Source organism: Xanthobacter sp. (genome assembly GCF_041911315.1).
GTDB classification, from domain to species: domain Bacteria; phylum Pseudomonadota; class Alphaproteobacteria; order Rhizobiales; family Xanthobacteraceae; genus Xanthobacter; species Xanthobacter aminoxidans.
The window spans coordinates 1-54,429 of the sequence record NZ_JAYRPE010000024.1 but is presented as its reverse complement, the minus strand read 5'-3'; the positions used below and the strand labels follow the sequence as shown (position 1 = coordinate 54,429).

Genomic DNA, 54,429 nt, shown 5'->3' with positions numbered 1-54,429 from the left:
CTGCCAAGCCGCGTATTCCTGCCGGTCCGAGTGCCTCATGGTCCCCGCTATCAGCGCTGCCGGTCGGTACCGGCTCCGTTCGTCCATCGCAGGGTCCCTCGGTCTAACGCATCGCACAAACCTTGCCCGGTTCGGATCTTCTCCGACCGACCACCGGCTCTGAACGCTGCGCCCGCGCGGCCCCGCCGCACATTCCCGCCAGCCCTGCAACCTTGCCGAAATTCGGTTTCTTTTCCCTTTACGCCCCACGCTAGACCAGATCACGACGGCGAGAACAAGGCCGTTCGCACGGAAACTTTACCAAGGGAACGCCGTCTTGGCGAGGGGCGAGCATGACGTTGCGTCATCTGCGCAACCCCCTCCCGAGGCCCCTCATTCTTCAGGATCCGGCTTGCGCCAGGATGTCCTTCAGCACGGGTGCGACACCGGCGCGGAAGGCGCGAACCGCGTCGCGGACGATGGGGTCGAGATCCTCCGGCGTCGTGGTGCCGTACACGTAGCGGCGGATCGCAAGGTAGAAAATGCGCCCGTGCAGCCCCCAGAACAGCTCGGCCTCGCGTTCGCTGACCGGAATTTCGCCGGGGGCCGGCAGCTTCAGCTCTGCCCTGAGCTCGGCGCAGGCGGGCAGGATGATCTGGTCGCGGACGATCATCAGGTAGCGGCTGGTGATGTCGAACGACTTGAGGCCGGAAAAGGCGAAGATTCGCACCCAGTGGTAGTCGAAAACCTGTTCGACATATTCGAGATAAAATTGCGTGAGCCGCGCCTCCAGCGGCTTGGATCGGTCGGTCACGAGAGGCGCCCAGTCTGCCTTCCAGCGGCTGAGATAGACGTGCTCGTAGACCCGCTCGATGAGCGCTTCCTTGGAGGGGATGTAGCGGTAGATGGCGGAATGGGTGATTCCCATCCGCTTCGCCAATTCGCGCGTCTGTCCCTCGAATCCGTGCTCGGCGAAGAAGCGCACGGCTTCTTCGATGATCGCCTGTTCGCGGTCGGCCGCCCGCATGTGCTGCCGGCGGGGGCGGGCGGGCGGCGTCGGCTTCTGGTCGGGAGTGGGCTTCAAGGCGAGTCCGTTCGGCGCATGGGCCGGGCGCCCACCGTCCTGCGATAGCGCAACCTTCCCCCGCCACCAAGGGTCTCCGAGCGCGGCGACGCCCGCCCCCGCGTCGCGGCGGCGGCTCCTATGGCGCGCGAAGTCGAGGAAAAGATGAGGGAAGGCAATAATCATATATCCGGGTGGGAATAACGTCGCGCTGCACTGCAATGATTTCCCTGCCAGCGCTTTTCCCAAGCACTTCGCCAATGGTCGCGCAGCACTATTGACAGGCACACCGGCCTGAGATCATGTTGTGACCAAGTGGTCACTAAAATGAAGCCACGCTCGACCGGGAGGAGCCTGCCCTTGAAAGCCCGCGCTTTCGCCTATGCGCGTCCGTCGAGCCTTGCCGAGGCGCATGCCGCCTTTGCCGGGGCCGATGGGGATGCAAGCTTCATCTCCGGCGGCCAGAGCCTCGTGCCGGCGCTGGCGATGCGGCTGCAGGCGCCGCAGGTGCTGATCGACCTCTCCGCGATTCCCGAGATGCGCGGCGTGCGGCTGGACGGGCAAAGCCTGCGCATCGGCGCGCTCACCCGCCATGCCGAAACGCTGACCGAGCCGCTGATCCGGGCCCATGCGCCGTTGCTCACGGCCGCCGCGCCTTTCGTCGCCCATCCCGCCATCCGCAATCGTGGCACGGTCGGCGGCAGCGTGGCGTTGGCCGATCCGGCGTCCGAATTCCCGGCCATGATGCTGGCGATGGGCGCCGAGATGGAAATCTCCGGGGTCGACGGCATGCGCCGCGTCGCCGCCGACGACTACTTTCAGGACCTCTATCAGACCGCCATCGAGCCCGGGGAAATCCTCGTGGCGCTGCATGTGCCCGCCGCCGGGCCGCGCCATGTCTGCGCCTTCGACGAGATGGCGCGCCGTCGCGGCGACTACGCCATGGTCGGGGGCGGTATCCTTGCCGAGCGAGACGGGGCCATTATCGCCAACCCGCGCATCGCCCTCTTTTCGGTCGGCCCGACGCCGGTGCGTGCCCGCAATGCCGAGGCCGAAATCGCCGGCAAGGTGCTCGATGCCGACACCATCGCCGCCGCCCAGCGCGCGCTGGATACGGACATCGATCCACTGGACGACGCCGAGATTCCCGCCGCCATGCGCCGCCACCTCGCGCGCGTCCTGCTCGGGCGCCTGCTGCGCAAGCTGGAGACATGCTCATGAACATGATGGCGGGCGCCGTCCCCCTCTCCCTCACCGTCAATGGTGAACAGATTGCCCGCATGGCCGCGCCGCGGACCACGCTGGCGGACTTCCTGCGCACGGACCTCGAACTCACCGCCACCCATGTGGGCTGCGAGATGGGGGCCTGTGGCGCCTGCCTCGTGCTGCTGGATGGGGTGCCAGTGCATTCCTGCCTCGTCTTCGCCGTGCAGGCGCAGGGGCAGCGCGTCGAGACGGTGGAGGGACTTGTCGCCAGCGGCGCGCTGGCGCCGCTCCAGCAGGCGTTCCATGAGCGCAACGCGCTGCAATGCGGCTTCTGCACGCCGGGCATGCTGGTGAACGCCCACGCTCTGATGGCGAAAGGTGGCGTGCCGGATCGCGAGGAGATTCGCGACGCGATCTCCGGCAATTACTGCCGCTGCACCGGCTACGAGGCCATCGTGGACGCCATCGAGGCCGCCGCCCGCAAGGCGAACGGGGAGGGTGCAGAATGAACGCCCCGTTCGACCGTCCGCTTGGCGCGGCGCCCCATCTTGAGCCTGGCGTTCATGTGGGACGCCCGCTGCCCCGCCCCAATGCCAAGCGGCTTGTGGCCGGGCGTGGCCATTACGTCACCGATATGAAGCTGCCGCGCATGCTGCATGCGGCCTTCGTGCGCTCGCCCTTCGCCCATGCCCGCATTGTGCGCATCGACGTGGAGGCCGCCCGCGCGGCGCCCGGCGTTGCTCTGGTGGCGACGGGGGAGGACCTTGCGAAGCTGTGTACGCCGTGGGTGGGCACGCTCGACCATTTCAAGGGCATGAAGTCCGAGCCCCAGCTTCCGCTGCCCCTCGAGCGGGTGACATGGAGCGGGCAGGCGGTGGTCGCGGTGGTGGCGGAAAGCCGCGCCGCCGCCGAGGACGCCTGCGAGCTGGTGGAGATCGAGTATGAGGACCTGCCCGTCCTCGCCGATCTCGACACGGCGCTGGCGCCCGATGCGCCCCGCCTCGTGAAGGGCTTCGCCGACAATCTGTGCTTCCGCTCAGCTCTGGAGAGCGGCGCGGTCGACGACCTGTTCGCCTCTGCCGCGCATGTGGTGGAAGCGGACCTCGCCTTCGGCCGCCACACCGGCGTGACGCTGGAGCCGCGCGCGCTCATCGCCGATTACGACGCGAGCGAGCACGCGCTGACCGTCCATCACGGCACCCAGACGCCGTTCCAGTTCCAGGATCTCTATTCCCGCCACTACGGCATTCCCGAAGCCCGCGTGCGGGTGGCGGCGCCGGATGTGGGCGGCTCCTTCGGCGTGAAGCTGCACGTCTATCACGAGGACATGGCGGTCATCGGCCTGTCCATGCTGGCGGGCCGGCCGGTGAAATATGTGGTCGACCGGCTGGAGGCCTTCGTCTCCGACATCCATGCCCGCGACCATCGCGTGAAGGCGAAGGCGGCGGTGGGCGCGGACGGCCGCATCCTCGCCATGGCGGTGGAGGACGAGACGGCCATCGGCGCCTTCTCCACCTATCCCCGCACCAGCGCGGTGGAGGGCAACCAGGTCATCCGCCTCATCGGCGCGCCCTACCGGCTGGAGGCCTACCGCGCCGACCTGAAGGTGGTGTTCCAGAACAAGACGCAGACGAGCCAGTATCGCGCGGTGGGCCACCCCATCGCCTGCGCCGTGACCGAGCATCTGATGGAGAAGGCCGCCGCCGCGACCGGGCTCGACCCGTTCGAGGTGCGCGCGCGCAACCTCATTCCGGACGACGCCTATCCCTGCCAGTCCCTCACCGGCTTCAAGTTCGAGCAGCTCTCCCACGAAGCCTGTCTCGCGAAGCTCAAGACGCTGATGGACTATGACCGCCTGCGCGCCGAGCAGGCGGAGCTGCGTGCCCGCGGCATCCATCGCGGCATCGGCATCGCGGCCTTCGTCGAGATAACCAACCCCACGCCTGCCTTCTACGGCATCGGCGGCGCGCGCATCTCGGCGCAGGACGGGGCGGTCATCAAGATCACCCCGTCCGGCGAGGTGCGCTGCCTCATCTCGGTGACGGAGCAGGGGCAGGGCACCGAGGCCATCATCGGCCAGATCGTCGCTGACTATCTCGGTGTCTCCCGGGACATCGTGCGCGTCATCACCGGTGACACCGAGGTGACGCCCCATGGCGGCGCCACCTGGGCCTGCCGCGGGGCGGGCGTCGGCGGCGAGACGGCCCTTCAGGCGGCGAAGAAGCTCAAGGCCAACGTGCTGAACGTGGCCGCCGCCATTCTCCAGGCGCAGCCGGGCGACCTTGATCTCGTCGATGCCGAGGTGGTGGACAAGGCGGGCGGCACGGTGCGCCTCAGCCTCGCCGAGGTCGCGCGCATCGCCTATTTCCGTTCGGACACGCTGCCGCCGGGCACCGATGCACAGCTCACGGTGGCGCACCATTATGCGCCGTCTGGATATCCGTTCGCCTTCACCAACGGCATCCACGGCTGCCATGTGGAGGTGGATGCGGAGACGGGGCTCGTCAAAATCCTCAAGCACTTTGTGGTGGAGGATTGCGGCCGCATCATCAATCCGCTCCTCGTGGAGGAGCAGGTGCGCGGCGGCGTGGTGCAGGGGCTCGGCGCCGCCTTCTTCGAAGAATGCCGCTACGACGAGGCCGGCCAGCTCGTGAACGGCTCGCTCGCCGATTATCTCGTGCCCATGTCCTGCGAGATGCCGGACATCGTGATCGCCCACATGGAAACGCCGACCCGCGACACCGAGCTTGGTGCCAAGGGCTGTGGGGAGGCGGGCACCGCCGCTTCGTCCGCCGCCGCGCTCAACGCGGTCAACGACGCCCTCGCACCGCTCAACGCCGAGCTGACCCAGATCCCCATGACCCCCGCGCGCATCCTCAAAGCGCTCGGTGCCTACTGACGACCGCCCACAGCCAAAAAACAAGACAGACCGGGAGGATTTCATGACCAAGCGGACCGACCATCCCCTCTCCAGCGTATCCCGCCGCACCGTGCTCGCCGGCCTCGGCGCCGCTGGCGTCGGCCTCATCGCCTCGCCGGCCATCGTGCGGGCGCAGGCGGAGACCATCCGCATCGGCTTCCCCACCCCGCTCACCGGCCCCTTCGGCGCCGAGGCGAAGGATCAGGTGAAGAGCGCGGAACTCGCCGTGAAGCTCGTCAACGACAAGGGCGGCATCGCCGGCCGCAAGGTTGAGCTGCTGGTCCGTGACGACAAGCTGAATGCCGGCGAGGCCGCCACCCGCACCCTCGAACTCATCGAGAAGGACAAGGTCCACGCGGTGGTCGGGGCCCTCTCCAGTGCCGTTCAGCTCGCGGTGAACGAGGTGACGCGCGCCCGTGGTGTCATCTACGTCTCCATCAGCCAGTCCGACACCATCAACGAGGTGAAGGACTTCTCGAAGTACACTTTCCACGAGGCGCTGAACCCGCACATGACCACGGCCGCCGTGGCGCGGGCGACCTTCAAGAAGGGCTCGAAGGTGGCGCTGCTCGGCGCCGACTACGCCTATGGCCACGAGATGATGCGCGGCTTCAAGCGCGCCGCCGGCGAACTCGGCGCCGAGATCGTCGGCGAGATCCTCCACCCCTTCGGCGCGGCGGACTATTCCACGCTGATGCCGCGCATCCGTGCCCTGAAGCCGGATATCCTCGCCATCTGCAACTTCGGTCGTGACCAGGCCAACTCCATCAAGCAGGCCAACGACTTCGGCATGAAGAAGCAGATGCAGATCGTGGTGCCGGTGCTGCTGCACAACCAGCGCATCGCCGTGGCGCCCGACGTGTTCGAGGGCATCATCGGCGGCGCCAACTATTATTGGGCGCTGGAGAGCACCATCCCCTCCGCCAAGGCGTTCAACGATGCCTACAAGGCGGCCTATGGCTCGCTTCCGACCGATTACGGCGCCTACGGATTTACTGGTGTTTCCGCGCTGCTCCTGGCCATGGCGAAGGCCGGCGGCACCGACACGGACAAGGTGGTCGAGGCGTTGGAAGGCCTGAAGTACGACGTGGCCAAGGGTCCGCAATACTTCCGCAAGTGCGACCACCAGTCGGTGCAGTCGGTGCTGGTGCTGAAGTCCAAGGCCAAGGCCGACATGAAGAGCGAGCAGGACCTGTTCGACATCGTCGAGAACGTCCCCGGCTCCGAACAGATGCTGCGCTCCTGCGGCGAACTGGGCTTCCCGACCTGAGACCTGATCCCTTCTCCCCTTGCGGGAGAAGGTGGATCGCGGCGCAGCCGCGAGACGGATGAGGGGAAGGCAGCAACAGAGCGCGATCCAACCCCTCACCCCCGGCCCCTCTCCCGCAAGGGGAGAGGGGAGAAGCACCGTGCCGAATGCCCCGCCCGCCCCGAGAGACGCCCGATGGACCTTGAACTCATCCTCATGCAGCTGTTCTCCGGGCTCGCGCTCGGGGCGATCCTGGTGATGGTCGCCCTCGGGCTCACCATCGTGTTCGGCATGCTCGGCATCGTGAATTTCGCCCATGGCGCCCTGTTCATGGTGGGCGCCTATGCGGGGCTGTGGGTCGCCGCGCAGACCGGCAGCTTCTGGTGGGCGCTCATCGTCGCGCCCCTTGCGGTCGGCGTGCTCGGCATGCTGATCGAGCGCTTCCTCATCCGCCCGCTCTATGGCCGCACGCCGGATGATCCGCTGCTGCTCACCTTCGGCCTGGGCTATGTGCTGGTGGAGGCCGTGCGCATCACCTTCGGCACGGACGGCATTCCCTTCTCGGCGCCCGACGTGCTGCAGGGCGTGGTGGATCTCGGCGTCGGCTATTTCCCCATCTATCGCCTGTTCGTCATGGGCGTGGTGGCGGTCATCCTGCTGCTGCTCTGGGTGGCGCTGGAGAAGACCCGCTTCGGCCTCATCGTGCGGGCCGGCGCGCGCGATCCGCTCATCATGAAAGTGCTGGGGGTGGACGTGAGCCGGCTGTGGCTGCTGGTGTTCGGCCTCGGCGTCGGCCTCACCGCGCTCGGCGGCGTGCTGGCCGCGCCCATGCGCAACGTGAGCCCGGAGATGGGCACGCTGGTGCTGGCGGAGGCCTTCGTCGTCACCGTCATCGGCGGCATGGGATCGCTGCTCGGGGCCGTGGTGGCGGGGCTGCTCGTGGGCGTCGCCGTGAGCATGACCGCGCTGTTCGCTCCCGAGATGGCGACCATCGTCATGTTCGGCCTGATGGCTCTCATCCTCCTCGTCCGACCGCAGGGCCTGTTTGGCCGGCCGGCCGGCGCCTGACGGAACCCGGCGCGTGAACGGAGACGACACCATGACCACAACCGACCTCGCCGCCGGGCAGGGCGTGGCGCCGCGCACCCTGCCGAGGGCCGGCGCCGCGCTGGATCGCTGGCGCGTGCCGCTCACCATTGCCGTGCTGGCGGTGCTGCCCTTCGTGTTGCCGTCGCAGGCGCTGGCGGTGAACGTGCTGATCTACGGCCTGTTCACCGTCGGCTTCAACCTGCTGTTCGGCTACACGGGCCTTCTCTCCTTCGGCCATGCCGCCTTCTTCGGCACGGGGGCTTACCTGACGGGAATGGCCATCGCCCTTCTCGGCTTCGGCTGGTTTCCGGCCATGCTCACGGGCATCGTCGGCGCGAGCCTGCTCTCGGTGGTGATCGGCGCGCTCTCCATCCGCACGCGCGGCATCTACTTCTGCATGGTCACTTTGGCGCTCGCGCAGCTCGTCTATTACGTCGCGCTCCAGGCGTCCGGCTGGACCGGCGGCGAGAATGGCCTGCGCGGCTTCACCGTGGCCAAGGCCGACCTGATCGGCGGCTTCTCGGTGAACCTGCTGAACCCGCTGGCGAAGTACTACTTCATCATGTTCTTCGCAGCGCTGGCACTGTGGTTCGTATCGCGGGTGCTGAACTCCCCCTTTGGCGCGGCCATCGAGGCGGTGCGCGAGAACGAGACCCGCGCCCGCGCCTGCGGCTTCGACGTGGAGCGCACCAAGCTCCTGTCCTTCGTCCTCTCCGGCGCCCTGTGCGGCCTCGCCGGCACGCTTTCCGCGCTTCATCTCTCCATCGTGCCGCTCGATGCGCTGGGCGTTCACACCTCCTCCATCGTGGTGATGATGACCATGCTGGGCGGCGCCGGCTCCTTCTTCGGGCCGTTCGTGGGGGCGCTGGTGTTCCTGCTCATCGAGGATGTCGCCTCGCTGTGGACCACCCACTGGCAGCTCATCGTCGGCATCGTCTTCATCCTGTTCGTGCTGTTCCTGCCCAAGGGCATCTGGGGCAGCCTGATTCAGATCGTGCGCCGCAGGAGGGCGTCATGAGCGCGCTGATGGAAGTGACGGACGTGGGCCGGTCCTTCGGCGGCTTCGTGGCCCTCGCTGGCATCTCGGCCAGCTTCGAGCGCAACAAGGTGACGGCAGTGATCGGCCCCAATGGCGCCGGCAAGAGCACCTTCTTCAACGTGCTGTCCGGCGTGCTCCAGCCCTCCACCGGCTCCATCCGGTTCAAGGGGCAGGAGCTGAAGGGGCTGAAGCAGCACCGCTTCGCCCATCTCGGCATTGCCCGCTCCTACCAGATCACCAACCTCTTTCCCGAGCTGTCGGTGGAGGAGAACGTGCGTGTGGCGGCGCAGGCACTGAAGACGCGCTATGACGTCTTCAGCCATCGCGATCGCTATCCCGAGCTGACCCAGAAAGCAGAGGCGGCGCTGGCCGAGGTGGGCCTCACCCATCGCCGCGCCCGCCGCGCCCGAGACCTCGCCCATGGCGAGCAGCGGGCGCTGGAGATCGCCATCGCGCTGGTGGCGAACCCCGAGCTTCTGCTGCTCGACGAGCCCACGGCCGGCATGGGGCCGGAAGAGACCAAGGAGATGGTGGCGCTCATCGAGCGCCTCGCGGCGGACCGCACCATTCTCCTGGTCGAGCACAAGATGAAGATGATCCTCGGCCTGTCGGACCGCATTCTGGTGCTGCACCACGGCCGCCTCATCGCCGACGGCGCGCCGGCGGTGGTGCAGGCCGATCCGGAAGTCCGCCGCGTCTATCTGGGGCAGAACGATGGCTATGCTTGAGGTCGAAAAGCTCAATGCCTGGTACGGGCCGAGCCACGTCGTCCATGATCTGACGTTCAGGATCGAGCAGGGCGAAATCGTCGCCCTCGTCGGCCGCAACGGTGCCGGCAAGACGTCCACCCTGCGGGCCATCATGGGGCTCATGCCGCGGGCGGAAGGCCGGGTGACGTTCGACGGCAAGGACTTGCTGCCGCTCGGCGCCCACGCCCGCTTTCGCCTCGGTCTCGGCTACGTGCCGGAGGAGCGGCGCATCGTCTCCGGCCTTACGGTGCGGGAAAACCTGCAGCTCGGCCTCGTCGCCGCCGCCCGCACGGACGAGCGGGCCGCCATCGACGAGATCGCCAAGAGCTTCCCGCGCCTGAAGGAGCGGCTGGAGCAGCAGGGGACCACCATGTCCGGCGGCGAGCAGCAGATGCTCGCCATCGCCCGCGCCATCATCTCCAAGCCGAAGATGGTGCTGCTGGACGAGCCCTCCGAGGGCATCATGCCGGTGCTGGTGGAGGAGATGGGCGTGCTCTTCCGGCGTCTGCGCGACCAGGGCACGACGCTGCTTCTGGTGGAGCAGAACGTGGAATGGGCGCTCAATCTCGCGAGCCGCGCCATCATCATCGATCAGGGCGAGCTGGTGCATCAATCGAGCGCTGCTGCACTGCTCGCCGACAAGGACATCCAGGATCGCTATTGTGCGGTCTGAGCGCCATCGCCGAAGAGCGGCACGCGCGAACGAGAACAAGGGGAGGACCATCCCGTGGAACTGACCGGCGAATATCGCATCAGCGCCCCGCGCGAGACCGTGTGGAAGGCGATCCTTGATCCCGAAATGCTCAAGCGCTGCATTCCCGGCTGCAAGGAGCTGGAGCAGACGGGCGACAACGCCTATGCCGCCAAGGTGCAGGTGAAGGTGGGGCCGGTCTCGGCCACCTTTTCCGGCTCGGTGGAACTCACCGACATGGAGGCGCCCGCCGGTTGCCGTATCGTCGGGCAGGGCAATGGGGGCATCGCCGGCTTCGCCAAGGGCGAGGCCAAGGTGGCGCTGGCCGAGGATGGCGCCGACACCATCCTGACCTACGTGGCGGACGCCCAGATCGGCGGCAAGCTCGCCTCTCTTGGCGGGCGCCTCGTGCAGGCGACCGCCAAGAAGCTCTCCGACCAGTTCTTCACCAGCTTCGCCGAAGCGCTGAACGCGCCGGCCGAGGTGCCTCCGGCGGCCGAGGCATCCTGACCATCACACTGGTCCCGAGGCCGGCGCAGGTCTGCTGTAGCTTACGTCGGCCTCACTTCACCCGGGTTCACTTTATCCGCGCCGCATAATCCTCCGGCTTGAAGCCGACGATCAGATCGCGCCCGTGCTCCAGCACCGGGCGCTTGATCATGGAGGGGTGCGCCAGCATCAGCGCCAGAGCCTTTGCCTCGTCGATGTCGGCCTTGTCGGCATCCGGCAGCTTCCTGAAGGTGGTGCCGGCCCTGTTAAGCAGTTTTTCCCAGCCGACCTTCTTCGCCCAGCCCTGAAGCGTCTTCGCGTCTATGCCGGCCGACTTGTAGTCGTGGAAGGCATAGGCGACGCCCTTCTCGTCGAGCCAGGCCCGTGCCTTCTTCATGGTGTCGCAGGCCTTGATGCCGTAGATCGTCGTCGTCATCGCAATCCCCCGTCTGAAAGCATCGACCTTACCCGAGGGCGCGCCGCCGCGCGCGCGGCTTTCGCGTCGCAGGACCGTTGAACGGCACCTGCTGCTCATGTAACATATCAGTGCAATCCCAATTGGACGGGCAATAAAAGGCAGGGCAGGACGCATGAAGACCTATCGGGGAGACCGCACCATCGACGGCATCGCGGTGACGGTGGACGGCAAGCCGCTGCCGCAGCGCACCGACATCGCCAAACTGAGCGGCGACGGATTCGAGTGGAGCTATGAGGGGCAGGCCCCCGCCCAGCTCGCCCTCGCCTTGCTCGCCGACCACCTCGGCGACGACCGGCGCGCCTATTCGCTGCACGACCAGTTCATGCGCGACGTGGTCGCCAATTTCGCCAACGAGTGGGAGATGACCTCCGACGATATCGACGCCGCGCTCCACCGCGTCGCAGCCTGATCGGTATCCGCCCGAGGCTTGACGGCAGGAGACGAATCCGTCGTCTCAGAGACAAGGCAGGGGGAGCAAGCGGCATGGCGAAGGCGGGGTCCAAGGCAGGGGCCATTGCGGGTTCCGTGGCGCCGGTGCGGCGCCAGAAGCGGCAATCCGCGCTGGCCGGAGGTGAAGGCGCGCTTGATCTCCTGTTGGAGCCGCTCCGCGAAACCCGCAAGGAGCCTCGCACCCCGGCCCGTCGCGCCCGCAAGGATGAGCCGGTGACCGAGGATGCGAGCCTCACCGATCGTGCCTACCGCATCCTTGAGGAACTGATCGCGACCCTGCAACTGCCCCCGGGCGCGGTGCTTTCCGAACTCACGCTTTCCGACCGGCTGAAGATCGGCCGCACGCCCATCCGCGAGGCACTGCAACGCCTTGCCCGCGACGGGCTGGTCGTGGTGCTGCCGCGGCGCGGCGTGCTGGTGTCGGATATCAACCTGCGCACCCAGCTTCGCCTGCTGGAGGTGCGTCGCGTGCTGGAAGTGCTGATGGCCGGCCTCGCCGCCGAGCGCGCGACGGCCGAGGAGCGGGACGCCTTCGCCGAGATCGCCGGCTCCATGCGGCAGGCGGCCGAGGTGGAGGACGACCTCGCTTTCATGCGCCTTGATCGGCGCTTCAACCTTTTGATGGCGCAGGCGTCGCGCAACGAGTTCGCGGTGCGCTCCATGGGCCTCATGAACGCTCTGTCGCGTCGCTTCTGGTACCAGCATTACCGGGAGGTCGCCGACCTGCCGCTCGCCGCCCGGCTCCACGCCGAGGTGGCCGAGGCGGTGGCCCGCCGCGACCGCAAAGGGGCCGAGACCGCGGCCGCCAACCTCGTGGATTATATCGAGGATTTCGCCCGCAAGACCCTGGATGCGTGAGGGCTGAGGCTCCCTCTCCCGCAAGGGGAGAGGGAGCCTCGAGCCTTCAGAAGATCACGACGCTGCGAATGGTCTCGCCCGCCTTCAGCGCGGCGAACCCCGCGTTGATCTCCTCCAGCGCGATCCGTCGGGAGATCAGGCCCTTCAGGTCCAGCCGTCCGCCAAGCGCAGCGCGCGCCAGAAACGGGAAATCGCGCGCGGGGCGGGCACCGCCATAGGAGACGCGGCGGATGCGCTTTTCCGCCATCAGTGAGCCCCACCGGAAGGACACGTCCTTCGTCACGTCGATCTTGCCGAGCCAGATCACCTCGCCGCCCGGCCGCACCGCCTCAGCCGTCGCACGGAAGGCAATCGGGCTGCCGGCCGATTCCAGCACTACGTCGGCACCGCGGCCTTGGGTGAGCGCGCGGGCCGCCTCCACCACGTTGCCCGTGCGGGCGTTCACCGTGTGGGTGGCCCCCATGGCGCGGGCGAGTGCGAGCTTGGCATCATCGAGATCGGCGGCAAGGATGGTCTCTGCGCCTGCCAGCCTCGCCCCCTGCACCGCGGCGAGGCCGACGGCGCCGCAGCCGATGACGAGGGCCGTATCGCCGGGCGCGATGTGCGCCACGTTCAATGCCGCGCCGACGCCGGTCATGATCCCGCAGCCGATGAGGCAGGCCTCGTCGAACGGAAGTTCTTTGGGCACCGGCACAGCCTGTTGGTCCGTGACGATGCAGTATTCGCCGAAGGCGCCGAGGAACATGAGGTTCCCCAGCTCCCGCCCGTCCGCGAGCCGCGCCTTGGCGGCGCCGTCGAAGGCACGGGCCTTCGGACCTTCCGCGAGATAGCCCTCGCACAGGATGGGCAGCGCGCGGTCGCAATAGAAGCAGTGGCCGCAATGGGGGTTCCAGGAGAGCACCACATGGTCGCCCTTGCGGACGCCCTTGGCCTCCCGCCCCACGTCTTCGACGACGCCCGCCGCTTCGTGACCGAGCACGATGGGCATGGGGTAGACGAGCCCGCCCTCGATCACCTCGAGATCGGTATGGCACAGCCCAGCCGCCTTGATGCGCACGAGCACGTCGGATGGCCCGAGCGGGGCCGCCTCCACCGTCTCGATGGCGAGCGGCGTCTGCGGCGCGTGGAGCACCGCGGCACGATAGGTGAGGGGCATGGGTCAGGCGTGCTCCAGCTCCACCTCGCCGGCGATGACGCGCATGACCGCCTTGTCGCGGTACGCCTCCGCCAGCGTGCCGGAGAAGATCATCTCGCCACGCTCCAGCACGTAGAGGCGATCCACATAATCCGGGAGGTGGTGGACGTTGGATTCAGCCATCAGCACGGCCTGCCCCATGGCGCGGATGGAGGCGATGCCCTCCGAGATCACCGGGATGATGGCCGGCGACAGCCCCTCGAACGGCTCGTCGAGCAGGAGGAGGCTCGGATCGAGGGCGAGTGCCCGCGCCACCGACACCATCTTGCGCTCACCGCCGGAGAGTTGCGCTCCGCCCCGGTGCAGATACTGCCGGAGCTTCGGGAAGACGGTGAGGGAGCGCTCCACGCGGTCCTTCTCCGACATCTTCGAGCGCCGCGTCCAGGTCGGCAGCTCCAGATTCTCGGCGACGGTAAGGTCGGCATAGACCTCCGATTCCTCCGGCGAGAAGCCCACGCCCATCTGCGCGATCTCATGCGGGGCGCGGCCGATCAGCTCCTTGCCGGCGAAGCGGATGGAGCCTGCGACGGGCTTGCGATAGCCCATGATGGAGCGGAACGTGGTGGTCTTGCCCGCGCCGTTGCGGCCGATGAGGCAGACGAGTTCGCCCGGCTCCACGGCGAGGTCGATACCGGACAGGATGCGGCTGCCGGCGATATCCACCTTGAGGCCCGAAATGCTCAGCATGGGCGGCTCTCCTGAACGGCGGCTTTCGGGGCCATTTCTCTGGGGGGCACCTTGGGCGGGCGCGTACCCACCACGGCGGCGATGAGGGCGGGATCCTTGAAGAAGGTTTCCGGCTTCTCATCGGCGAGAACGGTACCCGCCTGGAGCGCGACGATGCGGTCCGAGTAGCGGGCCACGAGGTCCATGTCGTGCTCCACCTGGATGATGCCGCGCACGCCGGCCTTGCGGGACGCGGCAACCAGCAGCTCCATGATGGCGTGCTTGTCGCCGGTGGAGACGCCGGAGGTCGGCTCGTCGATGAGGATCAGTTCCGGCTTGAGGGCGAAGGCGCTCGCCACGTCCAAAAGCTTTTTCTCGCCCTGGGAGAGGGCGCTCGCCTGCTGGTCCAGCCGGTGGCGCAGGTTGAAGATGTCGGCCACCTCCTCCACGGCATCGCGGATCTCGCGATCAGCGCCGAGGCTGCGGAAGGGATTGCCGATGCGCCTGAGGCGTGACGCTGCGGCGACACCCAGCGTCTCCCGCACCGTCAGCTCGGGGAAGATGTTCACCAGCTGGAACCCCCGCGCCATGCCACGGCGGGAGAGTTCCACCGGCCCGATGCCGGCGATGTCCTGCCCGCGGAAATGGACGTGGCCAGACGTTGGCTTCAGCAGTCCCGTCAGCACGTTGACGAGGGTGGATTTGCCGGCGCCGTTGGGGCCGACGATGGAAATGAATTCACCATCGTCCACATGCACCGAGACGTTCCGGAGCGCATGGAAATCGCCATAGCTCTTGGAGACCTGATGGGCGGAGAGAAGGGCGCGTGAGGCCATGGGTCAGCTCCCGCGCTTGAGGCGGGCGAAGGCGTCGCCGAACAGGCCGGCGATCCCCCGCGGGAAGAAGATGACGATGAGCACCAGCACCGCGCCCATCACGAACCGCCAGTACTGGGTGGCGGACATCACCGTGTCCTGCAGGAGCACGAAGGCGAGGCCGCCCACCACGGGGCCGGCGAAGGCGCCGGAGCCGCCCAGCACCGCCATGAAGACGAGGTTGCCGGATTGTGTCCAGTAGACAATCTCCGGGTCCGCGAGGCCGATGGTGACGGCCAGGATCACCCCGCCGATGGCGCCGTAGACGCCGGAGATGACGTAGGCCGCGAGCCGCATCCGCGAGACGGTGACGCCGAGATAGGCCGCCTTCTGCGCGTTCTCCCGAATGGCCGTGAGGTGGAGCCCGAAGGGCGAGCGCACGATCCGCCACATGGCGCAGCCGAGCAGGGTGAGGAGGCCGAGAGCGTAGTAGTAGAACGGCCCGGTGATGAAGGCCGTCTTGCCGCCCTCGAACGCCATGCCGAACAGCAGCGGGCGCATCACCCGCATGCCCTGGTCGCCGCCGGTGAGGCCGTAGAACTTGAACAGGATGGAGTGGAACAGCATGCCGAAGGCCAGCGTCAGCATGCCGAAGAAGATGCGCGTGTAGCGCACGCACAGGAAGCCCACCGGCACCGCGATGACCACCGCGGCCGCCACCGCGACGAGCAGGATCAACTCCAGAGACTGGACGCCGAGCTTCGAGGTCATAACCGCCGCCGCATAGGCGCCGATGCCGAGGAACATGGCGTGGCCGAAGGAGAGCAGGCCCGTGTAGCCGAACAGCAGGTTGAAGCCGAGAAGAGCGATGGCAAAGCCGAAGAACGGCACCATCAGGGTGAGCATGTAGGTGGAGGCGACGAGCGGCAGCCCTGCCATGGCGGCGATGATGACCAGGAAGGATATGAGGCCCGAAGGTCGCCAGAGGCTGGGGGACACGGCCGGCGCCACCGTGGCCGGGGCGGAGGTCGGGGTGCTCATGCCATTGCCTTTCCGAAAAGCCCGGCCGGCCGCAGGATGAGCACGGCGATGACGACCAGATAGATGGAGAGAATTTCGGCCTCGGGCAGCACCATGATGGCCGCAGCCCGGATCAGGCCGACGATGAGCGCACCAGCGAGCGCGCCGCGCATGGAGCCCAGCCCGCCGATGACCACCACGGCGAACGCTTCCACCACCAGCTCCACGGCCATTTCAAGCGAGGAGGCCGAGGCCGGCACCACCAGCGCGCCGCCCACCGTGCCGAGCATGCAGCCGACCGTGAACACGGCCGCGAACACGCGGGACGAATTGACGCCGAGACCCTCGCTCATGTCCCGGTTTTCCGCCGTGGCGCGGATGATGCGCCCGGTGCGGGTCTTCTGCAGGAAGGCGCCGAGCGCCACCGCGATGGCGATGGAGGCGGCGATCACGAGAAGATTGTAGGTGGGCACCCGAAGGCCCATGAACTCGGCCGTGCCGTAGGCGAGATAGGCGTTGTCCAGCGTTCGGGGCGTGGCGCCCCAGAAGAAGCGGAACACGTCCTGGAACATCAGCAGCAGGCCGAAGGTGAGGAGCAATTGATAGCTCTCGTCCCGCCGGTAGACCGTGCGCAGGATGCGTTCCACCGGCAGGCCTACGAGGCCGATCGCCAGCCCCGCGAGGATGAGCACCGGCAGCACCGTCCAGGCTGGAAAGCCGGCGGCCGAGGCGAGGCCAACGGCCGTGATGCCGAAATAGGCGCCCAGCGCGTAGAACGAGCCGCAAGCGAGGTTGATGACCTTCTGCACGCCGAATACCAGCTGGAGCCCGGCGGCCACGAGGAAGAGAATGGCGGCGTGAAACACGCCGCCGAGGAGGACGTCGAGGAAGACGGTCACGCGGCGCTCCTCACACGGGAAGCTTGGAGGTCTTGAGCCATTCCCAGAAGTCCACGCCCGGCGGCTTCTGGAGCTGATCGGCGGTGAAGCTGTCCACCGTCTTCAGCGTCGGGAAATCGTAGGAGTTCTGGTTGGTGGAAAGGCCCTGGTAGAAGGTCTGCTCAGCGATCTTGTCGGCGCGGAACTGCCCCGGCCCCCCCAGGCTCTCGATTTTCTGCTTGGGGATGGATTCGATGATCTCCGTGAGCTTCGGCCAGCGCCCCGTGGCCTTGGCCGCGGCTTCGACGCCGGCCTTGTATGCGGCCAGGGCGAAATAGGCGCGGTCGGCCTCCCAGCTCGGAGCCTCCTTGTAGCGGCCCATGTAGTCTTCCACGAACGCCTTCTGGAGCGGGGAGGCATTGGGCAGCGCGAAGTAGAGCGTGTTGTGCCCGAACACGATGTTCTCGGGCATGAACTCCTTCTTCAGCTGGTTGATCTGCCAGCCGGCGGCGGGCAAAGCGAGGTTCACGCCCTCGAACAGGCCGGCGGCGGAGCCCTGCTTCATGAAGACGGGCAGGTCGGCGAACAGCATCGACGAGAAGATGAAGTCGGGTTTGGCCGCCTTCAGCGCCGCGACGTGAGACGTGAGGTCCATGGTGCCGACTTTCGGCCACTGCTCGGCTACCACCTCCACCTCCACGCCGGCGCGCTTGAGGATCTGCTGGAAAGCCTCCCAGTTATTGCGGCCGTAGGAATAGTCCGGGTTGATGCCGGCAATGCGCTTGATCTTGCCCTTGAAGTATTTGATCGAGAGCAGGGAGGCCATCACGGCCTCGCATTCATTGTCGGTGGAGCGGAAGACGTACTGCGACTTGGGCATCGCCTCCTTCACGCCGTCCTGCGTGGTGCCGTCCCACATGATGAGGAGCGCCTGTTCCTCCTCCGCCACGGGCGCGACGCCCAGCGACACGCCGGTGGAGATGAGGCCCTGGACGCAATCCACCTTCTCCTGCAGCACCAGGCGGCGGAAGCGTTCGATAGTGTCCTTGGGGGAGGTTTCCTCCTCGATGACGAGCTCGATCGGGCGCCCGGCGATGCCGCCGTCCTTGTTCATGCGCTCCGTCGCCCACTGCACAGCGCGGATGCCGCATTCGCCTACCGTGCCCATGGCCCCGGAGCGCGGCGCGAGAATGCCGATGCGAACCGGCTTCGACTGGGCGATGGCGGGGGAAAAGATCCCCGGAGCGGCGGCAGCGAGACCGGCAGCACCGATCCCCCGCATCAAAGTGCGGCGAGAAATGTTCATTGGCGTCCTCCCCTAGGCGGGTCTCGTGCCCGCCTTCGTGAACTGACATATCATAGATATGCCAAAAGAATGTCTGCAAGAAGCTTTTTTGATCTGGATCATTTTTAAGGAAGATGGGTCTGAAAAATATAATTGAATCAAACTGTTAAATTGTTGAACTTTGGTCGCATTCGCGGGGCGACAGGCCTTTGGCGGGGCCGGATCGGCGCCTTGCATATGATGTGTGACTGACATATTAGTAGTGCATCCGCTGTCGCGGAGCATCCTTCCCCCGTCCGGGCGCGAGGGAGCTGGGGCGGGCGACGGCTCCAGGCACCGGCGCTTTCAGCAGCCGGGGTCTTCAGGAGCCGGCGCCTCCAGACGCGGCGCCGAGAGAATCAAGACAATGGCGCGCACCAACAGCGCGCAAGGGAGAGAGCGATGGAACTCACCTCGAGCCCCATGACGGATCGGCAGCGCAAATACCGCGCGACCTACCGCGAGCGTGTCACCGGCTGGTATAACGGATGGCTGCACATCGCCATCATCTACACGATCGGCTTCACCGCCCTCTATATCTATGTCTCGAACATGCACGCGATCCGCTGGTGGGAGTTTTTGACCATTCCCGTCGTGTTCCTGTTCTGCAATTTCTTCGAGTGGTGGCTGCACCGCTATGTGATGCACCGGCCGTCGAGCTTCCCGCTGTTCCGCGCGGTCTATAACCGCCACACGCTGATGCACCACCAGTTCTTCACTGAGGAAGAGATGCGTTTTGCCGGGCATCACGACTGGCGCGTCACCTTCTTCCCGCCCTACGCGCTGGTGACGTTCACGCTCATGTCCATTCCCGGTGCCATCGTGTTCGGGTGGCTGATCTCGCCGAACGTGGGCTGGCTTTTCATCGCCACCACTACCTCGGTCTACCTGCTCTACGAGTTCATGCACTTCACGACGCACATCGACGAAAACTGGTTCGTGCGAAACGTGCCCTTCATCAACACCAACCGCCGCCACCACGCCGCGCACCACAACCAGTCGCTCATGATGGAGCGCAACATGAACCTCACCTTCCCCATCATGGACTGGGCGTTCGGCACATCGGATCTCAACCGCGGGCTCATCGGCCATCTCTTCAACGGCTATGACACGCGCCATCTGAAGACCGACATGCGCCGCACTGCGCGTACGCCGAAAGGCAAGGCAGGCCCGTCCGGCCACGTCGCTCCGGCGGAGTGAGGTGATGGCGTCGATCGAACCCAATATCGCCGGGCTCGCGATTTTCGCGGGCCTGTGGACCGCGGCCTGCATGGGCTTTCTGGTGCTCTCCGGCATGTTCCCGGCGAGCACCCGGCCGGCGGGGGCGCGACAGGCGGGGGGGGGCGCCCTCGTCCTGGTGAACAGCCTGCTGTGGCTCGTGCTGGCGGCTGCGGCGCTGGTCTATGGCTACGCCAACCTGCGCCTCACCAGCCTGATCGTCGTCGGCGGCCTCGTCCTGCTGTTCGCCCCGGCACCGTTCGATCTGCTGCCGACATCGTTCCGCGACGGCCGGCGGGGCCTTGCCGCCCTGGTCGCGCTCCAGGGCGCGGCGCTCGCCGTCTGGGCCGCGCTTCCCGGTGGCGGCGCACTCATCTGAAGGTCAGCGCCGGCGAAGTCCGGCCAGCAAGAGGGGAGACATCCCATGCCCACCCACATCAAGCTCATCCTCTCCCTCGTCGTCCTCGCCGTGGCTGCGGCCGGCTATGCCTTCCAGGCAGCGCTGGGGCAGGAGGGGCCGAAATATGCGGTCGCCTTCCTCGGCATCTTCATGGTCGTCGCCATGTGGGTGTTCCCCGAGGTGCAGCGCCGGCCGGGCGACAAGGTCTAGTCCGATAAAAAAACAAGAAGGGGAAGAGGGGGCATGATCGCCATCATTTTCGAGGTCTGGCCGGCCGAGGGCCAGCGCGACACTTATCTTGACCTCGCCGCGCGCCTGCGCGTGGAACTGGAGAAGATGGACGGCTTCATCTCGGTGGAGCGGTTCGAGAGCCTTACCAATCCGGGCAAGATGCTCTCGCTCTCCATGTGGCGCGACGAGGAGGCGGTGAAGGCCTGGCGCAACCTCACCTCCCATCGCAAGACGCAGGCGGCGGGGCGGGCAGGGGTGTTCCGCGACTATCGCCTGCGCGTCGCCGCCGTGGTGCGCGACTATGGCATGTTCGAGCGCGACGAGGCGCCGGACGACAGCCGCGCCCTGCACAAGCCGAAGGCAGACGCGGCCAATCCCGCCTTCTGAGGCTCAGCGCAGCTCCGGCGGCCAGTCGAGGCCGGAGCGACCCGCCGGATCGGATGGCGCGGCTGCGGCGGCGATCTCGTCGTCGCTGAGGCCGGCATCCCGCAGGACCTGCTCCGTGCAATCGCTGAGATCGAGCGGGTGGGCCTGCGCTGGAGTGCGCGAGAGGCGCGGGACGGCGGGCACGCGGTTCGGCCCGCTGTCCGGATGGCGCGCGGCGATGTGGGGATCGCTCCACACCTCGTCCGGCGCCAGCACAGGCGCGACGCAGGCGTCCGTGCCGGTAAACAGTGCGGTCCAGTGATCGCGCGATTGTCCCGCGAAGGTCGCTTCCAGCGTCCGTTCGATTTCCGGCCACAGGTCGCGTCGCATGTGGTCCGGCGGTTCGCCGAGATCGAGACGTCGCCACAGTGCTTCAAAGAAGCCCCGCTCCAGCGCACCCACCGCGATGAAGCCACCATCTGCGCAGCGATAGGAGCGATAGAACGGCGCGCCGCCACCCAGCAGCCCGTCGCCGCGCGCCGGCCAATGGGGCGTCTTCCAGAGCGGCCAATGCATGGCCATCAGCGACAGCGCGCCGTCCACCATGGCGGCGTCGATCTTCTGGCCCTGTCCGGTTGTCTTGGCTTCGATCACCGCAGCGAGGATGCCCAGCGCGGCGATCAGGCTGCCGCCGGCGAAATCTGCGACGAGATTGAGCGGCGCCTCGGGCGGCCCATCCTTCGGTCCCATGGACCCGAGCACGCCGGCCAGAGCGAGATAGGTGATGTCGTGCCCCGCCTCCAGCGCGCGGGGGCCGTCCTGACCGAAGCCGGTCAGCGAGCAATAGACGAGGCGTGGATTGAGCGCCGCCAGTGTCTCGTATCCGGCGCCGATGCGGTCGGCGACGCCGGGGCGGAAGCCCTCCACCAACACGTCGGCGGTCTTCACCAGCGCATGGAGCGCGGAACGGCCGGCGGGTGCTTTCAGGTCGAGGGAGATATGCCGCTTGCCGCGCGAGAATTCCGGGATGGCGACGCCGGCCCGTCCGCCGCCCACCACGATCACTTCTGCCCCGAAATCGGCCAGCAGCATGGTGCAGTAGGGGCCGGGGGCGAGCCTTGAGAGATCAACGACGCGGATGCCGGCGAGGGGACCGCGCGGGGCGGGGGAGGAGGCCTCCACCATCACAGCCCCCGCGCGATGACGATGCGCTGCACGTCGCTGGTGCCCTCGTAGATCTGGCACACGCGCACATCGCGATAGATGCGTTCCACCGGGAAGTCCGCGAGATAGCCGTAGCCGCCGAAGTTCTGGATGGCTGCGGAACACACCTGCTCCGCCATCTCGGACGCGAACAGCTTCGCCATGGACGCCTCGGTGAGGCAGGGCAGGCCGGCCTCGCGCAGGGCGGCGGCGTGCAGCACCATCTGGCGCGCCGTCTCGATGCGGGTCGCCATATCGGCGAGGCGGAAGGCGACGGCCTGATGCTCCATGATGGGCTTGCCGAAGGTCACGCGCTCCTTCGCATAGGTCCGGGCCGCCTCGAACGCGGCGCGCGCCATGCCCACGCATTGCGAGGCGATGCCGATGCGCCCGCCTTCAAGATTGGACAGCGCGATCTTCAGACCCTCGCCCTCGGCCCCGAGCCGGAGGTCGGCGGGAAGGCGCATGTCGTTGAAGGCGAGCTGGCAGGTGTCTGAGGAATGCTGGCCGAGCTTTTCCTCCACCCGCACCACCTCGTAGCCGGGCGTGTCGGTGGGCACGATGAAGGCGGAGATGCCCTTCTTGCCTGCGTCCGGGTCGGTCACGGCGAAGACGATGATGACATCGCCGTTCTTGCCGGAGGTGATGAACTGTTTGGCGCCGGAGAACACATAATGGTCGCCGTCCCGCCGGGCGCGCGTGCGCAGGGCGGCGGCGTCCGATCCCGCCTGCGGTTCGGTGAGGGCGAAGCCGCCGATCCATTCGCCGCTCGCCAGCTTGGGCAGGAAGCGCTCCTTCTGCGCCTGCGTGCCGAACTTCACGATGGGCATGCAGCCGACGGAGGAATGCACGCTGACGATGGTGGAGCAGGCGCCGTCCGCCGCCGCGATCTCTTCCAGCGCGAGGGCATAGGAGACGAGATCGGTGGCGGAGCCGCCATGGTCCTCCGGCACCAGCATACCAAGGAAGCCGAGGGCACCCAGCTCCTTCAGTTCCGCGCCGGGGAAGCGGTGCTCCCTGTCCCGCGCTGCCGCTCCGGGCGCGAGGCGTTCGGAGGCGAAGGCGCGTACCGCGTCGCGGATGGCAACCTGGGTTTCGGTGAGGATCATGGCAGGTTCCTCCGGGTCTTGTTGTTACGTGTCCTTGGCGGTCTCTGCCTCAGCTCAGGCGTTCGATGGCGACCGCCGTCGCCTCGCCGCCGCCGATGCAGAGCGAGGCGATGCCACGCTTGAGCCCGTAGCGCTCCAGCGCCGCCAGCAGCGTCACCATCACCCGAGCGCCAGATGCCCCGATGGGGTGGCCGAGGGCGCAGGCGCCGCCGTGGACGTTCACCTTGTCCTCCGGCAGGCCGAGATCACGCATGGCGGCCATGGGCACCACGGCGAACGCCTCGTTGATCTCGAACAGGTCCACGTCCTTCAGATCCCAGCCGGTCTTCCCGGCGAGCTTCTGCACCGCGCCGATGGGGGCGGTGGTGAAGAGGTTCGGTGCCTGGGCGTGGGTGGAATGGCCGACGATGGCGGCGAGCGGCGTGAGGCCGCGCTTCTCCGCTTCGGAGCGGCGCATGAGCACGAGGGCGGCCGCGCCGTCAGAGATGGAAGAGGAGTTCGCCGCCGTCACCGTGCCGCCGTCGCGAAAGGCGGGCTTCAGCGTCGGGATCTTGTCCAGCTTCGCCTTGGGCGGCTGCTCGTCCGCCGCCACCACGCGCTCGGTCTTGCCGGCTTTCACGGTGACGGGGGTGATCTCCTTGTCGAAGGCGCCCCCGGCCATGGCCTTCTGCGCCTTGGTGAGGGAGGCGATGGCGAAGGCGTCCTGCGCCTCGCGGGTGAACTGGTAGGCCTCGGCGCATTCCTCGGCGAAGGTGCCCATGAGACGGCCCTTGTCATAGGCATCCTCGAGGCCATCGAAGAACATGTGGTCGATGACCCTGCCGTGCCCCATGCGGTAGCCGCCACGGGCACGGTCGAGCAGGTAGGGGGCGTTGGTCATGCTCTCCATGCCGCCCGCAACCGCGACCGAGGCGGAGCCGGCGGCGAGGAGGTCATGGGCGAACATGGCCGCCTTCATGCCGGAACCGCACATCTTGTTCACGGTGGTGGCGCCGGTGGAGAGCGGAAGCCCCGCGCCGAGCGCGGCCTGGCGGGCCGGAGCCTGACCGAGGCCGGCCGGCAGCACGCAGCCGAACACCACTTCCTCCACCTGATCCGGCGCGAGGCCGGCGCGGGCGAGGGCGGCGCCGATGGCCGCGGAGCCGAGCGCGGGCGCAGCCACATCCTTGAGGTCGCCCTGAAAGCCGCCCATGGGCGTGCGGGCGGTGCCGACGATGACGATGGGGTCGGAAGCCGTCATGTTGCGTGTCTCCGGTCGCGGGAGGAAGTCGTCAGCGGGATGGGCTCAGCGCGGCGCCATCCGCAGCGCGCCGTCGAGGCGGATGACCTCGCCGTTCAGCATGTTGTTTTCGCAGATGTGCTTGACGAGAGCCGCGTATTCGGACGGCCGTCCGAGGCGCGAGGGGAAGGGCACGCTCTTGCCCAGGCTGTCCTGCACGTCCTGCGGCAGGCCGGCCATCATCGGCGTCTCGAAGATGCCGGGGGCGATGGTGACGACGCGGATGCCGAACCGCGCCAGCTCTCGCGCCACCGGCAGGGTGAGGGCCGCAACACCGCCCTTGGAGGCGGCATAGGCGGCTTGGCCGATCTGCCCATCGAAGGCGGCGACGGAGGCGGTGTTGACGATGACGCCACGCTCGCCCTCGGCGTCCGGCGCCTCTTTCACCATGGCGTCGGCGGCGAGCCGGAGCATGTTGAAGGTGCCGATGAGGTTGACGGTGATGCCGCGCACGAAGCTTTCGAGCCGGTGCGGGCCGTCGCGGCCGACCACCTTCTCGCCGGGGGCCACGCCGGCGCAGTTCACGAGACCGTGAACATGGCCGAAGCTATCCAGAGCGAGCTGCACGGCGGCCTTGCCATCGGCCTCGTTGCTTACGTCTGCGCGCTGGAAGCGGGCGGCGTCGCCGAGTTCAGCGGCCATGGCGGCACCGGCATCGGCGTTGATGTCGACGAGGACGACCCGGCCCCCATTGTCCACCACCATTCGCGACACCGCCGCGCCCAGGCCCGAGCCGCCGCCGGTGACGAGAAAGACGCGCCCTTCAATCTTCATGGTGCCCCTCCCAGGGAGACATGCCGCCGCTTCGGCGGCCGTTGCCTCTCGTCTAGCAGAAAAGCCGAGTGACATTCGATGACGCTAGCGATCTATTCAGGTGAGCGATTTTGCCATTCGGGAGCGTGCCTTGGAACGGCGCATGATCTCCGGGACCTTCGTCGACGATGCCCTGGGCTGCCTGACGGCGCGGGGCATCGATGCCGGTCCGGTGCTGGCGCGGGCGGGGCTCGCGCTGCCGGTGACGGAGGCGGTCTCCGCGGAACAGTACGGGGCGCTGTGGACAGCCGCCGCCGAGGCGCTGGACGACGAGTTCTTCGGCCTCGCCGCCCGCCCCATGCGTTGCGGCAGCTTCACCCTGCTCTGCCATGCCCTGATGGGTGCGCAGACGCTGGAACAGGCGCTGCGGCGGGCTCTGCGCTTCCTCCGGGTGGTGCTGGATGACCCGAGCGGCGAGCTTGTCGTCGGCGACGGCCTCGCGTCCGTCGTACTCTCGGACAAGGGCGCCGCGCGCTCGGCCTTCGCCTACCGCACCTACTGGATCATCCTTCATGGCATCACCTGCTGGCTGGTGGGCCGGCGCATTCCGATCCGGCAGGTGGATTTCCGCTGCGGTCCGCCGGAGCATGGGGCGGATTACCGCCTGTTCTTCGGCGCGCCCGTCCGTTTCGACGCGCCGGAGAGCCGGCTCGCCTTCGACGCGGCCTTCCTGAAGCTGCCGGCCCACCGCAGCGAGCGGGCGCTGCGGGACTTACTGCGGGGTGCGCCGGCCAACATCCTTGTGCGCTACCGGCACGACGAAGGGCTTGCCGCCCGCGTCCGCACCCGGCTCCGGGAGCAGTCGGCCACGGTGTGGCCGTCGTTCGACGAACTCGCCCGACAGTTGCGCCTCCCGGCCTCCACCCTGCGGCGGCGGCTGGCGGAGGAGGGGGCCGCCTATCGCGACATCAAGGACGAACTGCGCCGGCTGCGGGCCGAGGATCTGCTGCGGGCCACCGACCGGCCCGTGGGCGAGATCGCGGCGGAGCTTGGCTTTTCCGAGCCAAGCGCCTTCCATCGGGCATTCCGCAAGTGGACGGATCTGAGCCCGGGTGCCTTCCGCCGCGCCGGGGCCTGAGGGAAAGCGGCGTTCCGCCATTTGACGGCGGGGCGGCGGCTGACTACCTGTGCGCAGTCTATGCCCGTGCGGCGCCATCCGGGGCGTCCTGCAGGGCGACCGTGGAGACACCTGTTGTCGATCATTGCCAGCATCCGCAAGACCCTCGTCCCGATTCATCGGGAGGGCTATCCGTTCATCGCCATCGCGGTGGTGATCGCGCTCGTGCTGTTCATGTTCTCCACCTTCTTCGGCATGATCGGCTTCGGCCTCGCCATCTGGACGGCGCTGTTCTTCCGCGATCCCGAGCGCGTGACGCCGGTACGCGAGGGGCTCGTCATCGCGCCGGCGGACGGGCGGGTGTCGCAGGTGGGGCTGGCGCGGCCGCCGCGGGAGCTGGACCTCTCCGACGATCCGCTGCTGCGCGTCTCCATCTTCATGAACGTGTTCAACGTCCACGTGAACCGCGCGCCGGTGACGGGGCGCATCGAGCGCATCGCCTACAAGCCCGGCCTCTTCCTCAACGCCGATCTCGACAAGGCGAGCGAGGACAATGAGCGCAACGGCCTCATCATCTCCACGCCCTACTGCCGGGTGGGCTGCGTGCAGATCGCCGGCCTCGTGGCGCGCCGCATCGTCTCGTTCGTGCGGGAGGGTGAGTCCATCGGTTCCGGCGAGCGCTTTGGCCTGATCCGCTTCGGCTCTCGCGTGGACGTTTATCTGCCCGTGGGCTCGCGCGTGCTGGTCAGCGAAGGGCAGTTGACGGTGGCGGGCGAGACGGTCCTGTGCGATCTCTCCCAGCCGCAGCAGCGCGAGACCGCCTATCGGGTGAGCTGATGGAAACCCCCTTTCCCCCGTTCGATCCTGAAGGCCGGCCCCGGCCGCGTCTCGGCGGCAGCATCGGCAAGGTGCCGATCCGGGTGCTGCTGCCGAACCTGGTGACGCTCCTGGCCTTGTGCTCCGGCCTCACCGCCGTGCGGCTCGCCATTGAGGAGCGGATCGAGCTGGCGCTGGCGGCCATCGTCTTCGCCGCCATTCTCGACGGCGTGGACGGGCGGCTGGCGCGCGCGCTGAAAGGCACCTCGCGGTTCGGCGCAGAACTCGACAGCCTCGCGGACTTCGTGAACTTCGGCTGCGTGCCTGCGCTGATGCTCTATTTCTGGGGCCTCAACGAAGCCGGCTCGTTCGGCTGGATCGCCGCGCTGGCCTATGCCATCTGCGCGGCCCTGCGCCTCGCGCGCTTCAACGTGATGCTAGACGATCCGAACAAGCCGCCCTTCGCCGGCGACTATTTCACCGGCATTCCGGCCCCGGCGGGCGCCATCACGGTGCTGCTGCCGATCTATCTGGAGCTGATCGGCCTGCCGCACGGGCGGGTGAGCGCCATCATCGCCCTCGTCTATTGCCTCGCCATCGCCTTCCTCATGATCTCCACGGTTCCGGCTTGGTCCGGCAAGACGCTGGGGCGGCGGGTGCGGCGGGACATGGTGCTGCCGCTGTTCGTGGCGGTGGCGATCTATTTCGCGCTGCTGGCGAGCTATCCGTGGGTGGTGCTTTCGGTCTGCACCATGCTGTATCTGGCTCTCCTGCCTGTCTCGACCCTGCGCTACAGGCGCCAGATGAAGGCGTGGAAGGCCGAGCGTGCCGCTGCGGCGCCGGCCCCCTCCGAAGTGTTGCCCTCCTGATCTCTGCGCGATGGCGGCATGGCGCCTCGCTGGGCAAGCCTTGCCGAAGCGTTGCGCATTGAATTGCATACAACGCGCACGAAATTGATTAAATTATGGTCATAAACGTGGGGCGACCCTCAGTGTTGTAGGGCAATGGTTTGATATAAATATCTGATATATAATGAAATTTCAAAAACTGTATGCAATTGGCACGCAGCTTGAATGGCATTTGGCGACCGCCACCACAGGGACGTCGCCGATGAACCGCCGCGAATTCATGAAGTCCGCCTCAGCCACTGCCGTTGCTACCGGCACGGGCGTTGCCGCCCCGGCGGTATTTTCCCCGGCGAAGGCGCAGGCCCGGAACGAAACGCTGCTGATCGTCTCCGAGAGCGGTCCCAACAATCTCGACATTCACGGTGTCGGCACCAACGTGCCCGGCTATGAGGCGAGCTGGAACACCTACGACCGGCTCATCACCCACGAGATGACCGAGAAGGACGGCGTGCGCTACTACGACCGCGACAAGCTCAAGGGCGAGCTTGCCGAGGACATGAACATCGGTGACATGTCCGTCACCTTCAAGCTGAAGAAGAACGCGACCTTCCAGGACGGCAGCCCCGTCACCGCCAAGGACGTGAAGTGGTCGCTGGATCGCGCCGTCTCCGTGGGTGGCTTCCCCACCTTCCAGATGAAGGCCGGCTCGCTGGAGAAGCCCGAGCAGTTCGTGGTGGTGGACGACCACACCGTGCGCGTGGACTTCCTGCGCAAGGATCGCCTCACCATCCCCGACCTCGCCGTCATCGTGCCGTGCGTCATCAATTCCGAGCTGGTGAAGAAGAACGCCACGGAGAAGGACCCCTGGGGCCTCGAATACACCAAGCAGAACACGGCCGGCTCCGGCGCCTATCGCGTCACCAAGTGGACGCCCGGCACCGAGGTCATCTTCGAGCGCTTCGACGACTGGAAGGGTGGCCCGCTGCCCAAGATCAAGCGCGTGATCTGGCGCATGGTGCCCTCCGCCGGCAACCGCCGGGCGCTTTTGGAGCGCGGCGACGCGGACATCTCCTATGATCTGCCCAACAAGGATTTCGTTGAGCTGAAGCAGGCCGGCAAGCTCAACATTACGTCGGTGCCGTACTCCAACGGCGTGCAGTACATCGGCATGAACGTGAAGAACCCACCCTTCGACAATCCGAAGGTGCGCGAGGCTGTCGCCTACGCCATCCCCTACGAGAAGATCATGGAGGCCGTGCTCTATGGCCTCGGCAAGCCCATGTTCGGCGCGCCGGCCGATGCCGTCACAAAGGTCGCCTGGCCGCAGCCCACCAAGTTCAAGACCGACCTCGCCAAGGCCAAGCAGCTGATGGCCGAGGCGGGCTACGCCGGCGGCATCGACACCACGCTCTCCTTCGACCTCGGCTTTGCCGGCGTCAACGAGCCCATCTGCGTGCTGCTTCAGGAAAATCTGGCGCAGATCGGAATCAAGACCACCATCAACAAGATCCCCGGCGCCAACTGGCGCACGGAGCTGAACAAGAAGGTGCTGCCGCTCTACACCAACGTGTTCTCGGGCTGGCTCGACTATCCGGAATACTTCTTCTTCTGGTGCTACCACGGCTCCAATTCGGTCTTCAACACCATGAGCTATCAGTCGGCGGCCATGGATACCTTCATCGACGGCGCCCGCGCAGCGGCGGCGAGCGGCGACAAGGCGGCCTACGATACGGACGTGAAGGGCATGGTGGACCTCGCCTTCGCCGACGTGCCGCGCATTCCGCTCTACCAGCCGTTCGTCAACGTCGCGATGCAGAAGAACATCACCGGCTACGAATACTGGTTCCACCGCCGGCTCGACTATCGCGCCTTCCAGAAGGGCTGAAGGATCCCTCTTCCTCTTCAGGGAGGAAGCGGCGTGAGGGGTGGCGCCGGGGGCGGAAGCCGGCGCCTGGGTTCGCCCGGATGCCGGCATCGGTGCCGCCCCTCACACCACAAGCCGGCGCCCCGCCGGAGACGAGAAAAGCTGCGGCGCCCGATGGCCCCGCAGCGCGGTTCGCACACAGGGATATCGCCATGCTGAAGCTCCTAGGCAGTCGTCTCGCCACAGCCGTGCCCAGCCTGATCGGCGTGGTGATCGTGACCTTCCTGCTCACCCGCGTGCTGCCCGGCGACACGGCAGCCTATTTCGCAGGCCCTGCCGCGACGCCGCAGGCCATCGCCGAGATCCGCACCAAGCTGGGCCTCGACAAGCCCTTGCCGGTTCAGTTCGCCGATTAGGTCTCGGCGCTGGCGAAGGGCGATCTCGGCTCCTCGCTTTCCACCGGCCAGCCGGTCGCCACCGAGATCGCGGCCCGCCTGCCGGCCTCGGCCGAACTGACGCTGGCGGGGTTGGTGCTGGCGCTGCTGATCGCGGTGCCGTTCGGCATCATGGCGGCGGTGCGACAGGGATCGTGGATCGACCACGCCTGCCGCATCATCACCACCGCCGGCGTCTCGCTGCCGGTGTTCTTCACCGGGCTTCTGCTGGTCTATGTCTTCTACTTCAAGCTGGGGTGGGCGCCGGCGCCGCTGGGGCGGCTCGACGTGTTCTTCTCGGCGCCGGAGACGGTGACGGGCTTCTACCTCATCGACAGCCTGATCGCGCGCGACTTCGAGACCTTCCGCGCCGCGCTGGCGCAACTGGCGGTGCCTGCCATCACGCTCGCCATCTTCGCCCTCGCGCCCATCGCCCGCATGACTCGCGCCTCCATGCTGGCGGTGCTCTCCTCGGAGTTCGTGCGCACGGCGAAGGCGGCGGGCCTGACCGACTACACGGTCATCATCACCTACGCCTTCCGCAATGCCATGCTGCCGGTGGTGACGACGCTGGGCATGGTGTTCTCCTTCCTCCTCGGTGCCAACGTGCTGGTGGAGAAGGTGTTCGCCTGGCCGGGCATCGGCTCCTATGCGGTCGAGGCGCTCATCACCTCGGACTATGCGCCGGTGCAGGGCTTCGTGCTCGCCATGGCGATCCTCTACGTCGTCCTCAACCTCCTGATCGACCTTGCCTACGGCATCATCGATCCCCGCGCGCGGAGCGAAGCATGACCCTCGCCACGGCCGACACCCAGAAGGCCCCGGGCGGCCTTGCCGCCACGCTCGCCCACGCCCGCTACGTGATCTCGGATAACCCGGTCACGGGCATCGCCTTCGGCATGTTCCTGGTGCTGGTGGTGTGCGCAGCGCTCGGGCCGTTCATCGTGCCCTACGATCCGCTCGCCTCCGACACGGCCGCCGCGTTGCAGCCGCCCTCGGCCGCGCACTGGTTCGGCACCGACAACCTGGGCCGGGACATCTTCTCCCGCGTGGTGGTGGCGAGCCGGCTGGACATGGCCATCGCCATCTTCTCGGTGGCGCTGGTGTTCGCGGTGGGCGGCATCGCCGGCATCGCTTCCGGCTTCTTCGGCGGCTGGACGGACCGGATCATTGGCCGCATCTCCGACACCATCATGGCCTTCCCGCTGTTCGTGCTGGCCATGGGCATCGTGGCGGCGCTGGGCAACACGGTGACGAACATCGTCATCGCCACCGCCATCATCAACTTCCCGCTCTATGTGCGCGTGGCGAAATCCGAAGCCGCCATCCGCCGCAATGCCGGCTATGTGCAGGCGGCGCGGCTCACCGGCAATTCGGAATGGCGCATCCTGCTGACGACCATCCTGCCCAACATCCTGCCCATCATGATGGTGCAGATGTCGCTCACCATGGGCTACGCCATTCTCAATGCCGCCGGCCTCTCCTTCATCGGCCTTGGCGTGCGCCCGCCGACGCCGGAGTGGGGCATCATGGTGGCCGAGGGCTCGGCCTACATCGTCTCCGGCGAATGGTGGATCGCGCTGTTCCCCGGCCTTGCGCTCATGTTCGCGGTCTTCTGCTTCAACCTCCTGGGCGACGGTCTGCGCGACATCGTCGATCCCCAGCGCCGCACCTGATGGAGGCCGCCATGCATGGAGTTGTGGACGTGAAGGACCGCGCCGCCAAGTCCTCCGAAACGCCGAGCGGCCCGCTGCTTCAGGTACGCGATCTCACCGTCGAGTTCGCCACCCGCCGCGGCATCGTCACGGCGGTGAGCAAGGTGGATCTCACCCTCGGCAAGGGCGAGACGCTCGGCATCGTGGGGGAATCGGGCTCGGGCAAGTCCGTCACCTCCTACACGGTGATGCGCATCCTCGACCGCGCCGGCCGCATCGCGGACGGCTCCATCACCTTCTCCGGCATCGACGTCGCCCACGCGCCCGAGAGCGAGATGCGCGACCTGCGCGGCCGCGAAATGTCGATGATCTTCCAGAACCCGCGGGCGGCGCTGAACCCCATCCGCACCGTGGGCGCGCAGATCGGCGACGTGCTGCTCCAGCATGTCCAGGCCGACCCGCGCAACGTGAAGCACAAGGTCATCGACATCCTCAAGCAGGTGCGCATCGCCCGGCCGGAAGACCGCTACCACGCATATCCGTTCGAGCTGTCCGGCGGTATGTGCCAGCGCATCGTCATCGCGCTCGCGCTGGCCTGCCGGCCGCAGCTGATGATCGCGGACGAGCCCACCACGGGCCTCGACGTGACCACCCAGAAGGCGGTGATGGACCTCGTGACCGAGCTGACGCGCGAGCGCGGCATGTCCACCATCCTCATCACCCACGACCTCGGCCTCGCCGCCGCCTATTGCGATACGGTGATGGTGATGGAGAAGGGCAAGGTGGTGGAGACCGCGCCCGCCGAGCGCATCTTCCGCGATCCCCAGCACCCCTACACCCGCAAGCTCATGCGTGCGACGCCCCGGCCGGGCATCACGCTGAAGGATCTGTTGCCGGAGGGCGAGGCGCCGGCCACTACGGCAGCAAAGCCGGCGCCGGCGACTGGTGCCGGTGAAACCCTGCTCACCGTGGAAAACCTCGTCCGCGAATATCCCCGCCAGGGCGCGCCCTCGGCCTTTTTCGCCAAGCTCAAGGGCAAGCCCCTGACGCCGGAGGAGACAATCTTCCGCGCCGTGGACGGCATCTCCTTCGAGGTGAAGCGCGGCGAAAGCGTCGGCCTCGTGGGCGAGAGTGGCTGCGGCAAGTCCACCACCTCCACCATGGTGATGCGCCTCATCGATCCCACGGCGGGCAAGATCACCTTCGCCGGCGAGGATATCGGCGCCATTCCGGCCAAGGATTTCGCCCACCACCCCATGCGCAAGCGCATCCAGATGGTGTTCCAGGACCCGACCGAGAGCCTCAATCCCCGCTACACGGCCTCCCGGGCCATTGCCGATCCGCTGCTGCGCATGGGCGGTTATTCCGGCGGCGCGAAGCTCAATGCCCGCGTGGCGGAGCTCGCCGAGATGGTGGGCCTGCCCCAGAACCTGCTGGAGCGCTTCCCGCACCAGCTTTCCGGTGGCCAGAAGGCCCGCATCGGCATCGCCCGTGCCATCGCCCTCGATCCCGATCTCGTCATCCTCGACGAGCCCACGGCGGCGCTGGACGTGTCGGTGCAGGCCGTGGTCCTGAACCTTCTGGAGGAGCTGAAGCAGCGGCTCGGCATGAGCTATCTCTTCGTCTCCCACGACCTCCATGTGGTGGGCCTTCTGTGCGACCGGGTGATCGTCATGCGGCAAGGCCGGATCGTGGAGGAGGGCACCGCTCAGGCGGTTCTGGAAGCACCGAAGGACGCCTATACCCGCGAACTGATCGCCGCCATTCCCCATCCCCCGGTCTGAGGCAAACCATGGCCAGCGAAACCACCCTGCCCAAGGTCGAGGATGCCGCCCTCGCGCAACTTCTCGACGGGGCGCTCTCCGCCCACGGCATCACCGCGCGCCCCGAATGGCGCACGGAGGCGCTTGCCTATCTGCGCAGCATCGCCGATGCAGCGACGCTGGTGCGCAGCCTGGACCTCGGCGACGCCGAGGAGCCGGCCCCCGTGTATCGTCCGTGAGGTGGTCATGAACGCGCCCGTCCCCGTTCCCTACGCCACCCGCCTCGCCGGCGCGACCGCCGCCGAAATCGCAGCCGCCGTCGCGTCCGGCACCGTCACCGCCCGCGCCGTTATCGAGGCGACGCTGGCCCGCATCGCGGCTCTTGATCCGGCCATCAACGCCTTCACCGACCTCACGGCGGAGCGCGCCCGCGCCCAGGCGGACGGGATCGACGCCGCCCGCGCCGCCGGCAAACCGCTGGGCCCGCTCGCCGGCGTGCCGTTCGCGGTGAAGAACCTGTTCGACATCGCCGGCCTGCCCACCCGCGCCGGCTCCAAGATCAACCGGGAACGTGCCCCGTCCCCCCAGGATGCCTTTCTGGTGGAGAAGCTGGAGGCGGCCGGCGCCATCCTCGTCGGCGGGCTCAACATGGGCGAATACGCCTATGACTTCACCGGCGAGAACGTCCATGACGGGTCCTCGCGCAACCCGCACGACCTCACCCGCATGTCGGGGGGCTCCTCCGGTGGTTCCGGGGCGGCGGTGGCGGCGGCCATGGTTCCGCTCGCGCTCGGCTCCGACACCAACGGCTCCATCCGCGTGCCGTCCTCTTTGTGTGGCACGTTCGGGCTGAAGCCCACGTATGGCCGGCTCGGGCGGGGCGGCAGCTTTCCCTTCGTGACGGCGCTGGATCACCTCGGGCCGCTCGCCCGCTCGGTGGCCGATCTCGCGCTCTCCTATGACGCCATGCAGGGCGAGGATGCGCGCGATCCCGGCCAGACGCCGCGCCCCTTCGAGCCTGTGTCCGGGGTGATCGGGGAGGGGATCGGCGGGCTGCGCATCGCCCTCGCCGGGGGCTGGTTCCGCGCCAAGGCGCATCCGGAAGCGTTCGCCGCCGTGGATGCGGTCGCCGCCGCGCTCGGTGCACGCGACATGGTGGACATTCCCGACGCAGCCCGCGCCCGGGCCTCCGCCTACATCATCACCGCGGCCGAAGGGGCGAGCCTCCACGCCCGGCGCCTCGCCGTGCGGGCGGAGGATTTTGATCCCGCCGTGCGCGACCGGTTGCTGGCCGGCCTCGCCATTCCCGCCTCGTGGGTCGATGCCGCCCAGCGCTTCCGCCGGCACTTCCGGGGTGAGATGCTGAAGCTGTTCGAGACTCACGACGTGCTCCTCGCCCCCGCCACGCCCTGCCGGGCGCCGAAGCTGGGGCAGAAGACCTTCATGCTCGATGGCGAGGAGATGCTGGTGCGGCCGAACCTCGGCCTGTTCACCCAGCCCATTTCCTTCATCGGCCTGCCCGTGGTGGCCGTGCCGGTGCGGGTGGATGTGGGTGACATACCTGAATTGCCCGTCGCCGTGCAGGTCATCGCGCCGCCGTGGCGAGAAGACATGGCACTGCGCGTGGCCGCGGAGCTGGAGCGGCAGGGAGTCGCCGCCGCACCCGCGGCAGCATTTTGAAGGAGGACCCGTTGGAGATCGACATTCCCGAGGTGAAGGCCGAGGTCGAAGAGGCGTTCGCGGCTTACGAGGCCGCGCTGGTCGGCAACGATGTGGAGACGCTGGAGGCCCTGTTTCGCGACGATCCGCGCACCATCCGCTTTGGCGGCGGCGAGAACCTCTATGGCATGGATGCCATTCGCGCTTTCCGCCGTGCCCGCTCGCCGGTGGGCCTCGCGCGCAACCTGGCGCAGACGGTCATCACCACGTACGGCCGGGACTTTGCCGTGGCATCCACCCTGTTCTATCGCGACAACGCGCCGGGCAAGGTGGGGCGCCAGCAGCAGACCTGGGTGCGGACCTCGCAAGGCTGGCGTGTGGTGGCCGCCCACGTCTCCATGATCGACGAGCCGACGGCATGACGTGCCGGCGTATGACTTGCCGGCGTATGACTTGCCATCCACTTGCGACGTTTCACGGATTTCGCCGCAGGCGGGAATCCCGGTAAAATCCTGCACATGACCCTGTTCGCGCCACCCACCATGAAGACGTCGGCCCCGACCCCGCGCGTGCGCAAGCGCCGGACGGTCGGTCGCCCCGTGACGCGCACCGAGGAACTGCGTCTGCAGATCGCCGACGACATCGTACGCGGCCGCCTCGCCCCCGGTACGGCGCTGGAAGAGGTCGATATCGCAAAGCGTTACGGCGTATCCCGCACGCCGGTGCGGGAGGCGTTGCGCGACCTTGCCGCATCCGGCCTCGTGGAGGCGCGCCCCCATCGCAGCGCTTTGGTGGCCCAGCCGTCCCTCGATCGTCTGCGCGGCATGTTCGACGTGATGGCGGAGCTGGAAGCCCTGTGCGCCGGCCTGTGCGCGGTGAACATGACGCCGGCCGAACGGGCGGGGCTTGAATCCATCCATGCCGAGCTGGCCGACCTCACCCGGCGGGGTGACGAGGGCAGTTACACGGTGCTCAACGAACGGTTCCACACAACGCTCTATGCCGGCAGCCACAACGACTACCTCACCGAACTGACGCTCGCCACCCGCGCCCGGCTGCAGCCGTTCCGCCGCGCCCAGTTCCGCACCCTCGGCCGCCTGGCCCGCTCCTATGAGGAGCACGACCGGGTGGTGACGGCCATCCTGCGGGGGGACAAGGCGGAGGCGGCGCAGGCCATGCGCTCGCATATCCTCACGGTCGAGGACGCCTACGAGCGCTACGCCGAGACGGTGTGACGGGCCGCGCCGGCCTACTCCGCCGCGTCCACTTCGGTGAGGTTGTCGAGGCCCTGCACGATGTGCTGGGCGAGCGCATCGGCCAGCGCGGAAGGCTCGTGGCGATTGCGCAAAAGCCCGATATCGCAAGGGGGTAGGGGCGGGTAGCCCTCCGCCGCTCCGAGCACGCGCATGCCGGTGCGCAACGCCGATTCCGGCAGCACGGACACCGCGAGACCGGAGAGAACCGCCGCGACCACGGCGCCGCAATTGGGGCTGGTGTAGAGGATGCGGTGCCCGCGACCGGCACCCGCCAGCCGCGACACGGCGATCTCCCGCCACTGGCAGGTGGGCCGCCCCAAAGCCAGCGGCACCGGGGTTTCCAGATGCGCCGCATGGCGGGCGGAGGAGACCCACAGCAGGCGCTCGCGGCGGATCACATGGGCGTTGCGCGAGGTGATCTCGGTGGCGGTGATGATGGCGAGATCGATGGTGCCGGAGGCGATGTACTGCACCAGCTCGGCGGTGGGCTCGCAGATCACCGTGAGCTCGACAGACGGATGCGTGCGCGAAAATCGCGCCATGATATCAGGCAGATAGCGGTCCGCGTAATCGTCCGGAACGCCCAGGCACACCCGCCCCGAAAGCTCGGCGTCGGCGAAGCTGGAGACCGCTTCCATGTTCAGCTTCACGATGCGCCGGGCGTAGTCGAGGAGGCGTTCGCCGTCTTCGGTGAGGCGGGAGGCGCGGCCGTCGCGGACGAAGATGGGGCGGTCGACCCGCTCTTCCAGCCGCTTCATCTGCATGGAGACCGCCGACTGGGTCTTGTGGACCACCTCCGCCGCCTTGGTGAAACTGCCGGTTTCGGCAATGGCCACAAAGGTTCTCAGCTGGTCGGGGTCGAGCATGGCCGTCATCGTCGCGCTCCTGTGGGGCAGCCCTGCGCCAGCCGCATGGGCCGGCCGCCCCGTCGCCGCAATCATCACACAAAACGATACGAGAGATGAAAAACATTCGCTAGCGTGATTTGTGCGAAGCATCCAGAAAGGTCCTGCCGATTGGATGCGGCGCGAAATCGGGTGGTTTCACCGGGGTGTCAGGGCCAGTTTCAGGCCCGTTCAGTACATGCCGGGTGTGTTCAGACCATCACGGCCCCGGAAAGGAGGGTCGGCGGAGCGCATCCAGGCAACGGAGATGATGATGACGTACCATGGTGAAACCCGCAGGACCCCCTTCGCCCCCGCGGGCGAGCTGGTCGCCGCCTTGTGCCTCTCGGCCGTCGGCGCTGCCGTCAAGGGCCTGCGTCAGGTGCAGACCATCGGCCGCGTCATGGAGCGACGGCAGGTGATGGCCGAGATCGCCCATCTCGATGACCATATGCTGCGCGATATCGGGGTGACGCGAGCGGATGTGCGCGATGCCGTCTCCGCGCCGCTGTTCGAAGACCCGACCCAGCTTCTGGTGGTCCGCGCCAAGGAGCGCCGGGCTGCGGCGCGGCTCGCTGCCTGGCGCGGCTACCCGGCCGACTGAATTCAAGAATCCGGCGGAAGCGCCCCTCGACTCCGCCGTGCCTCGACCCGCGCCGTCCGCAACCGGCGCGGGTCGATTTTTATCTGGCGATCAATTCATTGAGCTCAATCACTTGCCGCCGGAGAAGCGGTCCGCCGCGGGCTTGTCGCCATCGGCGCGGCCGAGGCGGGGGCGGTCGGGGGGCAGGGTCTCGGCTTCCTGCACAGTCTGCCCGTTCTGGGTGACCGCATTCATGCTCTGGGTGGCGGCCGCCATGGACGCTGCGGCCGAGCGCATGATGTTGAGCCAGAATTCCGGCACCGCATAGGCCTGCCGGCTCGCATCGGGCGCGCCGGGCTGGGCCGGCGGCGGGAAGGGTGGGGGAAAGCCCTGGGCGAACATCTGCGCGAAGAAGTTCTGGAACGGCAGTAGCGGCGCGGGCGGGGGCTCCGGCGGCTTCTCGCGGGTGGGCGGCACGCCGGCCTGCATCATGGTCTTGGACATGGCGTTCACCACGTCCTGCCATGCGTTGGCCGGATTGCGCTGGGGCGCAGGGGCCGGGGCGGCGCGCTGGAACATCATCTGGGCGTAGGCATCCGCCCACGGATTGCCCGTGCTGTAGGACCGGCCGCCCTGTTCGGTGGCGGTGCTGGTGAAGGCCAGGAACGCGTCGATCCAGGGATTGCCCGAGGAAATGGGCGCGATCTTCTGCTCGGTCTGCCCCGGCATCCGGCTGAGCATGGCGGCCAGCATCTGCTGCAACGCGCCGGAGGCGGCGAGCGACTTGGCGAGGCCACCCACTACCAAGGTGGCGTAGGTGGGCATCACCTGCTTCACCATGGCCATGCCGAGGCCGGTGGAGGAGGCGACGTGCGCGGCCACGGCGCGGCTGACCTCGGACGAGCCGAACACGGTATCGAGCGCCTCGGAGCCGGCGCGGGTCAGCTCGGCGGGGGGCGCGGGCTGCGAATAGAAGGCGCCATAGGGGCCGCTCGTCATCAGCGTCATCAACGCGGCAAGGGATTCGGGAGATTGCGAGGCCTGCTTGAACGCCTCCCCGAAGGCGGGCATCACCGCCTCGGCCACCTGCTGGGCCTGCTGCGCGGAAAGGCCGTACATGCGGCCGATATTCTCCATCGCCTGCCCGCCCTGGGCCGCGCGCAGCATCTCCACGAACTGATCCATACGCGAACTCCGTCGGATCGCGGGCGTGCGAGGGGAGAAGGCGTCCCGCTCCGGCTTCTGCCCGAAATCTTGGCAGCAAGCTTACGCCATCGTCCTGCCGAAATCACGAAATGGTTCGGTTCCGTTACGGGAATTGACAGGGGATGGTGGAAGCGATGCTTCCAGCTCGGATAACGGTACCGGGCGCTGGTCCCCCGGACAAGCGACGGCTTCAGCCGGAGCGCTGACCCGGGGCCCCAGCGCAAGATTCCCGCGCAGCGGGCAATGCGTGAGAGCGCTGGGGGGCGGAAGTGCCTTCGGCCGTCTTTTGAGCTGGGCGCCAGCTCGCAGTCCGCTGGCGCTCCATGCGTCCGGTGCGCGAGATGGCTCGCCGCACCCGCCGGCCGCGCTTGGAGCCAAGGGTGTCCCCGTGCTCGAACAGCTGTTCCCTCTGCTCACCACTGTCATGCCCGGGCTTGTCCCGGGTATCCACGTCGGGCCGCAGGCGCGATGTCTGGACGGGTGTTCCCGGCCCACCCACGTGGATGGCCGGGACAAGCCCGGCCATGACCGCGGTGCTGGTCCGGACACACTGCCCCGACGCCTCTTTACCCGGACAAGCGGCGGCGCCCCCGCCCGATCAGCCCGAGAATTCGGTCTCGTGGGTGAGGATGTCCTGCGCCTCGGGGTTGAGCGGGCGGGCGCGGTGTTCGGGTTCGGTGAGAGGCTCTGGCTCCACCTTGGGACGCGTGAAGGGATCGGCGCCGGCGAACAGGCCGTCCTGCATCTGCCGCTCCAGCCGGGCGCGGTCGCGCTCGCGCACGTCGGCGATGCGGGCCTCGGCGGCGCTCTCGCTCACGCCCAGCGCCTCAAGGGTGCGGGCGCCGAAGGAGAGGGCCGATTCGAGGGTCTCGCGCAGCTCGAAATCCACGCCGAGGCGCACCAGCTCCATGGAATGCACGCGATCGAAGCTGCGCACGAACAGGCGCGGCCCCTGGATGGAGGTCCGCACGATCTCCACGATGCGGTTGGCGTCGTCCTTGTTGTCCACGCAGATGCAGATCACTTCCATCGTCTCCGCGCCAGCGGCGCGAAGAACGTCAAGTCTGGTGCCGTCGCCATAATAGATGTGCACGCCGAACCGGCCGGCGCTCTGGATCATCTCCACGTCTTTGTCGATGATCGTCACGCTCACGTCCTGCGCCAGAAGGCACTGGGACACGATCTGCCCGAACCGGCCGAAGCCGATGACCAGCACGGAGCCGTCGGCATCGGTGAAATCGTCGGCGGGCGGCTCCGGCGCCGGCGGGGTGAAGCGCGGCAGGAAACGCGAGACGCCGGCGAAGAGCAGGGGGCCGAGCACCATGGTGAGCGCCGCAAGAGCGATGAGCAGGTCCGTCTGCTCGGTGCGCAGGATGTTGTTGGCAAGGCCCAGGGGGAACAGGACGAAGGCGAATTCGCCCGCCGCCATCAGCGCCACCGAGGCGCGCAGGGAATCGCCGGGGGCGATGTTGTCGGCCCGGAACACCAGATAGACCACCACCGACTTGATGACCGCCACCGCCAGCGCGCCCACCACGAGGCGCGGAATGTGGTGGAGGATCACGTCGATGTTCAGCGTCATGCCGATGCTCATGAAGAAGATGGCGAGCAGCAGGCCGCGGAAGGCATCCACATTGGCTTCGAGTTCGTGCCGGAAGGTGCTTTCCGAGAGCAGCAGGCCGGCGAGGAACGCGCCCATGGCCGCCGACATGCCGGCGATCTCCATCAGGCCGGCGGCGCCGAGCACCACCATCAGCGCGGCTGCCGTCATCGCCTCGCGCGCGCCGGAGCGGGCCAGCACCCGGAACAGGGGATTGAGCAGATAGCGGCCGGCCACGACGATGACGGCGATGGCGCCCACCGCCATGCCCGCCTGCATCAGCGTGGCCTTCGGATCATGGATCTCGGTCTCGCTGCCGGGCGCGAGCAGCGGCACCAGCGCCAGCAGCGGCACCACCGCGATGTCCTGGAACAGGAGAATGGAGAAGGTACGCTGCCCGTAGGGACTGCCGAGGTCGCCGCGCTCGCCCACGAGCTGCAGCGCGATGGCGGTACCCGACACCGACAGCGCGAGGCCGGAGACCACCGCCGCCGCCACGCCGAAGCCGAGGCCGAAATAGGCCAGCAGCGCGAACGCCAGCGAGGTGAGCACCAGCTGCGCCGTGCCCAGCCCGAAGATGTAGTGCCCCATGGAGAGGAGGTGCGACGGCTTCAGCTCCAGTCCGACGAGGAACAGGAGCATGACCACGCCCAGCTCGGCGACGGTGTGCACCACCGAGGGGTCGGCCACATTGAGGCCGATGGGGCCGATGGCGATGCCCACCAGGAGGTAGCCGACGATGGGTGAGAAACCGATGCGCTTGGCGACGAGGACCGCGATGACGGCGGCGCACATGAAGGCCAGCGCCCCACCGAACAAGGCGTGTTCATCGACTGGCATGCGCGACGTCCTCCCCCGGTCCCGATCCCTGACGGATCAGAACGCCTTCCGCAAGGGCTGCTTCCAAGCAACTTCGGCGCCACCCATCCCCAGTGGCTCCTGCTCTTCGCTCATGACGGGCGAGCGTGTCGAAACCATGCCGTCGACGCGGCGGGGTGGTGGCCGTCCGCCGAAGCGTGACGACGGCCGACGACCTTACTTCAGGGCATCAAATCCCGGACCGAATCCGTTGAGGCTGAGCGGGACGCCGATGCCCTCTTCCGGGGTCTGGAAGATGATGAAGGTGGCGGTCTTGCCGGACTTGAGGCGGCCGACGAGGGTTTCGTCCATCACCACCTCGGCGACGCAGCCATTGGGCAGGCAGCGCACGAATCCGGCGCGGCCGATGTCCTGGTCGTCGATCTTGAGGCCGAGGCCGGCGGGCAGCAGCACGCCGAGCGGCGCCAGCACGCGCAGCAGGCGGCTTTTCTGGTCGGAGGTCTTCAGCACGATCACGGTGAGGCCGACATTGGGCCGGTCCTCCGCCTGCACCGACTGGAGCAGCACGCACTGCTCGCTCTGCGCGCCGGGCGGGGTGTCGCAGCGAATCTGCCATTCGCCAAACACCGACTTCACCACGCCCTGCGCCGCCGCCGGGGCCGCCGCCGAGAGCAGTGCGGCCACGAAGGCCCCGAGGAACAGCGCCAGCGCGCGCCCCCCGGCGCGAGGCGTCCCCGTGCCGGGCGTTTCGGCGCGATCGGTCTCAATGGCGGGAAAAGGTCGGAACGACAGGACCATCGCAAGCTCCGGCAGGGTCCGGCGGGGGAGGCCGGGCGATCCTGCCTTATCTGATTTCGTGAACCAATGCCTTAATGCCCAAGGCATCGCGTCAACAATGGGGCAGGACCCACTTTCCCCCGTCGGCATTCCGACCCGGCGCCCTTGCGTAAACCACGGACGGGGTGCGCGGTATTTTGTCTCTTGCGCCCCGTTTCAAACCCCGTGCGACTCGCTCGAGGAGGTGTGTGGGGCTGGCTAAAGTGGAGTTAGAACAATTGGTTACTAAAACGATCGGCGCGTCCTCCGGCGCCGGCCGGAGCGGGCTTGGACGTTTTGTCCAATTGGGCAAACCCCGGGCGATTGCAAGGCGCCCCCAATTGTGTTTGATGAATCTTAGGGAGAGTGCCTGCCCAAAAACAACGCAGTTGCATGCGGCTGCAGAACGCGGTCTCGCACTCGAATAAGGGCCCCGTGGCGCGCCCCTTCGGCGCACCGGCGGCAGGGAAATTCCCGGCGGTTCTCCGCCGGCCAGGGAGATGGGTAGAAGATGATGTCGCTCATTCGCACCGCGACCCGTATGCGCGATGCTGCCCTCGCCGCCGGCGCTTTCGCCGCGGTGATGTTCGCGAGCGCGGCGGCCCATGCCCAGATGGGCCAGCCGGCCCCGTGGCAGATCAATCTGCAGGACGCCGCCACCCCGGTGATGGAGAACATCCACACCTTCAACGTTCTGCTCATCAGCATCATCACCGCCATCGTGCTGTTCGTGCTGGTGCTGCTGGTGATCGTGGTGGTGCGGTTCAACGAGCGCGCCAATCCGGTGCCCTCCAAGACCAGCCACAACACCATGATCGAAGTGGCCTGGACGGTGGTGCCGGTGCTGATCCTGGTGGCCATCGCCATCCCCTCGTTCCGGCTCCTGCACCTGGAACTGAACATCCCCAAGCCCGACCTCACCGTGAAGGTGACCGGCCACCAGTGGTACTGGTCCTACGAATATCCGGACAATGGCGGCTTCGGCTTTGACTCCTACCTCGTCGCCGAGAAGGACCTGAAGCCCGGCCAGCCCCGCCTGCTCGCGGTGGACAACGAAGTCGTTGTTCCGATCAACAAGAACATCCGTATCCAGGTGACGGCGGCGGACGTGATCCACTCCTTCGCGGTGCCCTCCTTCGGCGTGAAGATCGACGCCATGCCGGGCCGCCTGAACGAGAGCTGGTTCAAGATCACCCGCGAGGGCGTCTATTACGGCCAGTGCTCCGAGCTGTGCGGCCGCGACCATGCCTTCATGCCCATCGCCGTGCGCGCCGTGAGCGAAGCCGACTTCAACGCCTGGGTCGCCCAGGCCAAGGCCAAGTTCGCTTCCGCCAGGGATGCCGAGGGCAAGTTCGCCGATGCCGGCACCCTCGAAGGTGCCGCGACCGCGCGCTGACGGTTCCGGGCCCGCTCTGGCGGGCCCTTGAGGTTTCCCCGCGCGGCGGACGGCCGGGCGGTTTCCAGGGTAGATGCGGCGCGGCGGGACGGGGCCGGCGCCGGGAACACGAGGAAAGCGGGAATGGCCACCGAGGCAGTCACCCACAGCCATCACGACGATCACGACACCCACGATGCGCACATCCCCACGGGCTGGAAGCGCTGGGTGTTCTCGACCAACCACAAGGACATCGGCGTGATGTACCTGATCTTCGCCATCGTGGCGGGGATCGTGGGCGGCGCCCTCTCCATCGCCATCCGCATGGAGCTGCAGCAGCCGGGTCTCCAGATCTTCAAGGATCCGCAGACCTTCAACGTCTTCACCACCGGCCACGGCCTCATCATGATCTTCTTCATGGTGATGCCCGCGCTCATCGGCGGTTACGGCAACTACTTCGCCCCGCTGATGATCGGCGCGCCGGACACCGCGTTCCCGCGCATCAACAACATCGCCTTCTGGCTGCTGCCGCCCGCGTTCATCCTCGCGCTCTCCTCGCTGTTCGTGGAAGGCGCGCCGGGCACCAACGGCTTCGGCGGCGGCTGGACCATCTATCCCCCGCTCTCGTCCAAGCTCGGCCATCCCGGCCCGGCCATGGATCTGCTGATCTTCTCGCTGCACCTTGCCGGCGCGTCCTCGCTGCTCGGTGCCATCAACCTCATCACCACCATCTTCAACATGCGCGCCCCGGGCATGACGCTGCACAAGATGCCGCTGTTCGCCTGGTCGCAGCTCATCACGGGCTTCCTGCTGCTGCTGTCGCTGCCCGTTCTGGCCGGCGCCATCACCATGCTGCTGACGGACCGCAACTTCGGCACCACCTTCTTCGACCCGGCCGGCGGCGGTGATCCGATCCTGTTCCAGCACCTCTTCTGGTTCTTCGGCCATCCCGAGGTGTACATCCTGATCCTGCCCGGCTTCGGGCTGATCTCCCACATCATCTCCACCTTCTCGCGCAAGCCCGTGTTCGGCTATCTCGGCATGGCCTACGCGATGGTCGCCATCGGCGTGGTGGGCTTCGTGGTGTGGGCGCACCACATGTACACGGTGGGCCTGTCCTCCTCGACCCAGTCCTACTTCGTCGCCGCGACCATGATCATCGCGGTGCCCACGGGCGTGAAGATCTTCTCGTGGATCGCCACCATGTGGGGCGGCTCCATCCAGTTCCGCACGCCCATGCTGTGGGCCATCGGCTTCATCTTCCTGTTCACCGTGGGCGGCGTCACCGGCGTGGTGCTCTCCAACGCGGGCATCGACCGCTCGCTGCACGACACCTATTACGTGGTGGCGCACTTCCACTACGTGCTGTCGCTCGGTGCCGTGTTCGCCATCTTCGCGGGCTGGTACTACTGGTTCCCGAAGATGTTCGGCTACATGATCCCGGAATTCTGGGGCAAGCTGCACTTCTGGGTCACCTTCGTCGGCGTGAACCTGGTGTTCTTCCCGCAGCACTTCCTGGGTCTCGCCGGCATGCCGCGCCGCTATGCGGACTATCCGGACGCGTTCGCCCACTGGAACTTCGTCTCTTCGATCGGTTCCTACATCTCCGGCGTCGCGGTGTTGATCTTCATCACCGGCACCACGCTCGCCTTCCTGCGCAAGGAGAAGGCGGGGGACAATCCGTGGGGCGAGGGTGCGACCACCCTGGAGTGGACCCTGCCGTCCCCGCCGCCCTACCACCAGTTCGAGGTCCTGCCCCGCATCAAGTGAGGCCGGAACCCAGGCTCCGGGGCCGCGGGCGACCGCGGCTCCCGCCGCCCTCCGGGGCGGATCTTTCCGAAATGAAGTCTCGAACGTCGCGTTCAAGGATGTCCGGAGTTTGGAAATGAGTGACGAGCGTGCCAGCCTGACCGGACCCGACCCGTACGCCATGGCGTCGGGCGGCGTTATGGCGGGCGGGGCTGCGTCGGCCGGCGTCGCCGCCGCGGGCGAGGGCCATGCCGCGCCGCGCGACTATTTCGAGCTCCTGAAGCCCCGCGTCATGTCGCTGGTGATCTTCACCGCGCTGGTCGGCCTCGTGCGTGCGCCGGGCGACGTGCACCCCGTCATCGCCTTCACCGCCTTGCTGTGCATCGCCGTGGGCGCGGGCGCCTCGGGCGCGCTCAACATGTGGTGGGACGCCGACATCGATGCCGTGATGACCCGCACGCGGGGCCGTCCGGTGCCCTCCGGCCGCGTCACCGGCCGCGAGGCGCTGGCCTTCGGCCTTACCCTTTCCGCCTTCTCGGTGGTGGTGCTCGGCCTTCTGGTCAATGCGCTCGCCGGCGCCCTGCTCGCCTTCACCATCTTCTTCTATGTGGTGATCTACACCATGTGGCTGAAGCGCTCGACCTCGCAGAACATCGTCATCGGCGGTGCCGCCGGCGCCTTCCCGCCGCTGGTCGCCTGGGCGGCCGCCTCCGGCACCGTGTCGCTGGAGCCGGTGCTGCTGTTCGCCATCATCTTCTTCTGGACGCCGCCCCACTTCTGGGCGCTGGCGCTCTACCGGGCCGACGACTACGCCCGCGCCGGCGTCCCCATGCTGCCGGTGACGGCGGGGCCGGACGAGACCCGGCTGCAGATTCTCCTCTACACCCTGTTCCTGGTGCCGCTTGCCGCCAGTCCCGCCTTCCTCGGCTATGCCGGCCTCGCCTATGGCGCGGTCTCGGTGCTGGCCGGGGCCTGGATGATCGTCCTTGCGGTGCGCGTCTTCCGCGTCCGGCAGGGCGAGGCGGCGGTGAAGGCGGCCAAGGGCCTGTTTGGATTTTCCATCGTGTATCTGTTTGCATTGTTCGCGACGCTGCTCGGCGAGGCGGTCATTGGTGGCCTGCTGCGATGAGCGGTGAGAAGAAGGAAAAGCCGCGTCCTCCGCAGGAGGACGGTGTCGTGCTGACGCCCGAGCAGCTCAAGCGGCAGCGCGCGCGCAGCATCGCCATCGCCTCCGTGCTGGGGTTCCTGGCGCTGTTGTTCTACGTGGTGACGATCGTGAAGCTCGGTCCCAACGTGCTCAACCGCCCGCTCTAGGGCAGGGCAGGGGATCGGCGGAACGGGCAGGATCAGACGGAAGAGGGTCCGGGGGGCTCCGGACGCGAGGACGAGGAATGGTCGAGGCGAACGACAAGATGGCTGAGAGCGCTCCCCGTGCCGCCCGACACTGGGTGGTGGCGGCTGCGTGCGTCGGCTTCATCGCCGCCATGGTGGGCGTCACCTACGCCTCGGTGCCGCTCTACGCCATGTTCTGCTCGCTCACCGGCTTCGGCGGCGCCACCCGCGTCGGCTCGACGCCCACCGCCGCGCCGCTCGACCGCGAGATCACCATCCGCTTCGATGCCAACGTCTCGCCCGGCCTGCCGTGGGCCTTCGCGCCCGTGCAGCGCGAAATGACGGTGAAGATCGGCGCCACCAGCCTTGCCCATTACACGGCGCAGAACCGCTCCGCCGACGACACCCGCGCCAACGCCACCTACAACGTGTCGCCGCCCCAGGCCGGCGCCTATTTCGTGAAGCTGCAGTGCTTCTGCTTCGAGGAGCAGACGCTGGCCGGCCGCGAGAAGATGGACATGCCGGTGGTGTTCTACGTCGATCCGTCCATCGCCGACGACCCGGACCTGAAGACGCTGAAGGACATCACCCTGTCCTACACCTTCTTCCCGGCGAAGGCGGACAAGCCGCAGGTCCGCGCCAACGCGGACACGCTGGACAAGGTCCGCGCCGACGCGGAGGGCGCGCGAAAGCCGCTCTAGGCGCAACGATCACCGCCCCGACCGGGGCATGACATTCGGGCGGCGTCGCCGTCCAGAACGCAAACGGCCCCCCGGCGTGAAGCCGGGTGGGCTCGACGAGACTGGGAAAAGGGGAGGCCGGTTCGCCATGGCCGACATACACGTCAAGCACGATTACCACGTCGTCGACCCGAGCCCGTGGCCGATCATCGGCTCGGTCGCGGCGCTGATCCTCACCTCGGGTGCCGTGGTGTGGATGCACGGCGGCACCTCGCTCGTCATGATCGTCGGCTTCCTCGGCGTGCTCTACACCATGTTCGGCTGGTGGCGGGACGTGATCCGCGAGAGCCGCGCCGGCTTCCATACCCGCGTGGTGGTGCTCGGCCTGCGCTACGGCATGATCCTGTTCATCGCCTCCGAGGTGATGTTCTTCGTCGCCTGGTTCTGGGCGTTCTTCGATGCCTCCCTGTTCTCGGGTGAGGCCATCAACTTCATGCGCATGGACTTCACCGGCGGCGTGTGGCCGCCCAAGGGCATCGAGAGCCTCGATCCCTGGCACCTTCCGCTGCTCAACACGCTGATCCTGCTCACCTCGGGCACGACGGTGACCTGGGCGCACCACGCGCTGGTGCACGGCGACCGTCAGGGCCTCAAGTGGGGCCTGTGGTGCACGGTGGTGCTCGGCGTCCTGTTCTCCATGTGCCAAGCGTACGAGTACATCCACGCGCACTTCCACTTCGCCGGCAACATCTACGGCGCGACCTTCTTCATGGCGACCGGCTTTCACGGCTTCCATGTGATCGTCGGCACCATCTTCCTCGCGGTGTGCCTGATGCGCACCTACATGGGCGACTTCACCCCCCAGAAGCACTTCGGCTTCGAGGCGGCCGCCTGGTACTGGCACTTCGTGGACGTGGTGTGGCTGTTCCTGTTCACCTTCATCTATGTGTGGGCGCAGGGCGGACACGCCTGATCCGCGCGGGTTCCACCGCGCCAGAGACAAGCCTCAGGCCGGCGCACCCACGCGCCGGCCTTCTCATTTCGGCACCGGAGGTGCCCCGTGTCGCTCGATCCCTATCACGCCCCGGTTTCCCCCTTCGCGGCGGGACTCTCCTGCCGCTGCCCGCGCTGCGGCCGCGGCCCGCTGTTCAAGGGCTTCCTCGACCTTGCGCCCAAGTGCACCTCCTGCGACCTCGACTATGACTTCGCCGATGCGGGCGACGGGCCGGCGGTGTTCGTCATCCTGTTCGCCGGCTTCATCGTGGTCGCGCTCGCCTTCTGGGTGGAGGCGAAGTTCGAGCCGCCCATGTGGGTCCACGCGCTGCTGTGGATCCCGGCCATCCTCGTCGTCACCCTCGGCCTGTTGCGGCCGCTGAAGGCGCTGATGGTGGCGCTGCAGTATCGCAACAAGGCCTCCGAGGGCCGGCTGGACGGCCAGTGACCGGCAAAGCGCAGTCCCCGGTGCCGCCGTCCTCGGTGCCGCCTGCCACCGCGCCGTCTCCCGCGCGGCGCGGCCGCGGGCTTCTCCTGCTCGTGCTCGCCTGCGTGGCCTTCGCCGTGCTCGTCGGCCTCGGCACCTGGCAGCTCAATCGCCTCGCCTGGAAGGAGGCGCTGCTCGCCCGCGTCGAGGCGCGCGTCCACGCCGCCCCGCAGGACGTGCCGCCCCCCGCCCGCTGGCCCGCGCTGACCCGCGAGGAGGACGAATACCGCCGGGTAAAAGTGCGCGGCACCTTCGACCATGCGAAGGAAGCCCTCGTCTACACCGTGCGCGGAGAGGACGCCGCCGGCCCGGTGAAGGGGCAGGGGTTCCTCGTGGTGACGCCGCTGATTCGCCCCGATGGCCCGCCCATCCTCATCAACCGCGGCTTCGTCCCGTCCGACCGGCGCGATCCCGCGACGCGGGCGGAAGGTGAGGTCAAGGGCGAGGTGGAGGTGGTCGGCCTGCTGCGCTTCCCCGAGGAGGCGAGCTGGTTCGTGCCGGCCAATGATCCCGCCCACGGCAGCTTCTACCGCATGGAGCCGGCCGAGATCGCCGCCGCCCGCGGCATTTCCGGCGCTGCGCCCTTCCTCATCGATGCCGATGCGACGCCGGTGCCGGGCGGACTGCCCATCGGCGGCGGCACGCGCATCGCCTTTCCCAACCGGCATCTGGAATATGCGCTCACCTGGTACGGCCTCGCGGCCTCGCTGGTGGGGGTGGGGCTCGCGGTCTTCATCAGCCGGCGCCGCCGCGCCTCCTGACGCGCCCTCCTGACGCGCCTTCGTGACGCGCCTTCCTGGCCGGCCGCGCCGGACAGGCGTTGCCGATCTGCAACGCGGGGCCGGGATCGTCCCGGCGGCCTTGACCCAACGCTTGGTTAACCCTCACCTTGCACAAGCGGATTTGCCGGCTTTATTGCCGTGCACCAGCCGTGCGGTTTTGGCATTTCGTAAAGCCGCCCGGCCACAGGATGGCCGCAGGTTTTGACAGAGGTCTCCCGATGGTCGTGTTCCGCAAGCTGCGTTCCCTCCTCCTCGCCACGGTACTCGCCGGGGGAGCGTGCGGCGTCGCGCAGGCGGCCGACCTGTTCACGCCGCCGCCGCCCACCCCGGTTCCGCCCTCGGCCAACGAGGACTGGTACCTGACCATCGGCGCGTCCGTCTCGGCGGACCCGAGCTATCCCGGCGCGGACAATTATTCCTTCCGGCCCGGCCTCATCTTCTCCGTCCGCAAGGCGAGCCAGCTCAACGTCTTCCGCAGCGTGGACGACAACCCGTCCCTGGCCCTCTTCGACACCGGCAATTTCCGCATCGGCGCCGTTGGCCGCATCGACTGGGGCCGTGATTCCGGCGATTCCTATCGCCTCACCGGCCTCGGCAACATCGATCCGGCGCTGGAAGCCGGCGCCTTCGCCGAGTGGTACATCACCGACTGGCTGCGCACCCGCGCGGAACTGCGCTACGGCGTTGGCGGCTTCGAAGGCATCCGCGGCCTGCTCGGCGCGGACGTGATCCTGCCCTACGGCCAGTGGCGCTTCGCCGTCGGCCCCCGCCTCACCTATGGCGGCTCGGGCTACATGAGCACCTATTTCGGCGTCACGCCGGTCCAGGCCGTCGTCGCCAATGCGTTCGGCAATCCGCTGCCGGTCTACAACGCCTCCGCCGGCTTCGACATGGTGGGCGCCATGGCGCAGCTCACCTACAATTTCCGCAACGGCTTCGAGACCGGCGTGTTCGGCGGCTATGGCCGCCTCCTCGGCGATGCGGCCTCCTCACCGCTCACCACCGATGCCAACCAGTTCACCGCCGGCGTCTCTCTCAGCTACACCTTCAACATCGGCAAGGCCTGGTGGTGAGAAATTTGGTGGTGAGAGATTTGGTGGTGAGGGTTCCGGGCTGAGCGTCAGCCCGTGACGCGCCGTTCCAGCTTGGCCAGCGTCTGCTGGCCGAGTTCCACCGCGCCGAAGCCCTTGGCGGTCTTAAACTCGGCCGCCGTGCTGAACACCATGCCCAGCGTGACCTTGGTCGCCCCATCCTGTTCGTCGAACGCCGCCCAGGCGTCGGCGTGCTTCGGCCCGTTTTCGCCCCAGAGCAGGGAATAGGCGATCCGCTCCTGCGGCCGCACCTCCCGGTAGAGATGGTGGTTGGGGAAGACGGTGCCGTCCGGCCCGATCATGTCGAACACCCACTCCCCGCCCTGCCGCAGATCGATGCGCGTGGTGCGGCAGGAGAAGCCGTCCGGCCCCCACCATTGCGGCAGCGACTGAGGATTCATCCACGCGCCCCAGACCACGGATCGCGGGGCCTTGATGACCCGCTCCAGCACCATGGTGCGCTCGGCCGCGCTGGCGAGATTGCCGAGCCCGGCCTCGAAGCCCTGCCGGTACCCCGCTTCCATATCCCCGACGAGCGAGGAGAGCTGGACGGTCACCACCAGCCGGCTGCGTTCGCTGTCGCCGGAGAAATCCGCCGTCACCAGCGCCGCAGACCGGGTTTCTCCTTCGCTGGAGACCACCTCATAGTTCACGCTGCGCGCGGAGGGCGTGAGCGCCAGCCAGCCGCAGTCGCACCGGATGTCGGGCGCACCCGCCACCTTGCACAGCGTGACCTCGCGGTCGCCCACGCGTGTGTCTGCCTCCAGAAATTCCACCGTCACGGCGGGCGTGGGGGCAGCCCACACCGCGCGTGCGGCCGGGGCGGTCCAGGCCTGCCAGAGGGTCGCGAGCGGCGCGGCGACCTCGCGCGTGAAGGTGAGCGTGGCGAAATCGCCGGGGGCGTCCTGCGGTGTCATTGGTCTCCTCCCTTCATCACGTTGGTCACGAAGGCGTCCAGCCGGTCGAGCCGGGCCTCCCAGAGCGCGCGCTGTTCGTCGATCCAGGTGCGGGCGGGCTCCAGCGCCTCGGGGCGGATGGCGCAGGTGCGCACGCGCCCGTCCTTGGTCGTGGCGATCAGCCCGGCCTCCTCCAGCACGGACAGATGCCGCATCACGGTGGGCAGGCGCAGGCCCGTGGGGCCGGCGAGATCCGTCACCGCCGCCGGCCCCTCGGCGAGGCGCGTCAGGATCGACCGGCGGGTCGGATCGGCCAGCGCGTGGAAGAGCAGCGAGAGATCGGGATCATGCTTAGCCATGTAGCTAAGTATATGCGCGCAATCGATCCCCGCAAGGAAAACTTCGTAGGTTGGCTAAGTGTTGTTCGCGGGGCGACGCCGGGCGACCCTATTCGCCGCCGCCGTCCCCGTCGCCCGAGCCGCCGCTGTCACCGGAATCGGGGCCGCCGCCGCTGTGGCCCACATGGGGGGATTCGCCCCCCGCCTCGCCGGAATGGTGATGGGCCGCATACCCCGCCGCGATGATGAGCGCGCCGCCGGCTGCCGCAGCCGCGGCGGCCCGCTGCGCATTGGCGGTGTCCGGCTCGCTGCTGGCGGTCGATGCGGCGGGGGAGGGGGAATCCTCCCGGCCGAGCCCGTAGTCCGCCGGCGGCTTCGCCCGGTTCGGCGCGGCGTCCGGCTTCGCGGCGGCAGCCTTCTCGCCACCGCCACCCTTGCCGCTGCCGCGCAGGCTGAGGAACAGCGCCAGCGGCGCGCCGATGACGAGGAGGGCGACGAGGATCTGCGTCGCGTCCATGGATCAGCGCTGCTCCCGTCGGGCGAGGAAGGCGAGGCGCTCGAACATGTGCACGTCCTGCTCGTTCTTCAGCAGCGCACCGGCAAGCGGGGGGATGGCCTTGCGCACGTCCTTCTCGCGCAGGGTTTCCAGCTCGATGTCCTCGGCCATCAGCAGCTTCAGCCAGTCGATCAGCTCGGAGGTGGAGGGCTTCTTCTTCAGGCCCGGCACGTCGCGCAGCTCGTAGAAGATGCGCAGGGCCTCGCCCACGAGCCGCTGCTTGATGCCGGGGAAGTGCACCTCGACGATGGCCCGCATGGTCTCGGGATCGGGGAAGCGGATGTAGTGGAAGAAGCAGCGGCGCAGGAAGGCGTCCGGCAGCTCTTTCTCATTGTTGGAGGTGATGATGACGAGGGGGCGCTGCTCCGCCTTCACCTGCTCGCCGGTCTCGTAGACATGGAACTCCATGCGGTCGAGTTCCTGCAGCAGATCGTTGGGAAACTCGATGTCCGCCTTGTCCACCTCGTCGATCAGCAGCACCGGCCGCACGGGGGAGGAGAAGGCCGTCCACAACTTTCCCTTGCGGATATAGTTGGCGATGTCGTGGACCTTGGGGTCGCCGAGCTGGCTGTCGCGCAGGCGGGCCACGGCGTCATACTCGTAGAGGCCCTGCTGCGCCTTGGTGGTGGACTTCACGTGCCACTCGATCAGCGGCGCCCCCAGCGCTTCGGCAACCTCCTGCGCCAGAACGGTTTTTCCCGTTCCGGGCTCGCCCTTGATGAGCAGGGGGCGTTCGAGGACGAGGGCCGCATTGACGGCGACCTTGAGGTCGTCGGTGGCCACATAGCTCTTCGTGCCCTCGAACCGCATGAGACTTGATCCCTTCCGCCGCCTGTCGCGCCGCAGCAAGGTCGGCACCCGGCGCCCATCCGTCAAGGGGCGGCGCCCGCTGGACAAGGACATGCCGGTTGTCGGAACCCGAAGGCGTCGATATAAGCGCGGCGACCATGGGGCGTCCTCCTGGCCGAAAGGTCGGCTCCGCCGGCCCGGACGCTGGGGCGCCAGCCCTTGAGTTCCGTGACGGGGAGTTCGTTGTCGGTGCTTGGCTCCACGCAAGGCCGGATGGGCATGATCCGCCTTGCAGCGTCTTGCTTCGACGGCAGAGCGACGCATATCGAGGACCTTGCTGATGTCGATCCAAATCGACGAGGACTATCGGCCCCGTGAGGATGAGCCCTTCATGAACGACCGGCAGCGCGAGTATTTTCGCCTCAAGCTGCTGCGTTGGAAGGACGACATCCTGAAGGAGGCCCGCGAGACCCTGCAGCACCTTCAGGACGAGAACCAGAATCACCCGGACCTGGCGGATCGGGCGTCGTCCGAAACCGATCGCTCCATCGAGCTGCGCGCCCGCGATCGCCAGCGCAAGCTGATCGCCAAGATCGACGCGGCGCTGCTGCGGATCGAGGACGGTTCCTACGGCTATTGCGAGGACACCGGCGAGCCCATCTCGCTGAAGCGCCTTGAGGCCCGACCCATCGCCACCCTCTCGGTGGAGGCGCAGGAGCGCCACGAGCGGCGCGAGCGGGTCTACCGCGACGACTGAGCCGCTGTTTTCGGCTGCCAATTTCGGCAGAGCGATTTCAGATGTGAAGAAGGCCGGCGGAGCCATCGCCCCGCCGGCCTTCTTGCGTCCGGGACCGGCCGAAGCCGGCGGAAGGGTCAGCGGCTGCGCGCGTTGGTGCGGCCGAGCAGGTTCGCCATTTCGGCGTCGAAATCGTCCAGCGGATCGCGCGGCGCCTCCGGCTCGACGGCGGGAGCCTCCTCGGCGTGGGGCACGCTCGGGGGCGCGGCCACCGGCGGGGCCGCGTAAGGCGAGGCGTGAGGCGCTGACTGAGCCGGCGCCGGGGCATGGATCACCGGAGCGGCGACCTCCGCGGCCGCCGGCGGCGTCACCGTCGGGGATGGGGCGCGCAGCAGCGGGCTCGCCGTCTCGGGTCGCAGGGAGGCGTCTTCGCGGCTCACGTTGCGCAAGGCGAGGGGCTCGCGGCGCGGCTGCTCCGGCGTCGGCAGCGGACGGTTTTCCCCGGCCGGACGGAAGGCGAACTCGCGCGGGCGCAGAGGCGCCTCGATGCGGGGGCTCTCGGTGCGCGGCGTGACGTCGGGGCGGGGG

56 protein-coding genes and 2 pseudogenes are annotated in these 54,429 nt (G+C 67.7%); 37 read left to right on the top strand and 21 right to left on the bottom strand.

The window, feature by feature from the left end; translation table 11 throughout:
• Positions 1-379 precede the first annotated feature (379 nt).
• Positions 380-1,063 carry a TetR/AcrR family transcriptional regulator gene (locus tag ACE3QW_RS09865; RefSeq protein WP_374251366.1) on the bottom strand — a complete coding sequence of 228 codons (684 nt, stop codon included), beginning with the start codon at positions 1,061-1,063 and terminating at the stop codon, positions 380-382.
• A 339-nt stretch (positions 1,064-1,402) separates the two neighbouring features.
• Here ACE3QW_RS09865 and ACE3QW_RS09860 point away from each other — a divergent pair, with 339 nt between their 5' ends.
• From ACE3QW_RS09860 to ACE3QW_RS09820, 9 genes are all read left to right on the top strand, one after another.
• Positions 1,403-2,263, top strand: coding sequence for a xanthine dehydrogenase family protein subunit M (locus ACE3QW_RS09860; protein WP_374251365.1), 861 nt, complete (start codon positions 1,403-1,405; stop codon positions 2,261-2,263).
• 5 nt (positions 2,264-2,268) lie between these two features.
• Complete coding sequence (locus ACE3QW_RS09855) at positions 2,269-2,757, top strand: (2Fe-2S)-binding protein (RefSeq protein ID WP_374251380.1); 489 nt, start codon at positions 2,269-2,271, stop codon at positions 2,755-2,757.
• A complete protein-coding gene (locus ACE3QW_RS09850) occupies positions 2,754-5,147 on the top strand; it encodes a xanthine dehydrogenase family protein molybdopterin-binding subunit (RefSeq protein ID WP_374251364.1) in 2,394 nt (797 codons plus the stop codon). Before ACE3QW_RS09855 ends, ACE3QW_RS09850 begins: the two co-directional genes overlap by 4 nt.
• Before the next feature lie 43 nt (positions 5,148-5,190).
• Positions 5,191-6,438, top strand: coding sequence for an ABC transporter substrate-binding protein (locus ACE3QW_RS09845; RefSeq protein WP_374251363.1), 1,248 nt, complete (start codon positions 5,191-5,193; stop codon positions 6,436-6,438).
• A gap of 174 nt (positions 6,439-6,612) precedes the next feature.
• Positions 6,613-7,485 (top strand): branched-chain amino acid ABC transporter permease, encoded by an 873-nt coding sequence (locus ACE3QW_RS09840; RefSeq protein WP_374251362.1) that lies wholly within the window; start codon positions 6,613-6,615, stop codon positions 7,483-7,485.
• 31 nt (positions 7,486-7,516) lie between these two features.
• Positions 7,517-8,524, top strand: coding sequence for a branched-chain amino acid ABC transporter permease (locus tag ACE3QW_RS09835; RefSeq protein WP_374251361.1), 1,008 nt, complete (start codon positions 7,517-7,519; stop codon positions 8,522-8,524).
• Entirely contained in the window at positions 8,521-9,273 is a 753-nt protein-coding gene (locus ACE3QW_RS09830) for an ABC transporter ATP-binding protein (RefSeq protein WP_374251360.1), read from the top strand. Before ACE3QW_RS09835 ends, ACE3QW_RS09830 begins: the two co-directional genes overlap by 4 nt.
• A complete protein-coding gene (locus ACE3QW_RS09825; protein WP_029558905.1) occupies positions 9,266-9,967 on the top strand; it encodes an ABC transporter ATP-binding protein in 702 nt (233 codons plus the stop codon). The genes ACE3QW_RS09830 and ACE3QW_RS09825 overlap by 8 nt, the downstream gene beginning before the upstream one ends.
• Before the next feature lie 54 nt (positions 9,968-10,021).
• Positions 10,022-10,495 (top strand): carbon monoxide dehydrogenase subunit G, encoded by a 474-nt coding sequence (locus ACE3QW_RS09820; RefSeq protein WP_250165604.1) that lies wholly within the window; start codon positions 10,022-10,024, stop codon positions 10,493-10,495.
• A gap of 67 nt (positions 10,496-10,562) precedes the next feature.
• Here the strand turns inward: ACE3QW_RS09820 and ACE3QW_RS09815 are convergent, their stop codons facing one another.
• Positions 10,563-10,910, bottom strand: a complete 348-nt coding sequence (locus ACE3QW_RS09815) for an ArsC family reductase (RefSeq protein ID WP_374251359.1) — start codon at positions 10,908-10,910, stop codon at positions 10,563-10,565.
• Between the two features lie 154 nt (positions 10,911-11,064).
• Between ACE3QW_RS09815 and ACE3QW_RS09810 the strand changes: the two genes are divergently transcribed.
• Positions 11,065-11,361 carry a DUF6166 domain-containing protein gene (locus ACE3QW_RS09810; protein WP_374251358.1) on the top strand — a complete coding sequence of 99 codons (297 nt, stop codon included), beginning with the start codon at positions 11,065-11,067 and terminating at the stop codon, positions 11,359-11,361.
• A gap of 74 nt (positions 11,362-11,435) precedes the next feature.
• Complete coding sequence (locus tag ACE3QW_RS09805; RefSeq protein ID WP_250165605.1) at positions 11,436-12,260, top strand: GntR family transcriptional regulator; 825 nt, start codon at positions 11,436-11,438, stop codon at positions 12,258-12,260.
• A gap of 46 nt (positions 12,261-12,306) precedes the next feature.
• Here ACE3QW_RS09805 and ACE3QW_RS09800 read toward each other — a convergent pair whose 3' ends face one another.
• The 6 genes from ACE3QW_RS09800 to ACE3QW_RS09775 are packed head-to-tail and all read right to left on the bottom strand — an operon-like array spanning position 12,307 to position 18,140.
• Positions 12,307-13,416, bottom strand: a complete 1,110-nt coding sequence (locus tag ACE3QW_RS09800; RefSeq protein ID WP_374251357.1) for a Zn-dependent alcohol dehydrogenase — start codon at positions 13,414-13,416, stop codon at positions 12,307-12,309.
• A gap of 3 nt (positions 13,417-13,419) precedes the next feature.
• Positions 13,420-14,142 (bottom strand): ABC transporter ATP-binding protein, encoded by a 723-nt coding sequence (locus ACE3QW_RS09795; protein WP_024278519.1) that lies wholly within the window; start codon positions 14,140-14,142, stop codon positions 13,420-13,422.
• Positions 14,136-14,957 carry an ABC transporter ATP-binding protein gene (locus ACE3QW_RS09790; protein WP_374251356.1) on the bottom strand — a complete coding sequence of 274 codons (822 nt, stop codon included), beginning with the start codon at positions 14,955-14,957 and terminating at the stop codon, positions 14,136-14,138. The genes ACE3QW_RS09795 and ACE3QW_RS09790 overlap by 7 nt, the downstream gene beginning before the upstream one ends.
• A gap of 3 nt (positions 14,958-14,960) precedes the next feature.
• A complete protein-coding gene (locus tag ACE3QW_RS09785; protein WP_051679297.1) occupies positions 14,961-15,977 on the bottom strand; it encodes a branched-chain amino acid ABC transporter permease in 1,017 nt (338 codons plus the stop codon).
• Complete coding sequence (locus ACE3QW_RS09780) at positions 15,974-16,855, bottom strand: branched-chain amino acid ABC transporter permease (protein ID WP_024278522.1); 882 nt, start codon at positions 16,853-16,855, stop codon at positions 15,974-15,976. The genes ACE3QW_RS09785 and ACE3QW_RS09780 overlap by 4 nt, the downstream gene beginning before the upstream one ends.
• 10 nt (positions 16,856-16,865) lie before the next feature.
• Positions 16,866-18,140, bottom strand: coding sequence for an ABC transporter substrate-binding protein (locus ACE3QW_RS09775; RefSeq protein ID WP_029558897.1), 1,275 nt, complete (start codon positions 18,138-18,140; stop codon positions 16,866-16,868).
• A gap of 420 nt (positions 18,141-18,560) precedes the next feature.
• Between ACE3QW_RS09775 and ACE3QW_RS09770 the strand changes: the two genes are divergently transcribed.
• From ACE3QW_RS09770 to ACE3QW_RS09755, 4 genes are read left to right on the top strand one after another with little or no spacing between them, the layout of a single operon-like run.
• Positions 18,561-19,358, top strand: a complete 798-nt coding sequence (locus ACE3QW_RS09770; protein ID WP_024278524.1) for a sterol desaturase family protein — start codon at positions 18,561-18,563, stop codon at positions 19,356-19,358.
• Positions 19,359-19,362: 4 nt separating this feature from the next.
• Positions 19,363-19,755: a hypothetical protein gene (locus ACE3QW_RS09765; RefSeq protein ID WP_374251355.1), complete on the top strand. Its 393-nt coding sequence runs from the start codon at positions 19,363-19,365 to the stop codon at positions 19,753-19,755.
• 45 nt (positions 19,756-19,800) lie between these two features.
• Positions 19,801-19,986, top strand: coding sequence for a hypothetical protein (locus ACE3QW_RS09760; protein WP_374251354.1), 186 nt, complete (start codon positions 19,801-19,803; stop codon positions 19,984-19,986).
• A 33-nt stretch (positions 19,987-20,019) separates the two neighbouring features.
• A complete protein-coding gene (locus ACE3QW_RS09755; protein ID WP_374251353.1) occupies positions 20,020-20,394 on the top strand; it encodes an antibiotic biosynthesis monooxygenase in 375 nt (124 codons plus the stop codon).
• 3 nt (positions 20,395-20,397) lie between these two features.
• Here ACE3QW_RS09755 and ACE3QW_RS09750 read toward each other — a convergent pair whose 3' ends face one another.
• Genes ACE3QW_RS09750 through ACE3QW_RS09735 form a run of 4 tightly spaced genes read right to left on the bottom strand, consistent with a single transcriptional unit; the run spans position 20,398 to position 24,738 of the window.
• The gene (locus tag ACE3QW_RS09750; RefSeq protein ID WP_374251352.1) at positions 20,398-21,558 is read right to left on the bottom strand and encodes a CaiB/BaiF CoA transferase family protein; all 1,161 of its coding nucleotides are present in this window, start codon (positions 21,556-21,558) and stop codon (positions 20,398-20,400) included.
• Positions 21,558-22,685, bottom strand: coding sequence for an acyl-CoA dehydrogenase family protein (locus ACE3QW_RS09745; RefSeq protein ID WP_374251351.1), 1,128 nt, complete (start codon positions 22,683-22,685; stop codon positions 21,558-21,560). The genes ACE3QW_RS09750 and ACE3QW_RS09745 overlap by 1 nt, the downstream gene beginning before the upstream one ends.
• 49 nt (positions 22,686-22,734) lie before the next feature.
• Positions 22,735-23,925, bottom strand: coding sequence for an acetyl-CoA C-acyltransferase (locus tag ACE3QW_RS09740; protein WP_250165613.1), 1,191 nt, complete (start codon positions 23,923-23,925; stop codon positions 22,735-22,737).
• 45 nt (positions 23,926-23,970) lie between these two features.
• On the bottom strand, positions 23,971-24,738 hold the full coding sequence (locus tag ACE3QW_RS09735; RefSeq protein ID WP_029558889.1) for a 3-hydroxyacyl-CoA dehydrogenase: 768 nt from the start codon (positions 24,736-24,738) through the stop codon (positions 23,971-23,973).
• A 130-nt stretch (positions 24,739-24,868) separates the two neighbouring features.
• Between ACE3QW_RS09735 and ACE3QW_RS09730 the strand changes: the two genes are divergently transcribed.
• From ACE3QW_RS09730 to ACE3QW_RS09680, 11 genes and pseudogenes are all read left to right on the top strand, one after another.
• The gene (locus tag ACE3QW_RS09730; protein ID WP_374251350.1) at positions 24,869-25,855 is read left to right on the top strand and encodes an AraC family transcriptional regulator; all 987 of its coding nucleotides are present in this window, start codon (positions 24,869-24,871) and stop codon (positions 25,853-25,855) included.
• A 114-nt stretch (positions 25,856-25,969) separates the two neighbouring features.
• A complete protein-coding gene (locus ACE3QW_RS09725; RefSeq protein ID WP_029558887.1) occupies positions 25,970-26,671 on the top strand; it encodes a phosphatidylserine decarboxylase in 702 nt (233 codons plus the stop codon).
• Positions 26,671-27,519, top strand: a complete 849-nt coding sequence (gene pssA, locus ACE3QW_RS09720) for a CDP-diacylglycerol--serine O-phosphatidyltransferase (protein ID WP_250165615.1) — start codon at positions 26,671-26,673, stop codon at positions 27,517-27,519. The genes ACE3QW_RS09725 and pssA overlap by 1 nt, the downstream gene beginning before the upstream one ends.
• 241 nt (positions 27,520-27,760) lie before the next feature.
• Positions 27,761-29,383 carry an ABC transporter substrate-binding protein gene (locus ACE3QW_RS09715; protein WP_029558885.1) on the top strand — a complete coding sequence of 541 codons (1,623 nt, stop codon included), beginning with the start codon at positions 27,761-27,763 and terminating at the stop codon, positions 29,381-29,383.
• Between the two features lie 191 nt (positions 29,384-29,574).
• Positions 29,575-30,588 (top strand): annotated as a pseudogene (locus ACE3QW_RS09710) (ABC transporter permease).
• On the top strand, positions 30,585-31,472 hold the full coding sequence (locus ACE3QW_RS09705; protein ID WP_029558883.1) for an ABC transporter permease: 888 nt from the start codon (positions 30,585-30,587) through the stop codon (positions 31,470-31,472). Before ACE3QW_RS09710 ends, ACE3QW_RS09705 begins: the two are co-directional and overlap by 4 nt.
• Positions 31,473-31,483: 11 nt before the next feature.
• The gene (locus ACE3QW_RS09700; RefSeq protein WP_374251349.1) at positions 31,484-33,235 is read left to right on the top strand and encodes a dipeptide ABC transporter ATP-binding protein; all 1,752 of its coding nucleotides are present in this window, start codon (positions 31,484-31,486) and stop codon (positions 33,233-33,235) included.
• Between the two features lie 8 nt (positions 33,236-33,243).
• Complete coding sequence (locus ACE3QW_RS09695) at positions 33,244-33,453, top strand: AtzG-like protein (protein WP_374251348.1); 210 nt, start codon at positions 33,244-33,246, stop codon at positions 33,451-33,453.
• 7 nt (positions 33,454-33,460) lie between these two features.
• Positions 33,461-34,894 carry an AtzE family amidohydrolase gene (locus ACE3QW_RS09690; protein ID WP_374251347.1) on the top strand — a complete coding sequence of 478 codons (1,434 nt, stop codon included), beginning with the start codon at positions 33,461-33,463 and terminating at the stop codon, positions 34,892-34,894.
• 11 nt (positions 34,895-34,905) lie between these two features.
• Positions 34,906-35,295 carry an oxalurate catabolism protein HpxZ gene (gene hpxZ, locus ACE3QW_RS09685; protein WP_374251346.1) on the top strand — a complete coding sequence of 130 codons (390 nt, stop codon included), beginning with the start codon at positions 34,906-34,908 and terminating at the stop codon, positions 35,293-35,295.
• 120 nt (positions 35,296-35,415) lie between these two features.
• Positions 35,416-36,108: a GntR family transcriptional regulator gene (locus ACE3QW_RS09680; RefSeq protein WP_250165845.1), complete on the top strand. Its 693-nt coding sequence runs from the start codon at positions 35,416-35,418 to the stop codon at positions 36,106-36,108.
• A 14-nt stretch (positions 36,109-36,122) separates the two neighbouring features.
• Here ACE3QW_RS09680 and ACE3QW_RS09675 read toward each other — a convergent pair whose 3' ends face one another.
• Positions 36,123-37,004, bottom strand: a complete 882-nt coding sequence (locus ACE3QW_RS09675; RefSeq protein WP_374251345.1) for a LysR substrate-binding domain-containing protein — start codon at positions 37,002-37,004, stop codon at positions 36,123-36,125.
• Between the two features lie 277 nt (positions 37,005-37,281).
• Here ACE3QW_RS09675 and ACE3QW_RS09670 point away from each other — a divergent pair, with 277 nt between their 5' ends.
• The gene (locus tag ACE3QW_RS09670) at positions 37,282-37,617 is read left to right on the top strand and encodes a DUF1127 domain-containing protein (RefSeq protein ID WP_374251344.1); all 336 of its coding nucleotides are present in this window, start codon (positions 37,282-37,284) and stop codon (positions 37,615-37,617) included.
• Positions 37,618-37,725: 108 nt separating this feature from the next.
• Here the strand turns inward: ACE3QW_RS09670 and ACE3QW_RS09665 are convergent, their stop codons facing one another.
• From ACE3QW_RS09665 to ACE3QW_RS09655, 3 genes are all read right to left on the bottom strand, one after another.
• Positions 37,726-38,781, bottom strand: coding sequence for a DUF937 domain-containing protein (locus tag ACE3QW_RS09665; protein ID WP_024278545.1), 1,056 nt, complete (start codon positions 38,779-38,781; stop codon positions 37,726-37,728).
• Between the two features lie 619 nt (positions 38,782-39,400).
• A complete protein-coding gene (locus ACE3QW_RS09660) occupies positions 39,401-41,242 on the bottom strand; it encodes a monovalent cation:proton antiporter-2 (CPA2) family protein (protein WP_374251343.1) in 1,842 nt (613 codons plus the stop codon).
• A 195-nt stretch (positions 41,243-41,437) separates the two neighbouring features.
• Positions 41,438-42,019: an invasion associated locus B family protein gene (locus ACE3QW_RS09655; RefSeq protein ID WP_374251342.1), complete on the bottom strand. Its 582-nt coding sequence runs from the start codon at positions 42,017-42,019 to the stop codon at positions 41,438-41,440.
• A gap of 559 nt (positions 42,020-42,578) precedes the next feature.
• Between ACE3QW_RS09655 and coxB the strand changes: the two genes are divergently transcribed.
• From coxB to ACE3QW_RS09610, 9 genes are all read left to right on the top strand, one after another.
• The gene (coxB, locus tag ACE3QW_RS09650; RefSeq protein WP_374251379.1) at positions 42,579-43,433 is read left to right on the top strand and encodes a cytochrome c oxidase subunit II; all 855 of its coding nucleotides are present in this window, start codon (positions 42,579-42,581) and stop codon (positions 43,431-43,433) included.
• A gap of 123 nt (positions 43,434-43,556) precedes the next feature.
• A complete protein-coding gene (ctaD, locus tag ACE3QW_RS09645) occupies positions 43,557-45,182 on the top strand; it encodes a cytochrome c oxidase subunit I (protein ID WP_024278549.1) in 1,626 nt (541 codons plus the stop codon).
• 178 nt (positions 45,183-45,360) lie between these two features.
• Entirely contained in the window at positions 45,361-46,290 is a 930-nt protein-coding gene (locus ACE3QW_RS09640; protein ID WP_374251378.1) for a heme o synthase, read from the top strand.
• Entirely contained in the window at positions 46,287-46,475 is a 189-nt protein-coding gene (locus ACE3QW_RS09635; protein ID WP_024278551.1) for a hypothetical protein, read from the top strand. The genes ACE3QW_RS09640 and ACE3QW_RS09635 overlap by 4 nt, the downstream gene beginning before the upstream one ends.
• 77 nt (positions 46,476-46,552) lie before the next feature.
• Positions 46,553-47,194 carry a cytochrome c oxidase assembly protein gene (locus ACE3QW_RS09630; RefSeq protein WP_374251341.1) on the top strand — a complete coding sequence of 214 codons (642 nt, stop codon included), beginning with the start codon at positions 46,553-46,555 and terminating at the stop codon, positions 47,192-47,194.
• A gap of 127 nt (positions 47,195-47,321) precedes the next feature.
• The gene (locus ACE3QW_RS09625) at positions 47,322-48,146 is read left to right on the top strand and encodes a cytochrome c oxidase subunit 3 (RefSeq protein ID WP_024278553.1); all 825 of its coding nucleotides are present in this window, start codon (positions 47,322-47,324) and stop codon (positions 48,144-48,146) included.
• An 87-nt stretch (positions 48,147-48,233) separates the two neighbouring features.
• The gene (locus tag ACE3QW_RS09620; RefSeq protein ID WP_029558870.1) at positions 48,234-48,614 is read left to right on the top strand and encodes a DUF983 domain-containing protein; all 381 of its coding nucleotides are present in this window, start codon (positions 48,234-48,236) and stop codon (positions 48,612-48,614) included.
• Positions 48,611-49,414, top strand: a complete 804-nt coding sequence (locus ACE3QW_RS09615; protein WP_374251340.1) for an SURF1 family protein — start codon at positions 48,611-48,613, stop codon at positions 49,412-49,414. The genes ACE3QW_RS09620 and ACE3QW_RS09615 overlap by 4 nt, the downstream gene beginning before the upstream one ends.
• 239 nt (positions 49,415-49,653) lie before the next feature.
• On the top strand, positions 49,654-50,508 hold the full coding sequence (locus ACE3QW_RS09610; protein WP_029558868.1) for a MipA/OmpV family protein: 855 nt from the start codon (positions 49,654-49,656) through the stop codon (positions 50,506-50,508).
• A 47-nt stretch (positions 50,509-50,555) separates the two neighbouring features.
• Here ACE3QW_RS09610 and ACE3QW_RS09605 read toward each other — a convergent pair whose 3' ends face one another.
• The 4 genes from ACE3QW_RS09605 to ACE3QW_RS09590 all read right to left on the bottom strand — a co-directional run bounded on the left by ACE3QW_RS09605 (position 50,556) and on the right by ACE3QW_RS09590 (position 53,126).
• Positions 50,556-51,443, bottom strand: a complete 888-nt coding sequence (locus ACE3QW_RS09605) for an SRPBCC family protein (protein ID WP_374251339.1) — start codon at positions 51,441-51,443, stop codon at positions 50,556-50,558.
• Complete coding sequence (locus tag ACE3QW_RS09600; RefSeq protein ID WP_374251338.1) at positions 51,440-51,781, bottom strand: ArsR/SmtB family transcription factor; 342 nt, start codon at positions 51,779-51,781, stop codon at positions 51,440-51,442. Before ACE3QW_RS09600 ends, ACE3QW_RS09605 begins: the two co-directional genes overlap by 4 nt.
• An 88-nt stretch (positions 51,782-51,869) precedes the next feature.
• A complete protein-coding gene (locus tag ACE3QW_RS09595; RefSeq protein ID WP_374251337.1) occupies positions 51,870-52,277 on the bottom strand; it encodes a hypothetical protein in 408 nt (135 codons plus the stop codon).
• Between the two features lie 3 nt (positions 52,278-52,280).
• On the bottom strand, positions 52,281-53,126 hold the full coding sequence (locus ACE3QW_RS09590) for a MoxR family ATPase (protein WP_029558866.1): 846 nt from the start codon (positions 53,124-53,126) through the stop codon (positions 52,281-52,283).
• Positions 53,127-53,445: 319 nt separating this feature from the next.
• On the opposite strand from ACE3QW_RS09590, the gene dksA reads away from it, so the two are divergent.
• Positions 53,446-53,862, top strand: coding sequence for an RNA polymerase-binding protein DksA (dksA, locus tag ACE3QW_RS09585; protein WP_024278561.1), 417 nt, complete (start codon positions 53,446-53,448; stop codon positions 53,860-53,862).
• Positions 53,863-53,978: 116 nt separating this feature from the next.
• Here dksA and ACE3QW_RS09580 read toward each other — a convergent pair.
• Positions 53,979-54,429: pseudogene (locus ACE3QW_RS09580) on the bottom strand (hypothetical protein); the annotation flags it as partial.

What these genes read in the sequence shown, in the direction of transcription:
- ACE3QW_RS09855 (WP_374251380.1), top strand. Translation starts at nt 2,269, where the DNA reads ATGGCGGGCGCCGTCCCCCTCTCCCTCACCGTCAATGGTGAACAGATT.
- ACE3QW_RS09850 (WP_374251364.1), top strand. Translation starts at nt 2,754, where the DNA reads ATGAACGCCCCGTTCGACCGTCCGCTTGGCGCGGCGCCCCATCTTGAG.
- ACE3QW_RS09845 (WP_374251363.1), top strand. Translation starts at nt 5,191, where the DNA reads ATGACCAAGCGGACCGACCATCCCCTCTCCAGCGTATCCCGCCGCACC.
- ACE3QW_RS09840 (WP_374251362.1), top strand. Translation starts at nt 6,613, where the DNA reads ATGGACCTTGAACTCATCCTCATGCAGCTGTTCTCCGGGCTCGCGCTC.
- ACE3QW_RS09835 (WP_374251361.1), top strand. Translation starts at nt 7,517, where the DNA reads ATGACCACAACCGACCTCGCCGCCGGGCAGGGCGTGGCGCCGCGCACC.
- ACE3QW_RS09830 (WP_374251360.1), top strand. Translation starts at nt 8,521, where the DNA reads ATGAGCGCGCTGATGGAAGTGACGGACGTGGGCCGGTCCTTCGGCGGC.
- ACE3QW_RS09825 (WP_029558905.1), top strand. Translation starts at nt 9,266, where the DNA reads ATGCTTGAGGTCGAAAAGCTCAATGCCTGGTACGGGCCGAGCCACGTC.
- ACE3QW_RS09815 (WP_374251359.1), bottom strand. Translation starts at nt 10,910, where the DNA reads ATGACGACGACGATCTACGGCATCAAGGCCTGCGACACCATGAAGAAG.
- ACE3QW_RS09810 (WP_374251358.1), top strand. Translation starts at nt 11,065, where the DNA reads ATGAAGACCTATCGGGGAGACCGCACCATCGACGGCATCGCGGTGACG.
- ACE3QW_RS09805 (WP_250165605.1), top strand. Translation starts at nt 11,436, where the DNA reads ATGGCGAAGGCGGGGTCCAAGGCAGGGGCCATTGCGGGTTCCGTGGCG.
- ACE3QW_RS09800 (WP_374251357.1), bottom strand. Translation starts at nt 13,416, where the DNA reads ATGCCCCTCACCTATCGTGCCGCGGTGCTCCACGCGCCGCAGACGCCG.
- ACE3QW_RS09795 (WP_024278519.1), bottom strand. Translation starts at nt 14,142, where the DNA reads ATGCTGAGCATTTCGGGCCTCAAGGTGGATATCGCCGGCAGCCGCATC.
- ACE3QW_RS09790 (WP_374251356.1), bottom strand. Translation starts at nt 14,957, where the DNA reads ATGGCCTCACGCGCCCTTCTCTCCGCCCATCAGGTCTCCAAGAGCTAT.
- ACE3QW_RS09785 (WP_051679297.1), bottom strand. Translation starts at nt 15,977, where the DNA reads ATGAGCACCCCGACCTCCGCCCCGGCCACGGTGGCGCCGGCCGTGTCC.
- ACE3QW_RS09775 (WP_029558897.1), bottom strand. Translation starts at nt 18,140, where the DNA reads ATGAACATTTCTCGCCGCACTTTGATGCGGGGGATCGGTGCTGCCGGT.
- ACE3QW_RS09770 (WP_024278524.1), top strand. Translation starts at nt 18,561, where the DNA reads ATGGAACTCACCTCGAGCCCCATGACGGATCGGCAGCGCAAATACCGC.
- ACE3QW_RS09765 (WP_374251355.1), top strand. Translation starts at nt 19,363, where the DNA reads ATGGCGTCGATCGAACCCAATATCGCCGGGCTCGCGATTTTCGCGGGC.
- ACE3QW_RS09760 (WP_374251354.1), top strand. Translation starts at nt 19,801, where the DNA reads ATGCCCACCCACATCAAGCTCATCCTCTCCCTCGTCGTCCTCGCCGTG.
- ACE3QW_RS09755 (WP_374251353.1), top strand. Translation starts at nt 20,020, where the DNA reads ATGATCGCCATCATTTTCGAGGTCTGGCCGGCCGAGGGCCAGCGCGAC.
- ACE3QW_RS09750 (WP_374251352.1), bottom strand. Translation starts at nt 21,558, where the DNA reads ATGGTGGAGGCCTCCTCCCCCGCCCCGCGCGGTCCCCTCGCCGGCATC.
- ACE3QW_RS09745 (WP_374251351.1), bottom strand. Translation starts at nt 22,685, where the DNA reads ATGATCCTCACCGAAACCCAGGTTGCCATCCGCGACGCGGTACGCGCC.
- ACE3QW_RS09740 (WP_250165613.1), bottom strand. Translation starts at nt 23,925, where the DNA reads ATGACGGCTTCCGACCCCATCGTCATCGTCGGCACCGCCCGCACGCCC.
- ACE3QW_RS09735 (WP_029558889.1), bottom strand. Translation starts at nt 24,738, where the DNA reads ATGAAGATTGAAGGGCGCGTCTTTCTCGTCACCGGCGGCGGCTCGGGC.
- pssA (WP_250165615.1), top strand. Translation starts at nt 26,671, where the DNA reads ATGGAAACCCCCTTTCCCCCGTTCGATCCTGAAGGCCGGCCCCGGCCG.
- ACE3QW_RS09715 (WP_029558885.1), top strand. Translation starts at nt 27,761, where the DNA reads ATGAACCGCCGCGAATTCATGAAGTCCGCCTCAGCCACTGCCGTTGCT.
- ACE3QW_RS09705 (WP_029558883.1), top strand. Translation starts at nt 30,585, where the DNA reads ATGACCCTCGCCACGGCCGACACCCAGAAGGCCCCGGGCGGCCTTGCC.
- ACE3QW_RS09700 (WP_374251349.1), top strand. Translation starts at nt 31,484, where the DNA reads ATGCATGGAGTTGTGGACGTGAAGGACCGCGCCGCCAAGTCCTCCGAA.
- ACE3QW_RS09695 (WP_374251348.1), top strand. Translation starts at nt 33,244, where the DNA reads ATGGCCAGCGAAACCACCCTGCCCAAGGTCGAGGATGCCGCCCTCGCG.
- ACE3QW_RS09690 (WP_374251347.1), top strand. Translation starts at nt 33,461, where the DNA reads ATGAACGCGCCCGTCCCCGTTCCCTACGCCACCCGCCTCGCCGGCGCG.
- ACE3QW_RS09680 (WP_250165845.1), top strand. Translation starts at nt 35,416, where the DNA reads ATGAAGACGTCGGCCCCGACCCCGCGCGTGCGCAAGCGCCGGACGGTC.
- ACE3QW_RS09675 (WP_374251345.1), bottom strand. Translation starts at nt 37,004, where the DNA reads ATGACGGCCATGCTCGACCCCGACCAGCTGAGAACCTTTGTGGCCATT.
- ACE3QW_RS09670 (WP_374251344.1), top strand. Translation starts at nt 37,282, where the DNA reads ATGATGATGACGTACCATGGTGAAACCCGCAGGACCCCCTTCGCCCCC.
- ACE3QW_RS09665 (WP_024278545.1), bottom strand. Translation starts at nt 38,781, where the DNA reads ATGGATCAGTTCGTGGAGATGCTGCGCGCGGCCCAGGGCGGGCAGGCG.
- ACE3QW_RS09660 (WP_374251343.1), bottom strand. Translation starts at nt 41,242, where the DNA reads ATGCCAGTCGATGAACACGCCTTGTTCGGTGGGGCGCTGGCCTTCATG.
- ACE3QW_RS09655 (WP_374251342.1), bottom strand. Translation starts at nt 42,019, where the DNA reads ATGGTCCTGTCGTTCCGACCTTTTCCCGCCATTGAGACCGATCGCGCC.
- coxB (WP_374251379.1), top strand. Translation starts at nt 42,579, where the DNA reads ATGCGCGATGCTGCCCTCGCCGCCGGCGCTTTCGCCGCGGTGATGTTC.
- ctaD (WP_024278549.1), top strand. Translation starts at nt 43,557, where the DNA reads ATGGCCACCGAGGCAGTCACCCACAGCCATCACGACGATCACGACACC.
- ACE3QW_RS09640 (WP_374251378.1), top strand. Translation starts at nt 45,361, where the DNA reads ATGGCGGGCGGGGCTGCGTCGGCCGGCGTCGCCGCCGCGGGCGAGGGC.
- ACE3QW_RS09635 (WP_024278551.1), top strand. Translation starts at nt 46,287, where the DNA reads ATGAGCGGTGAGAAGAAGGAAAAGCCGCGTCCTCCGCAGGAGGACGGT.
- ACE3QW_RS09630 (WP_374251341.1), top strand. Translation starts at nt 46,553, where the DNA reads ATGGTCGAGGCGAACGACAAGATGGCTGAGAGCGCTCCCCGTGCCGCC.
- ACE3QW_RS09625 (WP_024278553.1), top strand. Translation starts at nt 47,322, where the DNA reads ATGGCCGACATACACGTCAAGCACGATTACCACGTCGTCGACCCGAGC.
- ACE3QW_RS09610 (WP_029558868.1), top strand. Translation starts at nt 49,654, where the DNA reads ATGGTCGTGTTCCGCAAGCTGCGTTCCCTCCTCCTCGCCACGGTACTC.
- ACE3QW_RS09605 (WP_374251339.1), bottom strand. Translation starts at nt 51,443, where the DNA reads ATGACACCGCAGGACGCCCCCGGCGATTTCGCCACGCTCACCTTCACG.
- ACE3QW_RS09600 (WP_374251338.1), bottom strand. Translation starts at nt 51,781, where the DNA reads ATGGCTAAGCATGATCCCGATCTCTCGCTGCTCTTCCACGCGCTGGCC.
- ACE3QW_RS09595 (WP_374251337.1), bottom strand. Translation starts at nt 52,277, where the DNA reads ATGGACGCGACGCAGATCCTCGTCGCCCTCCTCGTCATCGGCGCGCCG.
- ACE3QW_RS09590 (WP_029558866.1), bottom strand. Translation starts at nt 53,126, where the DNA reads ATGCGGTTCGAGGGCACGAAGAGCTATGTGGCCACCGACGACCTCAAG.
- dksA (WP_024278561.1), top strand. Translation starts at nt 53,446, where the DNA reads ATGTCGATCCAAATCGACGAGGACTATCGGCCCCGTGAGGATGAGCCC.